Source organism: Paenibacillus sp. YAF4_2, assembly GCF_052113225.1.
Taxonomy (GTDB): domain Bacteria; phylum Bacillota; class Bacilli; order Paenibacillales; family Paenibacillaceae; genus Pristimantibacillus.
In genome coordinates this window covers 115,344-173,014 of the sequence record NZ_JBFRCT010000012.1, presented here as the reverse complement: position 1 = coordinate 173,014, position 57,671 = coordinate 115,344, and the positions used below count along the sequence as shown (strand labels likewise).

The window sequence follows — 57,671 nt, the reverse complement described above, 5'->3', positions numbered from 1 at the left end:
CCGGCTTCCGCAAGTGCAAGGGCAATCGCACGGCCAATGCCGCGGGATGCACCTGTTACAAGCGCTTTTTTGCCTTCAAGACTAGCAAACATGGTATACCTCCTCCAAGTTTTGCGTGAAACGGTGCCCTACAGTGCTTCTAAAGCTGCAAGGCTGTTAACCGAGATAACGCGAAGATTCTTGTCGATTTTCTTGATCAAGCCAGCCAGAACCGCACCGGAGCCAATTTCTACAAAAGTATCTACGCCTTGCTCGATCAAATAGCGAACGCTGTCTTCCCACAGAACAGGTGAATAAACCTGCTCGACCAGAAGATTACGAATCGAAGCTGCCGCTGTTACCGGAGCTGCCGTTACATTCGCAACGACAGGTACGGCCGCATCATTCATCGACACTTCCGAAAGAACGCCGGACAGCTTATCTGCTGCAGGCTTCATCAGGGACGAATGGAACGGGCCGCTTACTTCGAGCGGAATAACACGTTTCGCAACGGCCTCTTCTTTGCCGCGCTCAACAACCGCTTGAACACCTGCTGCAGAACCAGAAACAACAATTTGACCCGGACAGTTTACATTCGCCAGTTCAACCGTATTTCCTTCTTCTGTGATCTTGGCACAAAGCTCAGCCAGAACGCCACGCTCTGCACCAAGTACTGCAGCCATAGCACCTTGACCGCCTGGGACGGCTTGTTCCATAAACTCGCCGCGAGCACGAACCGTACGAACTGCATCTGCAAATGACAGAACGCCAGCAGCTACCAGTGCACTGTACTCCCCTAGACTGTGACCAGCTACGTAATCCGGTTTGAACCCGCGGCCTTCCAACGCTTGCAGCAAAGCCACACTGACAGTCAGCAGAGCAGGCTGAGTGTTAGCCGTTTGCTTCAACTGATCATCTGGTCCTTCAAAAATAATCTCACTAAGTTTGAAGCCAAGGGCTTCGTCTGCTTGATTAAAAATGGTACGCGAGCTTTCGAATGCCTCGTATACATCTTTACCCATGCCAACCGCCTGAGCGCCTTGGCCTGGGAATACAAATGCTATTTTACTCAACTTAAGTTCCCTCCGTTACCAGATCAATACGGATGCGCCCCAAGTAAGACCGCCTCCGAAGCCAACAAATACAAGACAGTCGCCTTCGTTAATTCGCCCTTGCTCAAAAGCCTCAGCAAGTGCAACCGGAATAGAAGCAGCCGACATGTTGCCGTATTTGTCCAAGTTAATCATACACTTCTCTTCTGGAAGATCGAGTCGGTTAAGTGCAGATTGAATAATGCGGACATTAGCTTGGTGCGGCACCAACAGGTCGATATCCTCTTTGCTCATGCCTGCTTTGCGAAGGGCTTCATCAGCTGCTCCGCCCATAATCCGTACTGCGAATTTGAATACATCATTGCCTGCCATGTGAATGTAATGCTGCTTAGAACTCACACTGTCTGCAGAAGCAGGCAAGCGCGATCCGCCGCCGCTTACTTTCAGCAGTTCGCCGCCGCCGCCATCAGCGCCAAGCTCGAACGACTTGAAGCCACGGCCTTCCGGCACTTGGCCAAGCACGACTGCTCCAGCTCCGTCACCAAACAGGATGCATGTATTGCGGTCTGTGTAATCGGTAATACGAGATAAGGTTTCAGCACCAACGACAAGCACATGCTTATACATGCCAGTTGCAATCATATTCGAAGCGGTCGCAAGACCATAGATAAATCCAGAACATGCTGCGGACAGATCAAAGGCTGCTGCTTTCTTCGCTCCAAGCTTCTCCTGCAGGAGACATGCTGTGGATGGGAAGAACATATCCGGAGTAATTGTCGATACGATGATGAGGTCAATATCCTCAATCGTTATCCCTGCTGCTTCAATGGCTTTGAGTGATGCTTGGTAAGCCAGATCTGACGTTGCCTGCTCCGGAGCTGCCATACGGCGTTCACGAATACCTGTACGCGTTACGATCCACTCGTCGTTTGTTTCCACCATTTGTTCAAGTTCTTGATTCGATAAAATTCGGTCGGGAACGTATTTGCCCGTACCAATAATGCCTACAGGATGTAAATTCATCATGACCTCCCGCCTATTTCCACTGCAATCGACTCAGTCAGCTGTGCTTTTATAGCCACTCGCGCTTGTCGAATAGCACTTTTTACAGCTAATGCATCGGATGAACCATGACATTTCATCACTAGTCCATTCAATCCAAGCAGCGGAGCACTCCCATGTTCCTTGTAATCCATTTTCTTTCGCAGACTCCGAAGCTTAGGCATCATAATGGCTGCCGCAATCTTCGTCATAAACGATTCGCCAAAGGCTTCTTTCAGGTAAGTCATCAATGTACCTGCTGTACCTTCAATCGCCTTAAGCATAATATTCCCCGCAAAGCCGTCACAAATAAGTATGTCGCAGCTGCGATTAAGCAAGTCTCGTGCTTCCACATTGCCGATAAAGTTAATCGGTGCCTGTTCAAGCAGATCATAAGCAGCTTTGGTCAATTCATTACCTTTCCGTTCTTCGGTACCTACGTTCAGCAGCCCTACACGCGGGTTATCCAAACCATGCACCTTCGTACGGTAGATGCTGCCCATTATTGCATATTGCAGCAAATGCTCCGGCTTCGCATCCATGTTAGCCCCAAGATCAAGCGCAAGGACGCCGATATCATCCATTGTAGGCAGCATAGGTGCCAGCGCCGGACGTTCGATGCCTTCAAGCCGGCCTACTACGAGCAGCCCCGTTGTCATAAGGGCTCCTGTATTACCAGCAGAGATCATCGCGTCTGCATGCTTCTCACGTACAAGCTGCCCGGCAACTACCATCGACGAGCCTTTTTTTCGACGAACCGCTTTGACCGGCTCTTCATCCGGACCGATCACTTCATCCGTATGGCATAACGTCACGTTGGCCGGTTTCTTTCCGTTGAGCAGCGGCTCAATAGCCGCCTTATCGCCAACAAGAACCAATTCCGTATCCGGCCACTCCGCCGCAGCATCCATCGCTCCCTGCACAATGAGGCTCGGAGCGTGGTCGCCTCCCATCGCATCTATGGCGATCCGCATGTCTTTTTCCTCCCAAAAACTCTACCCTCATAACAGGTAAAGCTAAACTTCAGCGTAAACGGCTGCGTCGTCCTTAGGAGGAGCAGCAGTCGTTTCGCGGGCGAAATATAAGCATAGTATAGAGAAACTTATACTATCGTTTTATATTTCATAAAAGCCTATGCTTCGTTCTCTCCATCACCTGTGGATCGGTAAATGACGAAGTTCCCTTGGAACACCATTTCATCCCCTACATAAGTGAAGAGCTCCACCTTTGACTTGTGGCGCTCGCCGGATATCGAACGTACATAAGCTTTTGCAATACACTTCTCACCAAGCTTGACCGGTCTTATGAAGCGAATATCCGCTGTAACCGTCAAGGCGATTTTATCTTCAATAACAGCAACCGCCAGCGAGTTTGCTTGGGCAAACACATGATGGCCCCGGGCAATACCCGTACGTGAGAAAACATGCTCTTCACGAATTTCGAATATCGATATTCCGCTTTTGTCCAGTTGTAAATCTACAATGTCACCAATTACTTCATGCAACGGCAAAGACTGAACGGAATCATACGAACGCTCAGCCATCAGCTTCATTCGCTCACGCAGCTCTGGAATACCCAGTTCCATCCGGTCTAGCCGTATCGTCTGTATGCTGACTTTCAAATGTCTGGTTAGCTCACGATCCGTCATAAACGGGTTTTCATCTATCAATTGAGCGAGCAGCTGATGCCGCTGTCGCTTAGGCATTCGTTCGATCTCCGGCACCACCTTAACAGTATTGTAACCCATGTCTAATTTTACTCGAATGATGGCTGATATTATAACCTGGTACTAATTAAGTATATAAAAAAAAGCTTATACAGGCAACGGACATAAAAAAATAGCACCTCATCGTAATGAAGTGCTATTGTGGGAAAACCCGAGATTATTGGGAGATAACCTCTTTTGTTTTGTAATATCCGCACACTTTGCATACGTGGTGGCCCAGTTTAAGCTCTCCACATTGCTCGCATTTTACCATACCTGGTACTGCCAGTTTGAAATGCGTACGACGTTTGTCGCGGCGAGTTTTGGACGTTCTTCTTTGTGGTACTGCCATTGTTTCCCACCTCCKTCATAAAATCAATCGGTCATTCATTATTGTTCGTCTTTGAATAAATCCTTGAGCACTGCCATACGTGGATCAATTCGATCCGTATTGCAGCTGCATTTTTGTTCATTTAAGTTCTGTCCACAATTCTGGCACAGCCCTTTACAATCATTACTGCATAACGGAGCGAACGGCATGAACAGCTGAAGCACTTCTTCCACATAAGGCTTCAAATCCAGCCTGTCCCCTGATACCGCAATAATGTCGTCATCCTCGTCCTGCTCAATTTCTTCCCCGTCCTCAACGGCCGCTGGCTTAAACTGATCATAGACAGGAATTTTCGAATGAAGCTTCACTGGGTCAAGACAACGCGAGCAAGCGAGCTCCCAATCAATGGTCAATTCGCCTTCGACAGTAATCGAGCCTTCATTGCCTGTCACCTGAAGCGACACATGAAGCGGACCGGTACTGACGACATCTGATCTATCCTTAAATAAATCGGACACATCCAGATTCTCATCAATGTTTGCCTTGATACCTTTGGACATCGTTTCTTGTACATGAAACTGCATGAGATCACCCCAAACAAACAAAAATTATTATATCTATTAACGAGAGGTTTTGTCAACATTTTCACGCTGTTTTTCATCTTTTCTCCCGTATCTTCATGAATAAAACAGCGGCCCTGTGCTATGATGGGACATATATCCAACGAAAAGCTAGGAGATGTCTCAGTGCGCACAGTAGGACTAATTGTTGAGTATAACCCATTTCACAACGGTCATCAATATCATTTACGGGAATCGGTCAAAATAGCACAAGCCGACACCGTTGTCGCCGTCATGAGCGGACATTTTCTGCAGCGAGGCGAACCGGCCGTTATGGATAAATGGGCACGGACGGAAGCTGCACTACACGGCGGCTGCGACCTTGTCATTGAACTGCCCACTGCCTATGCTACTCAAGCAGCAGAATGGTTCGCCTACGGCGCTGTCTCTCTGCTTGAAGCTACAGGCGTCGTGGATGCGTTCTGCTTCGGTACAGAGAGCGGAGAGATCGAAGCGCTGCAACAGGCGGCACGATTGATCGCCCATGAGCCGCCCGAATTCCAGCTTATGCTACGTGAGGCCTTGGAGAGCGGCATCAGCTATCCGAGCGCATACAGCTCGGCAGTTGCATCCTATCTAACTTCTATCGGTAATCATGAAGCAGCGGCCTTCCCTTATGCGCAGCCCAACCATACCTTAGGACTTCATTACCTCATTGCTCTGGAACGGATCAAGGGCAAGATGGAGCCGCACACTATACGACGAGAGAAATCGGAATACGGTCAAACAACGGTCACAGACCATGCCATTGCAAGCGCAACGGCAATTCGTAAACTGCTGCTTGAAGGCGGCGAGCTTGGCGACAGCCGCCCTCTTGTTCCCGCTACAACTTATGAAGTCATGGAACGGGAGTGGGCAGCAGGAAAAAGTCCTGTAAGCTGGGCGAACTTTGTTCAGCAACTCATCCATACTGCCGTTACACAGACGCCTGAACAGCTCTCAGGTTATCGCGAGATCATGGAAGGGCTGGAGCATCGTCTTCTTAATACACTGCCAAAGCTCGATCAGATCGGCTTCGAACCTCTTCTAGAAACTTTAAAGACCAAACGTTACACCAGAACCAAGCTGCAGCGAGCTCTTCTTTCTATTCTGCTCCATCATAAGAAAGAAGATTTTACAGCTGAGAAGCTGGCAGCCGGGGTTGAATATATTCGAGTGCTGGGCTTTACAACGAAAGGACAACAGCTGCTGCGCCGGATGCGCTCTGAGGCAACACTGCCTGTCCTCTTAAGCGCTGCAAGGTCTCCCGTACAATCTCGGTACCTCGAGCTTGATACACAGGCTACAGCAGCTTATATGCTGGCACAGCCTGGTCACACATCCGCAGCTGCGATGTTTCGAGATTTTACGGACAAGCCGATTATGATTGATTAATTATTTAAAATAGCTAGTTGCAGCATCTTGAATTGCGGTTATTGCGTTTTCCAGCGAGGTGACAGGTACAACCTTCATCTCGCTGTGAAGTTCTTTTACTTTGGCCGTTACTTCTGCAAAATTCACTTCCGGAGCCAGGAATAGCTGAGCACCTGCTTGGTGTGCGGCTACAATTTTGTATGTAATGCCCCCGATCCCCCCCACTCTTCCATCGGCAGAAATCGTACCGGTTCCTGCAATTCGAAGCCCTTCCGTCAAATCTTTATCCAACAATAAATTAAGAGATTGCAGCGTGAACATCAGACCGGCGGACGGACCTCCGATATCTTCGGCTTTTATTGTAATCTGATTGGATGGTTCGGTTGGGTGCACTTCATGCAAATCGCCTAATATGATTCCACCTGGTACAGATCCCATTAAAGCAACTGAAACATTCGCTTCAATTTGTCGGAAGGGAATCTTAACTGGAATGACCTTTTCATTTCTTTGGATGACCAAAGAAACCAGATCTCTTTCATTTGACTCCTTGATTGCAAACTGTAGTCCCTCAACGCTACTCACTTTCTGACCCTCAACCTGAATGATACGATCTCCTATCTGAAAGTCATTCGAAACACCTTCAATACCATCAATAACTAACTCTGTACTCGTTGTATAAGGAATCCCTGCATAAATATAAGCCGCTTCGATTGCAGAGTTCTGTGAAGCAAGCATATCGAGGGTCATTTGATCAAGATAGTCTTTCTCCGACTTCCCCTTCATCACCGAATCTTTGCTGTAAACAGCAAAATCCTTTTTCCATGCTGCTTCAATAACCTGCCAATACTTGGCATCCGTCAGCTTGATCGTGGTTAATAGAAAGGCACCACGCTCCCCCGCTTCCATCGATTGGGTTGCTTGTTCACCACCCGAGCCTAGCTGCACGAGCGGCTTTGTGTCGAACGCGATTCCCGGTTCATAGATAACTAATGGAGTTGGTGCATAAATAATAACCCATAGCATCACGGCGATAAGAACAATTCCAAACGCTTGCCTTGTCCTTCCGCTCAATCGAAACCCTTTTATGACATATCACCTCCTTGATGGACAATGGTCTATCCCTTTGACTAGGCGCGTACAATGGAAAAGACCACGGTTTGTCCGAATAATCCCCTGACTTAATCGAAAAATCCGCCTTATTGGAGTTGATGAATATATGGCTCGCACAATTCTATATGCAGCGATCTCCATTCTGCTGGTCGCTGCAATCATTCGTCAGCCGGATGAAGCCTTTCAAGCTTCTCTGCAGGGGCTGACCATTTGGTGGAATATTGTCTTCCCTGGCCTCTTGCCCTTCCTTGTGCTATTCGAGCTGATTGCGGCCTTTGGCCTCATTCATGGCTTTGGCGTACTCCTTAGACCGATCATGCGAGGGCTGTTCAAATTGCCGGGAGAAGCTGCGTTGCCTCTTTTATTAGGGTGGTTGTCCGGGCATCAAGCTGGTGCAGAAGCAACTGCGACTTTGCGCCGTGATAATCTTGTCACAAGAAGCGAAGGGCAAAGACTGCTTGCCCTTTCTCATATGCCGAATCCACTATTTATGCTGGTTGTCATTGGAGCAGGCTTCCTGCATCGTCCCGAGCTTGGCCTGTTTATAGCTGTTATTGTATGGTTGTCTGCCCTATGCACAGCATTATGGATCTCCCTATTTGGGGAACGCCGAGCTAAAAGCTTGAGTCATCAGAAGACAAGCTTGCTCGACAATGCGGCTAACGCTATTGTGACAAGCCATGACCGTGATGGACGCAGCTTCGGCAAGGCCCTTGGAGATGCGGTATCATTTGGCGTGCAGAAGCTTCTTATCGTTGGCGGCTTCATGATCTTCGCCTCCGTGGTAGCCAGATTAGCCCTGCCGCTTATCGTTCATGCTCTGCCAAGTGGGATGGCAGAGCTGGTATTGCCTGCTTTGCTAGAGAGCCATATCGGCGCATACGCGGCTGCTATATGGCAAGGTCCGGGCGTAAGCACCGCAGTAAGTGTCGCCGCCGTTGCTGCCGTTCTTGCTTGGAGCGGCATAAGCGCCCTGCTTCAAGCTGGTTATGCCATTACGGGCACCGATTTGAAGCTGATGCCTCTTATTGGCGTCAAGCTCCTTCACGCTATACATGCTGCTGTTTTAGCCCTCTTGTTGTGGGAGCCCGTCCAGACCGTCATGACTTCGCTGCCTAGTCAGTTAACGGATGCAACAGCAGCTATGCTTCAGGATGGTATCACCTTGAATCGTCCGTCCAACGCATACGAGGCCGTCACCGCACTTGGCCTCCCGTCGATCTGGCCGTATACGCTGACGGCCGCGGCCGTTCTTGCTATTATATTCGCTGCAATAAGAGTTATCTCGCCTCGAGATAAACGTTAGCCCTTTGCTTGCTTCTCTTTATATTTTTCAACCAGACGATGCTCGATTGGAGGAGGAACAAGCACAGATATCGATCCGCCAAACATTGCGATTTCCTTCACGATACTGGAGCTAAGATATGAGAATTTTGGATTCGTCATCATGAAGATTGTTTCAATCTCGTCATCCAGCAATTGATTGGTTGATGCAAGCGTCAGCTCATACTCAAAGTCCGTAACGGAGCGGATACCACGCACAATCGTATTCGCCTTGCGAGATTTCATAAATCGAACCAGCAGATCTCGGAAGCTGTCGATCGTCACATTAGGAATATCGCTTGTTATCTCCTGCAGCATCTCTTTGCGCTCATCTACAGTAAACATTGGACTTTTGCTCGTATTGTTAAGCACCGCGACAATCAAGTGATCGAACTGCTTCGCCGAGCGGCGGATGATATCAAGATGACCTAATGTTGGCGGATCAAAGCTCCCAGGATATACAGCTACACGGCTGCTATGCTCATTCATTTGCATCGGTATTTCCTCCATCTGCGCTGCCAGGCGAATAACGGTATAGAGTCACAGCCGTATCGCCATATTTTTGTTTTCTCAGCAATGTAAAATGTTCAATATGATCCGGATATTCATGACCAGCATCATGTTCTACAACAATCGTTGCCCCATCTTCCAGCAAAGATCGCTGCGCCATATCTACGATAAGCTCGTCCATATGTATTAAGCGGTAAGGCGGGTCGAGAAATACGATCGAAAAGGCAATGCCGCGCTTTTCCAGCAGCTTAACAGCCCGATCTGCATCGTTACGATATATCTCCGCATGTCTTCCCATTCCTGCCGCTTCGGTATTTAATTTAATAATATCGATACTTATTTTTTCTCGGTCGATAAAGATCGTCCGCTCGATGCCTCTGCTCCAAGCTTCTATACCGAGTCCACCGGTGCCTGCGAATAAATCAAGCGCTAGTCCACCGTCGAAAAACGGTCCAATCATGCTGAATATCGCTTCCTTCACCTTATCGGTCGTAGGTCGCGTATTCATACCTGGTACCGCCTTTAGCGTGCGGCCTTTTGCCGCTCCCGCAATGACTCTCACTGCATATTGCTCCCTTCCTCTACTGTCGATGCCTATCGTACCACACTTTCCCTTGGATTATAAAGGCACCTGAAAGCTGCTTGTGAAAGGGCAATAATTATTTTTTTCCGCAAAATGTATAATCCCCCACAAAGCGGACAAAATAAAATCATCGGCGTCGGAAGATGCCGTAGACAACCGCGGAGAAGACTTACGTTTCCCCATAAGCTCTTCGTCCGGTTTCTCCTCTCCCATGAAAGGACGCTCAGAAATGAGCGTCCGATTTTTTTTGGTAATCCCATATTCTATAGGTATTTTATCTATTTTGAATTTGCGAGTTGAATATATTTGTCCAGCAATTGTCCACCAAAAGAAAATCACGTACCTGTTAAATGGTACGTGATTTATTTAGTGGGTTCTACCGCAGGGTTACTTCAATCCATTCAAGGCAATCTGTACCATTGTTGTACTTCACGATCTCCGAGAGGAATTAATTCTATAGGAACCACCTCATCATCAGCAGTGCTCTCCAACTTCCTACGAAGAGCGTTGATATTCTTTACTCGAAGTTCTTTAGGTACAATTTCATCTTTCAAAAAAGGTAATGAAACACGTGTACCTAATACATCAAGTCCATAAGAACCATCTTTCTCTTGAACTAATGATAAACCATTAATTTTACCGTCTTTGACTTTTTCAAATAGGTTCTTTAATCCTTGTTTTCCTTCAACCTGCAATTTAATATCATTGATTACAAATTTAATTGGATTTTTAGTTCGGATGCAGTCTAAAATCTTGATGTTTTTCCGATCATCTGCAGTCATCTTATCGTTGGGAAGACAAAACTGGACATTAAAATACTGTTCCAGTGCATACAGTTGTTCCAGTATACGCAGGTTTTCTCCTAGATCCGAAGAGACTGGCTCCAATTGGAATCGATCTGCAACAAAAAAGTAAGAGTTAGTTTCTAGATTCATAAAAGTGATTTTTTCCGCGCTTTCTGAATGATTAAAGAATTTCAAAAATCGGAAGTTAGCTTCTACATCTTTCTCAAAAAGCGGGTTGATTTTTAGCTTAAGATTCGATGTTCCACGTGCACGACCATATTCATCATAACTCCACTCCATTGGTATGCGCATCTCAATAAAAATTTTGGCCCTTATTTGTCTATTATTATTTAATACATAACATTTAAACTCCTCATCAAGATCAGTAATACCCAACTCGATATAAGGGAGTATGGTTTCTGTATCCCCAGATTGCGTTGTGACAATTAGAGATAATTTTAAGGGTTCAGGACGTTCCGGAGGAGCTATCACCCACTCGTTTCCTTCAATATGGTCTTGAAGAAGCGGCGTATCTACCGGTCTACCACCGATTAATGCTTGCAGGGATAAAACATCTATTTCTATATTTTGTTGTCTAATCATAGCAGTTTGAAATAGTTCACCGAGTGATTTATTCCCACTATGAGCATCTTTTTTTACTCTTAGAGAAATATTATAGCTTAAGGGTAAACGCTCGGCAGCATCAGGGTTTAATGGTTCGTGATAGAAAAACAGCCCCCGACTAGTTTCCTGAACTTTATAACGGTAATCTGGATAAAGAGGATGAGTTGTTTCTATCTGTCGACTAAAATCCAACATAAATTTAGCTATTCCCTCGTAATCGCCATTCATCTTCATCCGTGCAAACTGCTCATGCATCGTATTGACTACTGTTAGTTGGCGATTATCTATATACGAAGTGTTCCCACTTCCTCCGAATTGAAGGATTTTGTTCTTCATTTTTGATAATCCAAACACCATGATTCACCCCCCTGCTACGAATCACTATTTATTGTGAATACTCGCTCGATTTCCTTCTCCGCCGCGTTGATTAATCTTTTGGGTCGTTTTATTTTTATTAACTACAAGAAAAGTACCTCCTACTCCACAGGCTCCCCCTATGAAAAACGAAATTAGCATCAGAACAATTCCAGAGCTTACATCGCTAAAGAAACTTGAAAAATCCATATAATTACCCCCAAGCAAAATATGATCATATACAATATTTTACTATAGCAATTCTATCATAGTATTAGCAAATAAAATCCTTCCTCCTTCAGGAACATCAGCATAGATATATAAATCAGGCGTGATTTGGACTCCTGAATTCGTGCAATTTTAATATATTCCTAATACTTGATGAGAACAAGTATTCTGTACATGATCATCATTGAGGTGATTATTAATGAATAACCAGTCTTTGACTGATGATGAATATAGCTTACCTAAGAGGAATACACATGCATTTTTTCAATCTTGAGTTATACAAACCAACTGATATGGAGGATAGGATCAATAAAGTTTATAAAGAAAATGGTGTTTATACTGCTTCTGATCTTAATATCGATAAAATGGCTACCATCTTCAATACATTCATTGCTTATACTGAAGGCGAAACCAAAATCATTTTTTCATTTTGAAGAATACGAGCAGCGTCTCGCATTTTTCCATGAACTATGCCACCTAGCTTGCATCAAGCAAATCCTTGGACGCATTAATAAGGAACGTCAGGATCAAAACCTACGCGCAGCATTCTCTCCTTCTGCTATGAAGTACGCGTAAGTTTCTCGGTCAGTTGAATAAGCAGCTAGAGAACAAAAAAGGAGTAACCTATACCCAATGAAAATTTCAGTACTATATGACCTAGATACCGAGAACAATCTACTTTTTCCGCTTTGGATGATGATTAATCACTTCTCCTTCGACTGGAGTAAAACGATCTATATTGATTTAGAAACACCATTTGAGCGGTTTACTTTCGAAGAGATTGAATCAGAGGTATTAGCATTAACTGTCCCTGACAATGTTTATGTGCGTCATCCGGATAAGAAAAATCAATTCGGTATATACCTTCCATCACTGGAGAAATACATAACGAAAACAATGAAGGGATCCAGTCATCATCTTGAATTATGTAATATTCAACGTCTAATGCTTTCAATATCAGATATTGAAACTACTTTGGAGACGGAGATCCACTTATTTTGGTCATTTATATATGGAACAAATCACCACGATGCACATTCTGAATTTCTTGGACTCTCTTCGCCAACCAAACGCCAGACTGGATGGCTCCGGCCCTTTAAAATCAGCCAGTTTAGTCTATAACTATCGTGTCTTAAAGAGCATCTTTACTAAAGCAGTCGAATGGAAAGTCATAGTGGATAATCCTATGAGAGGAATTAAGAAACCGAAAGAGGATGATGTAAAAGAAATGGAGGTTTATAATGAAACGGAAATAAAGCAATTGTTTGAAGCCCTCTCTAGAGAATCTCTGCAGTTCAGAACAATCATTACTTTAGCAGTCACCACCGGTATGCGTCGTAGCGAGATTGCCGGGCTAGAGTGGTCTAAAATCAATCTGGAGTTAAGACATCTATACATTACACAGGCTATCCCTCATATGAAGGTTGGTGAACCTGTTATCAAAGCTCCTAAAAATGGTAAACCGCGAAAGATCGCGTTATCTGAATCTGTCCTTACTGAATTACGATTATTACACGCTGAGCGAGAAGCAGAACTGAGTGAGATCCCTGATCAATGGGCTAGTGGTAACCTCTTAAATAGATATGAATTGTCGTTTCTAAATGAAACCAATTCTAAGGCAAACACAGTCAAACGGTCAACGGATATTTTGCCGGAATCCGCACAGATTGTTTATTCGACTATCGTCTCCCGTTAGCCCAATGACTTTATGTTTCTTAATTGTTGATAAGCCATTTCTTTATTCCATCCATCTGGTTTTGTTTTTGTCCATGACCACAGGGCTCCACCGTTAATCCACTTCTCTCGATATGTCTCAAACATATATCCTTGATCCATATCATCAAGGCATGACTCAAAATCACAGCAGTCACAACTTACAAAAGTAGGTACCCAGTGTCATAATACTGGAATGTTTCGAGTCTTTTGAATCCACAAACCTGGAAAATATGCACGTTTAATCCTCCACAGTAAATTTCACTAACGTCTCCCGTTAGCCATCCATGCATCTCATTGTGCACCACAGATCATTAAAGTTAATTCGTTCTTTCATGGTAGTGGAACAAAGTATTATGCACCTTCGTATATGACACCATCTTCATAATTTTTTATATCAAAAAAACCATTATAGTAATCCCCGCTCTAAGCTCGTATGCAATTTCCCGTTGCATTCATTTCCCGCCATATCTAACCAAACCGATCGTTCAAAGAGGATCAGATCTTTGATATACTCTCTGATTCTGGGTGTTCCTCTGAATGGTCGAACTTACTATTCAAAAATTTTATCAACTTCTTCATTATAGAATTTCCCTAACTTAATCTTCTCGTAAATACTGTACATCTCATCATTATCGAGTTGGTGAAATTTAAGTTCGTGCGACTCATCAAACTCCATTCTTTCTATAACCCCTGCCTTAATGATGAATGTATCAAATGACAAACCATTTACAAAGTTTACTATTTTTTCATTTCTCTTACTCATTAATGTATCAGAAAACCAAATAGATCTGACAATCTGGTCAGACTGTTGATAGTTATATAAATTATTATCTGTATGCCAATGTAACACCACTAAAACCATTGCTTGAAGTAATTCATCTGAATATTTCTCTATTAATTTCTCAATGAAGTCTTCAAAAATTGTCATGGAATCTAATATTTTATTCAAGTTACTAACAGGAGCTGTTAACATTCTAATTTCACGTAACTTATCTTTCTCAAAAAGAAGGTTGTATAATTTTTCTTTATGACTGAATTCATCAGACAATTCAACAAAGTCTAGGGCTAATTGTGTAGTACGTGAATCTGATGATTTTTCAAACTTATCAATTACTACGTCTATTAACTTTTGATATTTGTTATAGTTGTAATTCTTTAAATAAGAAATCAATAACTCATGGAGTTCTGAATCTGAGCTGAATTTATAAAGCTCATTAAATAAAGATACGGAACCATTAATATTTTTCACCATATGTTTTGCATAGAAAAATTCAAAGAAGGATCTATGAAAAAATTTAAAATGATCCTCTTTCATTCCCTGAATATAAAGCTCAGTTCTATCTTTACAGAAATTCAGAAAATGTTCTATCGCATTAGAAGCATCATTCTTATCTCTATATGCACCTCTAAAGACATCTGATAAATTCTCTATTATAGTAGATCTGCTAACCTCTCTGTTATTTCGTTTGCTTAAGTCTGCAAGTTTTTCAAATGTTACATCATTATTTATTATCGATCCCATCTTTTCAAAATCAAAGCCTACATTTTTATCTCTTTCTCTTTCCTTTGCAGTATAATTTACACATTTATCAAAAAGTTCGATTTTATTATCAGGAATTTTTCTATCTGCTTTATATATTTTAACCATTAAAGCTACTGTGAGGAAGTTGGCTAGAAACTTTTTATCAATTAAATGTCTGGTTTGTTGAATAAAATGATTAATATCAATCTCTCTAAACTCCTCAATCCGTACCATTAATTTTAAATATTCAATAACATCATCTTCTTCAATTGGTTTAACCTTGAGGACAATCGGTGTTTCTGGGATTAAACTTCTGTCCCTTGTTGTAATACAAAGTTTATTATTGTTATTAGAATTTTTATAAAAACTTATAATTAGGTTAGAAAATTTTTGTCTCTCTAGCGAATCAACTTCATCTAGTGCATCTAAGAAAATAAGACACTCACCACGAGCCAAAAAGTAGGTAAGCATATCTGAACCAATGTCTACACCGGTATAGTCTATCATTGATTCTATTAGAAAATCTTTAAATGAAAATCCTTTAAAGTTCTTTTTCTTTTCTGTAAAATCTTTTAAGTTACAGTAAATGGGTAAATACTTTTCAGGGTTATTAATATTCAACTTATCTGAATTAACTACTAGATTTTTTAAAAACAATGTTTTTCCATAACCAGGTCCTCCAACAATCGAAATAAGGTTAGATCTTAGGAATATATCCGTCCATTCAATCGTTTCTCTTTTATCATGATCACTATAATTATGAAAATGCTCGCTATCATGACCTTGATTAAAATAAATGAATTGGGGATAAATATAATAATCATCAAAATCCAGTATGTCTACTCCTGGAACATGATTCTTTGCAAATACATGTTTTACATTATTTAGATATTCCTGTCTTTTCTCTTCATAATTAGGTATCATATTTGAAGATGCTGCACTGCTTTCACGAAACGCGCGGATCATTTGTTCTACATTTTTTGTTATAATGTAGGGTATAATTGCAAGTTCTCCCGGGATTTCCATTACCAAATTCTCTTCAATTACTGCAAGAAGGTCGGCAAAAAAATTTTCAATCGTTCTTTGAACTGGAATGTTGTATTGTCCAAGCCGGATATGATCAATTGCTTCTAGTGTAAGAATTCCAATAAATTCAGAAGACGTTACATATTCATTTGTTTGTGTTTTATTAAAGTCTTTGAAAGGTAATAATCTTATATAGTTATGAATGTAGTTAATTGTACTTGACAATTTCATATAAGAATGCAAACCACTACATTCATTTTCTAAAAGTGTAGATGAAATCCTCGCTTCGATCTCTTGTAAGAGATCAAATGTTTTGTCTTTCTCCAGAAATTTCATACCAGTACGTTTAATAATCTCTACGATTGTCCCTGCCAGAACTTTGGAACCAACTGACTCAACAAAAACCATAATATCCCCCTATAAATCATTAATAAATGGATAATTCTACATAAATCCTTATTCTCCTTCAAAAGTCCTACATCCTACAAAATACTGAACGAAATCTAAGCAATGTAGTGTTTTTCGAACCTTAATTAAGTAAAAGTACATTTCAGCAAATGTTGTTGTTTTTCAGATAAAGATCCCAGTTAGCTAAGCGACAATCACTTGTAATTATCCACATCTCTATTTTTTATTATTTGTTGTAGAGAAATGTGAATTGCTCTGAGATAACTGATAACGCATATAAAACCAATTATCAATATCAATATGAGAATTCCCAAAGGCTCCTTCACTCCTCATTTTAAGATAACTTTATGTTACTATATATTGGAATTTCCTGCCCTTTAGTTTAACAAACTTGTACTGCAACGTCGACAATTCTCTTCTACATTCGTCTAACTATACTAGTTTAATCTAGTTCCAATTAGTCCACCAATTGTCCACCAATTTCCCGTAAACAGTCTATTCTCACCAATTTTATACATGAGAACGGAGCTAGAAATCCTTGATATTACGCGACTTTCACTTCTCAACCTAAAGGACTTTCTCTCGTCTCCCATGAAAGGACGCTCAGAAATGAGCGTCCGATTTTTTTGCCTGTTATTCTATTCGTTTATTTAGCGACAGTTGGAATCACATAAAAAGCCCTGATACCATCTACGTTCACATACCACACGACTTGATTGTTAATGACAATAGGCTGACTATCAGACAACAGAAAATGATCAAGACTCTGAATAGCTCCAAGCACATTGCCATTCCCGTCAATATAAACATATTTTAAACCAGATGGCTTGCCTTCTTTAGTAAACTCCTGCCACATCACAATCAACTTGTCATCATTGATCTTGACCAGCTTTGGAATGGATGCGAACAACTCACTAGTTGTATAAGAGGCGACCTTTACTGTTTTTACTGCGCTGGCTTGCATATTGCTCCTGGGCAGAAGCGTCAGAATGATATCTCTGCGATCCACAGGTAAACCTTTCATTTCGTATGAAGTGTATTCAATCACCTTAGAATGATCGATCGTGTTCATAGTGGTAATATAATTGGATGCCGACATCTCAAACCCGCCAATCGAAACACCGGTCGTATTTGCACCTATAGCACCAGGGATTTTAAACAGATCCGTTTCTTCGTAAGTCGTTCCGTCGCCTTTATGTAAAACGATCGAGCGCGGATAGGCATCCCCATGATCCAGAAGAACAAGATCACTGCCATCAAAAAGTACATATTGATCAAATGAATGACTAACGTGATTGCTTTGGAATCGTCCGAGATCATTGATTACCTTCATCTTGGATGTATCGACAATAATGGTCAATTGGGATTGATGATTTAACCCATCCTCCGTCGTATACCTTTCGCGGGAAGTGTGAAACACTAGCGTATCACCGTTCTCGGTCATTCTTCCAGCAGCAGCGTCGAACGGAACTGTAGTAAAGCTCTCTCCACCCTTTACAGATACACTGCTTATCCGATTAAAGCTCTTATCATAACGAACGATACGGATAACTTCCTTATTATCGTTTTCTTCATGGTTTTCTTGACCATAGGCGACATAATAACTTTTTGCATCGCTATAAAATCCGCCGAATAACGGAAGCTCGTTATCAAACCTTTTTTGAGCAACAAGACGATATTGACTGTCATACGTTTCAATGGTGACTTTATTTTCTTTCTCTTCAATCACGCTGACCGTACCATCATCATTATGAGTAAGGTAAGATTTTATTGTTTCTTTCCATCGCGGATACCTAGACGAAACGGTATTGTCAGGAGCAGCAAATGCCGTTGTTACTCGATAGGAGTTGTCTGCTAGATTCGAAAACAGCAAAATCTCGTTTTCCACTCCGTTGAAGCTGACTTCAAAAGGGATTAACTTACCCAAATCTCTTAATTTGAAATAATTACTTCCTTCCTTATTGTAAGCCTGAATAGGTACGGCTTTCCCGTCCACAAACAGCGTGGAGTCTGTCGGCTTGACCATGTAGTTCATATTAGATCGGAAAAATGGATCGTCATCATCTTTTGCAACGGAATATGGTTTGCCCGTATGTATTTCCACCGCATTGTGCTCGCTGCTCCAGCTAACATCGAACTGACTAGATGTCCCTGAGAAAGCAGCGGCTAGATCACGAAGCTTGAAATAATTGCTCCCTTGAATCGTAAGGCCATCCAACTGGGCAGGCTCTCCATTTAACTTGATCGAACTAATCAAACCCGTAGCTTTCATATAACTGTCAGCGGCATAAGTCGTCGTACTTGTAAATGCCAAACATAAAACAAGAAATAAACTAACTATCATCCTCACCTTACTACCCCCGATTAGATAAGTTCAATTTATTAAAGGCTTGTTTACCAAAGTTAACTATTCTATTCCTCCTACTAAAATCCTGTAAAGACACTTGATTTTCCCACTGCAATCACACTAGTTTTGGTATATAGTTACATTACCAATTCATTTAGTTAGGAGGTTTATATACGGTTATGGATAACATCGGAAGCTATTTAATTCCCCTTCTCATCATCCTTTTCGTGATGTACAGACGCTTCAAACGAACAATTGGCTTTCAGCCCTTCCAGCCTCGCAGGTTGAGATTTCGAATCGGTCTTTTTAGTGTAATTGGAATTCTTCTGCTTGCTACCGGGTATTCTCATCCAGCCATTTACCTATCCGATGCGTTAGGTATCGCCTGCGGTGCTGTCATTGCCTATTTTGCCATTAAGCACAGTAGATTTGAGCTGCGTGACAACTCGTTATTTTATCGGACACATATCGGAATTGAGACGTTAGTTATCCTACTATTCATCGGACGGGTTGCATTCCGGGTTGTCGACATGGTCGGAAATGGCGGCCCAACAGCTGTCAATCCTGCCATGACCAGTGACACTGCTGAGCTTCAGCATTACACGAATGATCCACTTACAGCGATCACTTTCTTCCTCCTGGTTGCCTACTACATTGGGTATTATACGTTTATTATTCGTCGCAGCGAGCAGAAAGTAATTGCTTGATTCCGTCAGTCAGACACCAACCCACACCTCTACTACGCAGTGCGACATATGATACTCAGGGACGTACAAACCTCAGCAAGGGGTGATGGTGAGCATGCCTGTGTATCGTATCATTGTAGATTTGTCGGACCGAATGCTTCATTTACTGGATGGAAATGTCGTGGTGCACTCCTATCCCGTTGGCATAGGACGGATAGTTACTCAGACGCCATCCGGCGAATATATGATCATTAATAAACAAGAGAACCCGGGCGGACCATTTGGCGTGTTATGGATGGGGCTGTCCAAGCCGCATTACGGCATTCATGGAACCAATGATCCTTCCTCAATCGGAGGATACGTCTCCCATGGCTGTATACGAATGTATAATGAGGACGTACTCGCTTTATCAGCTCTAACTCCCGTTGGAACAAGAGTCACGATCCGGCCATGAAAAAAAAGCGGCAATCTCCTCTTACGGGAGATCTGCCGCTTTTAACGTGACGGTCTGGGTCGCCTGCTCCCAAACGGCCTTTTTATTCAATGCTGCAGCGAGGTCCCTCACCGCTACATACCCTGTCGAAATATCCAATCTCGAATCCAGCCCCTGCCCGTTGACCGTAACCTTTCCCATCTGCCAGTCAATAACTGCACCTAATGATTCACCTAACGCCCGAGCAGCAACCCAGGTTGTCCCTGCATCATAATAACCAACAGCAACGACAAGTCCGTCCATAAGAATAGGAATCATTTTTGAGGTTCTAAACATGGTAGTAGAAACAGCAGAGGCAAAAGCATTGTCATATTGCTTCAGCGAATATTGGTTGATCAGAGAAATTAATTTATTCGGGTAAGATGGATCTGTCGCATACTGGCTTACATACAGCATATTGGCTTGCTGCTCTGGTGTAACAGCTGCCCGGACACGGATATAGCGAGGTGTTGCGAAGAGCAGATCTTGGTCTTTCATAAAATGATACACACTGCTATAAGCTCGGAAAGCTGCATTCATGCTTACATTCCTGCCATCAACAACCTCCCAGGTTCCTCTCACCACCGCATCTCCATGCCAGTAAGCATTGGGTTTGCCTCCACCCACTTTAATTCTCCCTAAGTTATACCAAGGGTGAATAACGACGCCTGTCTCCAGCATACACTGCGCAATTCGAAGAGATGGGAAAATCGTTGAACCCTCACGCCGTACCTGCCATACCGTCGGAACAAGTGCCGCTATAAATTGCGATCTTGATAATAGTGACATTCCTTCTTCCTCCTTTCCTATCACACAAAATAAGAGATATACCAGCTTATGGAAGAAGATTCCAGCCTGTAACGGCCTGCTACCGATACGATGCAAAAAAACTCCGTTAAGCCTAGAGTCGGCCTAACGGAGTGGATTTTACAGCTTATAAAATTCTCGCGTATTATGTAACAGCTGTTCACGGACAATTTGTTCCGGAAGCTGTTTGATCGCTGCAATCTGAGCACAGACATCATGAACAAATTGTGGTTCAGTTGGTCTTCCTTCATATGGACCTTCGAACGGCCAAGGGCCATCTGTCTCCACCATCATTTGTTCTAACGGATAGCGCTCTACGAGCTCCCTAATCTCATCCTCATACGCGACATCCGGTGTAATGGAGATATAATAGCCTGAACGAATCATTCGCTCAACCGTTGCCGCATCACCCTTAAACCAATGGAAATGGACACGCTTCACCTGATGGCGTTCCATAATTTCACAAGCTTTTGCTCCATCCTCATATACCGCATGCAAAACAATTGGCCGATCCAGCTCTGCCGCAAGTGCCGCAAAACGATCCAGCAATACCAGATAAGTCTCTTCGTCAAAAGGCACTCCATCCGCTTCAGCAGCAGTACGAGAATAATATGGCAAACCTACTTCACCGACTGCAAAAGACTCTCCTTCAGCATGCTTCTCCCGAATCCAAGCAAATAACTGAACCTGCTCTTCTTCTGATAGAATAGGCTGCTCCGGGTGAAAACCATAAGCAGGATGTACCTTGCCGGGGAATTGCTTCGCAAGCCCTTCATTCTCCTTACAGGAGGCCAAATGCATAGATACCGCAATGACAGCTTCAATTCCCGCTTCAAATGCCCGTTGAAGCATCGGAACCCTGTCAGCATCTTCGTAGTGATCAAGATGAATATGGGCATCTATTGCCCGATAGTGAGCACTCATTTTACCGCCGCCTCCCCCTGATGCAGCAGCTCCTGAATCCGCTCCTTCAGCTCATTAAACAGTGGCTCTTTCCAAAGCTGTGCCGGCCTTGGTCTAGCAAAAGGAACTGTTATTTCTTCCACAATCGTTGCTGGAGCAGCAGATAATACCAGAATGCGATCCGATAACAGCAGCGCTTCTTCAATGCTATGCGTCACGAATAGAACCGATCTTCTATTCTCCTCCCACATCGCCATCAGCCACTGCTGCATCTGCTGTCTGGTCAGGGCATCAAGCGCGCCAAACGGCTCATCGAGCAGCATCAACGGCTGTGGAGAGAGCAGTGCCCGCAAAAAAGATACTCGCTGCTGCATGCCGCCAGACAATACATGCGGGTAAGCATCCGCATACTCCAGCAGGCCAATACGATCCAGCCACTTTCGTGCCATTCTGACTGCTTGCTTCTTCTCTACACCAGCAATTTGGACAGCAAGCTCAATATTGGCACTTACTGATCGCCAAGGCATTAAAGAAGCCTGCTGAGGCATATACGAGATATGCCCTCGGCTGCCTGTCGTCTCATTGCCCCCGATCCATACTTCACCAGCTGATGGCATCTCGAGACCACCAATTAATTGGAACAGCGTTGTTTTACCACTGCCGGAAGGGCCAATAAGGGAGACGAATTCATTCTCTCCAACCGTTAAAGATATTCCGGCCAATACGGTTTTCTTACCGGAATCAAATGCCTTCCGAATCCCCTTCAGCTCCAAAGCTTGCGTTGTCATCCCTTCCTCTCTCCTTTCACCGGGCGCCACCTGATAACAAGCTTCTCCACCGCAGCTACAGCACCATACAGAACAAGACTGAGCAGCACGATCAGCAATACTGCAGCAAATACTCTTGCCGGCTCATAGCCTTTCGAGGATAGGATCATATAATGACCAAGTCCTTTATCTGCCCCAAGCCATTCCGCCACAATAGCACTAAGCACGGCATACGACGCAGCGATTTTGAGTCCGGAAAATAAATGCGTAACCGCATTTGGCAGCTCTAACCTTAGGAATACTGTCCAATTGCCCGCTCCTATCATACGCATATAATTGCGCAGTCCAAGATCCGTATCTTTAAAGCCGTTCAGCATAGCAACGGAGACGGGGAAGAAACAGACAATCCAGACCAGAATAAGCTTTGGCAGCACACCGTAACCGAGCCAGATCGTCAGAATCGGGCCGATCGCAATAACCGGTACATTCTGTGATACAACAAGCAGAGGATAAACGGCTCTTCGCACAAAAGGAAGGAGATGTAAGACAGCAGCAAGTATAAACCCGGCCAGCGCACCTCCAGCAAAGCCAATCAAAGCCAGTTGTACGGTTGCCGAAGCGTTATCCATTAGACGCGGCCAGCTAACTATTATTTCTTTCCAGATCGATAGTGGTGAAGGCAGCTGCCATTCCGGCACAAGTCCACCATTCACCGATAATTGCCAAGCTGCTAGCAAAATGATGACTAATGCAGCAGAAGGCCAAATCGCTTTCAAGCTGCTCCAGCCTTTATTGCCCATCTGGATATTTCTCCAGCAATCTTCCCATGGAAGCTCCATTTGCCGGGTTAAAATAAATTTTCACCTGCGAGATAACCGATGGACAGCCCATCTCTGTCATCGCTTCATTCATCTTCTCTACTACCTGAAGCAGATCAGGCAATTCCCCTTCCATCGTCGTCTCCAGTGGTGCAACGCGATAGGGAACGCCGGAAGCTTTAATAATTTCAATTGCACGGTCAACAAATGGAATGACGCTTTCCCCGTTAGGTGTAGTTGGTAAAATTTGAATGCTTACAAGCGCGTTAGCCATAAATAGCTCCCCTTTTCCCTATTATCGTCCTGATTTCTCCTGTACTAACCTTAAGCTTTTGGCAAAAAATCGTTCGTGAATGCTTTATCTGCATCTAGCTCCTGCTCGAGCAGCTTATGGTCAAACATCCATTGCGAATAATTGACCCATACTTCCTTCTTCTGAATGCCCCATTGCGAAGCATCATCTGTATATTTCGGACTCAGCCACTTCTGGCTGGCACGAACAAGGTCTGCGTTCAAATCCGGCTCTGCTTTAATGAGCACCTCAGCAGCATCTTCAGGATGAYCAATAGCATACTGATAACCTTGAGCTGCGCCTGCAACAAATGCTTTTACAAGCTCCGGTTTCTCTGCAATCATTTTCTCGCTTGTCTCAAGCAATGGTGTATAGTAATCCAGCTTGTCACTGTAATCGGTCAAATAAACCATGTTCAGCTTCTCTCCGCGAAGCTCTGCCTCCACGCCTGTCCAAGCATAATAAATCCATGCGAAATCAATATCCCGTTTCACCGCCGTGAAGAAATCGGTATCGCCAATGCTTAACATCTTAACCTTGGACACATCCGCATTCTCTTCCTGCATGAGCGAACCAATAACCGCTTCTTCTACCGGTGCTCCCCAGCCGCCGTACGTTTTACCTTCGAACTTCTTCGGCGAGTCGATGCCCTTCGCTGCGGGCGAAGCAAAGCCGGATGTATTATGCTGGATGACCGCTGCAACCGATACAAGCGGCAGGCCGGCAATCCTAGCCATCGTTAAAGATTCCTGATAACCGACGCCAAATTCCGCTCCACCTGCTGCGACCATTTTATCCGCACCATCCTGGCCGGGTTGAATAATCTCAACATCAAGACCTTGCTTCTTGAAATACCCCTTATCCCGTGCTACATAAAGACCGGTATGATTCGTGTTAGGTGTCCAATCCAGAACGACCTTCACTTTCGTCAATGGCTGCTCACTTGCTGCCCCATTCTCCGCCGCTTCATTATTATTCTTGTTGGATCCGCAGCCTACCAGCATCATAACAACGGCCAGCATGGAAGATAGGGCAACGATCCCCCTCGACTTTTTACTCCGATTACTTGTTTCCATCTTGCTCTCCCTCTCTCTTGTTTGCTTTGACGTTTGCAATGGCCTGACCACCCTCTGAACAATAAAAAAAGTCCCCCGAATCCGGAGGACATACATTTCGTCAGCTTTATTACAGGTTTGCTCCATTCCACTTGCAATGGAAAACAGTCCTATATGACAAATTCCTACGCTGGCATTATCCAGATCAGGTATAAGGGTCGGAATTTTCGTCGGAATTCCCTCTCAGCTAGCCTCAACCAGCTCCCCGGAGCTATTCAATTACGTCAGTAAATCTCATTATACCCCTTCTTCCCGAAAAAGCCAGCTTCGTTTTAGACAAAAGCCGCTTTTTACAGCTAGTAGGTTGTTGTCCTTATAACCATTAGATTGGCATGAATAGAATATAGTCGAGTGCATATCCGCTATTAGCGAGAGGATTGAACCGGGGTGAAAAGACGATATAAGTCGAATAAAAAGCTAAAACGCGTGAATAAAGCGAAGCCAAGGAAACGGAAAACGAATGGTCGGTCAAAAGCAGCCAGCCGACGTTCCGCTAAGCAGCAAGCAAGCAGGAAATCTAGACGTTCACGCCGCTCTTACCGTAAAGTCCCATCTAATAACCTGCCAATAACACCTGCAGTTGAACCTCCGCTCCGAGAACCTGGTGTAAATATCATAGGGTTCATTCATGCTGAGATGGGAATCGGTGAATCCTCCCGGCTTGCAGCAAAAGCGGTAGACACAGCTTCCATTCCGTTTGGCGTCATTAACTTTCCACTAGCGGTCACTTCAAGAATGTCGGACTACAGCTGGTCGCATAAGCTTCTGGAGAAAGCCCGCTATAATACGAATATATTCCATATGAATGCCGACTTCATGCGTCCAGCCTTTGAGCATTTTGGCGACGAATTATTCGGTAATCGATATAACATCGGCTATTGGCACTGGGAGCTTCCGGAGTTTCCAGATGAACATATGGAAGGGTTCAATCATGTCAACGAGGTATGGGTTTGCAGCAAGTTCGTTGCAGCCTCAATCTCCAAACGCTCGAATGTACCCGTCATTACGATTCCACACTGCATCCAGGTGCAAGTTACGCCACATGTTAACCGTTCCTCCTTTGGTCTGCCGGAGAACCGTTTCCTGTTCCTCATGATGTATGATGTACAAAGCTCAACGCTCCGTAAAAATCCCGAGGCTGTAATTGAGGCTTTTAAGCTGGCCTTTGAGAAGAACGATCAACGGGTCGGCCTCGTATTAAAAGTAAATAATGCGGATTTCCGGCCGAATGAGCTTGTCGAGCTTAGGAAGTCACTCGCGGAACGAAGCAATATGTATTTGATCGACAAAGGGTTGTCGAGGTATGAGGTCAATGCTTTGCTGCAATGCACTGACAGTTACGTCTCCCTGCACCGAGCCGAAGGTTTTGGCCTTGGCCTTGCTGAAGCTATGTATTTAGGGAAACCGGTTATTGCAACAAACTGGTCAGGAAATACGGAATTTATGAACAGCAATAATTCCTGTCCGGTCTCCTTCCAACTCACCTCTATCGGTCAGGACTGGGGACCATACAAAAGCCAACAAATCTGGGCAGAACCTAATATACGGCATGCAGCGGAATACATGCAGCGGCTTGTCACCGATACACGCTGGCGCGAGAGTATTGCAGCAAGCGGAATGCGGACGATCCATAATGAATTCTCACCGGATGTTATCGGACAAAGAATTAAAAACAGGCTCAAAGAGTTGCATGTAATCTGAAGCAAAAGAGGCTTAGCCCCGGTCGCGGCATTACGCCTCCTACTGGGTCTAAGCCTCTATTAAGCCAGTTCTGTCCTCCAATAACGCAATAAATCCTCCAGCGACTGCTCAAAAGAAATTTCAGGCTTCCATCCGGTTTGCTTATGAAACTTGGAGTAATCGCCAACCAGTACCTTTACATCAGATGGTCTAAGTCTGGATTTGTCTTCTTCAATCGTAATGGTCGCCGTACTATATCCAAGCAGTGTCTGCAGCACTTCACGAATCTCGTGGCATTGACCAGATGCGATATTATAAATCTCCCCAGCCTCACAATATTGAAGCGCCATGCGATAGGCTCTGACTACATCTCTGACATCTGTAAAGTCTCGCTGAGCATCCAAATTACCCACATAGAGAACGGGCGGCTTTAACCCCATTTCGATTTCCACAATTTGCTTAGCAAAATTAGAAGTTACGAACTGCTCTCCTCTTCTTGGTCCTGTATGGTTGAAGGTTCGGGTCCGGATAATATGCTGGCCGAAGGTTTTGTAATATTGATAGCCCAAATAGTTTTGAGCAATTTTGCTCACCGCATAAGGGCTTATCGGACGCAGCGGATTTGTCTCCTTAACTGGTACTTCATCCTCTTCTACTTGCCCGTATTCTTCACTCGAGCAGGCAATCAGTACTTTCGAGGATAAACCCAGCTTTCTAACCGCTTCCAGCAGATGGATCTGTCCTAATATATTATTGATCATCGTCTCTGCCGGAGAATCCCAGGATACAGGTACAAAGCTTTGAGCGGCTAAATGATAGATAAAATCCGGCCGAACCTCTATCATCATTTGTTCTACCGCCTGCGGATCTCTTAACTCGCACTCATACAGGTGTATATCCGGCAGCAGATGGCGAATATGTTGCAGCGAACTATGATTCCGAATCGTACCCGCCACTTCAATCTGCTGCTCAAGCAAATGTTCTGCAAGATGACTGCCTACAAAGCCGTTTATTCCTGTAATTAGTGCTTTCATGTTTGCCTGCCTTCTTGATCCGTATCGAGGGCGGCAATGGCATTCTTAACACTTTGTTCATCTGATTTGCGGCAAATAAGCAAGCCTTCCGCTGTCGATACGATAATTAAATCCTCAATGCCAATCGTGACAATACGCTGCTGTTCTGTATAGATAATACTGTTGCGCGTAGCGAATGGATGAACTTGACCAAGAATCAAATTTCCGTCTCCATCTGTGCTGAAGATTCGTTCCAATGAAGTCCATGTGCCAACATCATCCCAAATGAATTCAATCGGAATGGTATACAACCGATCCAGCTTTTCTACCAAGGCATAATCAATAGAGAGCTTCGGCAGCTTTGAATACGAATATCGGAATTCCTCATCCTTAAGCTCAAAGATTGACCACATCTGCGGTTGAAACTTCATCATATAGGAAGCGATTGTTGAAGGCTTCCATATAAATATACCGCTGTTCCAATACATATTTGGCAGCTCGATTAGTTTCTCCGCTTTTTCTTTTGTTGGTTTCTCAATAAAAGCTTTTACCGCTTTCACGCGTTCCCCGTATTTACTAGCATATTCATCGCTTTCTATCGTTTCTATATAGCCATACCCTGTTTCTGCACGTGTTGGGACGATGCCAAGCGTAACTACGACTCCGTCCGTCTTGGCTGCATGTTCCGCTGCCCTCAGTGCTTCCATTAATTCCTCTGTCTCTGGAATATATTGATCAGAAGGAGCTGTAACTAGTACATCATCCCGCTCCAGACGTAGGAAAAAGCTGGCTGTTAGCGCAATACACGGGGCCGTATCTCTTTGATCTGGTTCTATTATAATACGATTGTCTGCGAGCTCAGGAAGCTGTTCCTTTACGATCGGCAAATAATTCTCACTTACGGCAACATAAACATTCTCTTCAGGCAAGCAGGTACGGAAACGCGCGTAGGTCTGCTGAAGCATGGTCGCCTCTTCAGAGGCTAATGTTAGAAACTGCTTTGGCTTCGTTACTGTGCTTCTGGGCCAGAAGCGCGTCCCTTTTCCACCCGCCATTATGACTGCAATCATCGTAGTTCACCTCGAAACGGTAAATCTCCTTCTATTGAATATTCTCGCGTATTCAAGCCGGAGCTCCTTTCATAACCGGTGCCGGATTGGTAAGTTACATATCTATAACCTATGCTTTAATAGAGTAATTCTAATGGACGAATAGCCAAACCCTACATAAATAAGGCATTTGACGCCGCCCAACTATAGGATTGAAAAGCAAATCTCAAAAATAGGCGTTTGTTCACGGCATATACCGTCTTCTCTATGAATCTCTCAACATAAGATGTGATATATCAATTGAAAGGAGAGGATTAAATATGGGAGAAACAGGTTTGACAGGTCTTACCGGCCTGACAGGTCTTACTGGCCCTACCGGCCCTACGGGTCCAACTGGCCCTACAGGTGCTACAGGTTTGACAGGTCTGACAGGTCCTGCTGGTCCAGGAGCTGCAGTTTATGGTACTAACGGAGGCGTATTTCCACTTGGTGCTATCGGTATTATTGGAACAGTAATTCCGCCAGTAGAGATTCTTGCTACACCCGTAACCATTACTTCGGCTGCTGCCAACAAAGTAAAAGTTGACGCTGTTGTTGATGTATTGCTTGCAGGCACGATTCTTGGTGTATTGCTCAACCCTACGATTACAGTTGACTTGCTTCGTGACGGCGTTGTTGTCGCATCGGTTACAAGCACAACTTTCGCGACTGTAGCATTGACAGCTGTTCTTGATCTCGAGGTAGTTATACCAATCACTTACTTCGATACTCTTACAGTAGGTACTCATGAATACACGATTGAAGTAGCCGTTAACTCGATTTCTATTGCCATCACAGGCGCTACTGCTTCGGTTCAATACTCCTCGCTTGCAGCTTCTGTCGGTGTCTAACTAACCCAAACAGCCTTACCCTTTGCAAAAAGGGGAAGGCTGTTCCTCCTACATATCTGCTATTCTGTAATCGGTGCTTCACCCTTCACGATCGCATTCGCCATATGGCCGAAATCGATTGCAACCTTCCCTGTCAGCCTTGCCAGTTCTTCTGTAATGAGCACGGCAGCAATTCCCGCTGAGACAAGGGCAATTTCAAAGTCATAATGCCTTGCTAGTTCAACGATCCTCACAGCATCCCGTGCGCCATTTACAGGTGTTATCATTCCTGCAATAGCTATACCACTGCCAGCAAGCACAGCGGAAAGCGGTTCTGCCATATTCCCAATAACCAGAACACGCCTGTTTCGTAAAATACGCATTAAGTATCCGGCTTGGCATAAGCCATAATTAACAAGAGAATCGGTCCATTGCCGATTCGCAAATGGAATGCTGTAAGCCCGAAAGACAGGCGAAACAAGCGGCTGATAATTGGGCATTCTAGTTCTCGGAATCCCAACAATATCAGCGCCTAATACAGCCTCAGCCAAGCGGTTTCTAATGTCCAGATCCGGCACCTTCACACCGGCATATTCAAGAAATTTCCCTTCACGCCTTACTGTCTCTACCGGCATGACGATCTCTTGAGCTAATGTAAGCAGCTCTCCATCCCCTAATCGAACAAGGGATAGAGGCTGCTGTTCATCAAGTGCATGGATGATCCGATCTCCAACCTGCTCCACGGTTAACAACGGAAGTGAATGTTCCCGATACATGCTTATACCAGCGGCAATGATTTGTTCCACCGTTACTTCTGGAAGCATCTGATCCGGGGGAAGCATCTGATCAATAATCGCCTCCCCGCCTGCATATTTCCCCTCTTGATAACCTTTTGCGAAGCCTGCCTGGAAACCCTTATCATGGCTGGTATCCAGCTGCAACTGATCCGTCTCGACTACCTTTACGAGATCCGGAGTAACGGGGACTGCTTCAATTGGAATCACGGGAGCCTTTAACAGAGGTTCGCTTTTTTTAATTCGGCGCTTTCTTGTACGCCGTTTTTTCGGCTTCCGTAGTCTGCCGGCTATTTGCCGCTTACGAGACGTCCGTATTCGCATGATGTTCCCCCTTGATGTCCTCTCCTGCTAATTCGACGGGATCTGCTCCCCATTTGTCTATGAACAATTGCCGGTTTCGTGCCAGAAGCGTCTCGAGTTCTTCCTGATCATACTGCTTAAAGGATGCGCTCCCATGATGGTAGACGAATACATCCTTAGCCATAACAACCTCATATCCAGCATGCCAGACCCGCAGGCAATAATCATCATCTTCAAAATGTCCCGGGGAGAACCGTTCATCGAGCATGCCGATCCGCTTAAACATCTCTCGGGAGAACAACATGCAAAAACCGATAATCCGGTTCACTGATTCCCATTTCATATCCTGCTCTTTACGCAGCCTTGCAGCAAATTCGTCATATCGGCCTTCCATCTTAATCTGCTGTTTGCCACTAGCATAATTCGTCATAGGTCCAATAATCCCGATATGAGGATCAGCTTTATACGTCCTATGCATTCTTGTTAGCCATTCCGGGGTAACAAGAACATCATTATTTAACAACAGTAACCATTCCCCTCGTGCCAGCCTTAACCCCCAATTACAGGCGGTTGGAAATCCCGTATTGAGTGGCAGGGAGATGGTTATAATACGCTGCTGCTTTAAGAAATCGAGTGTCCCATCGGTTGAACCATTATCAATCACAATAAGCTCATAATCTTCCTGCGTATGCTTCCGAATAGATTCGACCGTTCGACGGAGAAGAGAAAGTGAATTATAGGTGGGGATGATTATACTTGTCAGCACCTGCTACACGATCCCTTCTACGCAAATAATCGACATACTTCAGTCGAGGGTTCCCCTCCTGCATCGCCCAGCCAAGCGCTTCCAGATGATCGCCCATTATCAGCTTAGAGATTGGATTACTAATGCCAATATTCTCTCTCCTATGCCGATTTGTCCGGAAGACATTCACACTGCCGCCTGTACCTACACGTAGTCCCTTCTTTAAAGCAATCGCTTGAGCTTTAGGCGGAACGGCCAGATTGGCGAAGCCAATCGTCTCAATTGCTCTTCGGGTCAAGGCATGAGGAACGGCTGTCATTGAGTTCATGAATAGATCATGACGATGATTCGAACGATTTAGGAAATCCTTCAGAATCGTCACTTCATCCCAATCCGAGAACTTGCCTACATAACGAGAGAGATCATTCAGGGCAACATCTACACCACGATTTGCTGCGATAACAAAGGAAACAAGCTGATCCGCTGATACCGGTATATCCGCATCTACAAAGAGCACAATATCTGCGGTTGTTACTTTTGCCCCAATAGCTCTTCCCACATCATGACCAAGCGCTTCGTTGAAATGGAGAATAATTGCTTTTTCACTTGATCTTGCCATCTGAAAACTCGAATCCGTTGAGCCGTTCACAACAACGATAATTTCATGAAGCGGCATCCGTTCCAGCTCCTGAATGGCCGAAGTAATGGATTGCTCCTCATTCATCGCCATCACGACTGCTGCAACCTTCTTATTAGAAGGAAGCAGTACCCAATCTGGCTTCCAATCATCAGGCTTTGTTGAAAAATAACCATCTATGAAAGCTTTCATCGACGCAAGATACTTATTTCCTGAACCTATTTTTTTGCTATCTCTCACCCACAGTTGTTGAACATGCTGCTGTAGATCCTCCCCGTCTGCCAGTGGAAAGTCACGCGCAGCTCTTCTTCCATACGTCCAGGCCATCGTAATGTCAGAATGCTTAGCTCCCTGAATCGACTGGGATCTCTTGGCACCCTGCCTCGATGAGCGCTTGCGCCTCGGACTGGTTACCCTTTTTGTTTTGGTTACTTTCTTGTTCCTCGCGAGGCTTCTCACAGCTTACACCTCGTTATCCATAATGTAGTCATTCTATGATTACGAGCCACTAGGTTTATTACATCTACTTCTGACATTGTATGTACGGACAATAGGTTCGTAACGGCTTATGTACGGCAACCCGCGTCATAAATGTGTTTTTCACCTTGCACGTTTGTCCCTGACCTCTCTTAACATTCTCACATAAAATATTTCAATTCTTGTGCTTCTATAACGATAGATGGGGAGTTGACATATGGATTGGAAGTTTTATAGGCCTGCGTTCGTTGCGGACAAAGCACCGGAAATGCCTGCGGGGATGATGACAGAAGGTGCATGGTCGGGCCATCGCCGCTTCGCTTATGACCTTGTTCGATTTGCCAAACCCAAAGTAATGGTAGAGCTCGGAACCTTGTACGGAACCTCATTCTTCAGTTTTTGTCAGGCGATTCAAGACGGCGAATTATCAACAGCATGTTTTGCAGTCGATACGTGGCAGGGCGATCCTCACACCGGCATGTATGGTCAAATAAATGATGGAATCTATTCCGCTATCCACTCTTTTAAGAGCAGAGAATTCCCGAATACGGGAACGTTGCTGCGTAAAACCTTCGATGAAGCACTCCCGCTCTTCCCTAACCAAACGATCGATATCTTGCATATCGACGGCTATCATGCTTACGAGTCGGTGCTCCACGATTATACGAGCTGGCTGCCCAAGCTTGCGCCAAACGGGATTGTATTGTTCCATGATACATCGGTAAAAGTGATGAATTTTGGTGTTCATATTTTATGGGATCAGCTTAGTGCCATTTATCCGAGCATGCGTTTCCAGCACTCGAATGGCTTAGGTGTACTTTTCCCGAAAGGCGTAACGGCGGAATTCCAGGATGTTCTCGCCCAGCAGCACAAGCTCATACTCCGTTATTCAAGAGGGTAAACAATGACATATACCATACCAACCGAGAAGAAGAAGACGATAGATTGGGTGAATAGCCTCTCGCTGTCAGAAGACGTATATAACGACATTTATAAAGTGATCTATCCTGCACAGAGCATTACTTTACCAGCACCAAAAAGCGTGGACCCACATCGATGGGTGGCAGCCTGCCACTACGATGAAGCGTTTGTCGTCTGTATTCCGGAAGGCCGTCTAATGACAAGTCATTGTTATGTGGTTACTCCAGACAACATAAGGCTCTCTGATCTGGAGCTTACGGATCCCGGTTACGAGAAGATGACTTTGCCGGAACCCGAGTATTATAGGGAAACGGTCGCTTCGTTATTTTGGGGTTGGAATTTCCCGAATCCGGTCAGTCATGGGACACATACGGTGTTCGGACATTGGTTCTTTGATATTCTGCCGCGTATCCATCTGCTGGAGAACAGCGGTATTGCCATTGATAAATACGTGCTCCCTAAATTAACCTATGCCTTTCAATTCGAATCGTTGAAGCTGCTGGGCATTCCGCTTCGCAAGGTCATTCAAGTAGATAAAACGGATTTCCATCTGACCGCGAAGAAGCTTATCGTAGCTGCAGTACCTTTAATCATCGGCAAATGTCCCCCATGGGCCTCTTATTATATCGCCGAAAAGATGAAATACAGCAGAAAGATACACAAACAAAAAGGTTATGAACGGATATATATTACCCGTGAGGATGCTTCTGCACGCTATGTGGTTAATGAAGATGAAGTCCTTCGTTATTTGAAAACGAAGGGTTTCAGGAAAATTGTGCTTACCCCGATGTCCACGGAGGAAAAAATCGAAGTCTTCTCCTCCGCCAAAGTGATTGTCGCCCCATTCGGGAGCGGCAGCATCAATGTTGCCTTTTGTGAACCAGGCGCATCCTTAATCGAGCTTTCACCCGTATCTTTCGTTGACAACTATTTCTGGAAACTATGCTGTCACGCCGGGATGGATTATTACGAGCTATTATGCAAAGTCGAACCCAAAGCTCATGTTGGTGCTGACAACATTATTGTTGATCTTGGGAAGCTGGATCATTACATGCGGCTTAATGGCATTATTGATGCCAATTGAGACCCTAAGTATAAATACAGGAGGATACAGAATGAATATCCTGATTTGGTCTAATCAATTCTCAATTGGCGGCGGGATGAGACTGCTATTTAACTTGACGGCAGCTATTGCCCGCCAGCCAGGGGTGGAACGCGTTAGACTGGTCGTCGCTCCAAATTCACAGCTGCGGAATTATGTGGAGCTCCAAAAGATCGGTAATATTGAGATTTGCTACAATATCTTTCCTATCAACCATCCTGAGTGCAGCCACTTGCTTGCGAATATGAACGTGGTCTACTTTTTCTGGCCGCATACCGAGCAATTTCAAGCGATTGACCGGCCAACCGTCTGCACCTTTCATGACACAACGATCTTTGACTTTGTCCCACCTTTCATGAAAGGCGATGAGTTATCCTTTCACTGGAGATTGTCTAAGAAATGGATCGATCATACTTCATCGGTCGTCGTATCGTCACAGCATGTCAAAAACAGGCTGATTGCTCATTTCGGCAATCGTTCAGAGCTTGCTTATGTGATTCCGCATGCGATAACTCCCATCGCTAACACCTATAGTCGGAAGGTCTCTCCAGAACTTGCATCGCGAATTCCATCCGACTATATCATCTATCCGTCGAACACTTCACCACATAAAAACCACAATAATCTATTAATGGGCTTCGCAAAGTCAAAGGCCAAAAGAAAATACCCGTTAGTCTTAACCGGGTACTTGACGGACAAAATGCGTATTCCATTCCCTGACAGCACTTCAGAGGTTAACTGGATCCCTACGCTCGTATCTACCATGAAACGGACGGGGCTTAGGCTGGACCGGCAAGTGTATCCTTTAGGTTTTGTTGGCGATCACGACATCCCGGCATTGATTAAAAATGCAAAAGCACTTATTATGCCGAGTCTATCAGAAGGCGGAGGAAGCTATCCGGTTGAAGAAGCATTACGACTAGGTACGCCGGTGCTCTGTTCGGATATTCCCGTCATGCGGGAACATCTGTCCAGACACAGCGCCAAAATTGCTTGGTTCGATCCGCATAACCCGGACTCCATTGCTGATGCTCTTGATCGTTTAATTGATGACTATGACAGCTATAAATTCTCCGCCCTCCATGGGGTCCATGATGCTACACAAACTTGGGACGATATCGCCAAACAATATATCGAAGTATTCCGTATCACCTTCTGGCGCTACTACGGCAAGATTCTGTACTAATTGTTAGCTGATACGTCCAATAATAGCAGCGTAATCAGCAGCAACATCCGCCCAGCTCCTTTGCAGAAGACCGCCGGAAGCGGCCTTCTGCTGAGGAACAACCGACTTCCCTTCCATATACAATCTGGCGATTGCATCAGACATCTCGATCGGATTCAGCGGATCAAACGTTGCAAAGCTGCTCATATCCGGAATAACCTCCTGAACGACTGACAGCCGTCCAAAGGAGACTGGCGTATCCATGAGCAGTGATTCTACTATCGGGAATGGGCAGCTGCCTTCGAACAAGGTAGGAACAACGACACCATGTGCATATTTGTACAAGGACGGCAAATCCGCTGATGGGATACGTCCCATAAAGATGATGGATGACCGTATTTGAGGATCTCCAATGACGTTTAGCGCAGCCGTTATTTCCTGCTGCCTAGGACGATTATTCAAATCATCGGTGAATACAAGCTTTAATCCGGATGCTCTGCCGAGATCAGTCAGACGGAACCGGTGGAAGGCATCAATTAAGCGCTCATGATTTTTATGAAGACGAATTACTGAAGGAAAGGTAAGGTACGGGCCAAACAGATTATACCTGGATCGGAATTCGAGTTCCGTCCTGCTTCCGAAGGACGTATATTCCTCATGAGGTGCAGCAAAACGGACCACTTCCGTCTGATGAACGGGAAGGCTAAGGAACGACAAACCTTCGTGATTGCGGATATATTCAGAATCAAATACAACAATTGCTGCATTCTTCGTAATCTTTTCCGCCAAGGAATGGATGTATTGATAATGGTCCATATCTTTCGCATACAGATCCGGGAAATGCAAGTACACCAGATCATGCAGACAAACGATGTAAGGCCTTTGCAAATATTGGGCAAGACCCATTCCGACATACGGTACGATCCACACATCAGCAGGAACAGTCTGATTAATGGTCTCCATGCTGTCCGAATGGTAGAGGCGAATACGGTCGGAATATACCGCTCTCAGGCCAGCGAAAATCGTTTCTGTCTCCCGATAATTGGCTTCCGTCGTAGCGACATGCAGCGTATAGCTATTCTCCAGCGCTAAGAGTCCTTCAGTCAATCGAACGATAAATCGGCCAATCCCTTCCCCATCCATGGCGATTTGTGAACCGAAGCACAGGAAGATACCGATATTTTTATTGCCATTTTTTCCTCCTGCAGCCGTCCTTGGCATTGGCATGTTTGCTGCCCGAAGTAAGCTTTGTACTTCCTCCGTTACTAATAATCTTGCGAGCAATCCATGTCTTGGCATACCTTGATTAACAGCCATGAGCTCATGATTTACTCTTGCTGCATCCGGCTCCCGATATAGCAGCTGTGCATAAATACCATGAATATAATCAAGGGTATGAGCGGGATACAAAGATTGAATGATGAAGGCTGCCGTATTCCGGTCTCCGGAAGGCTGCCTCATAAAGATTTGTTCTGCTTCGCTGCTTTGAACCAAGGAAGCCGCTATGGTTACTCTTGGCATACCGGATTCAAGCCTCCGTCTATGATCATAAAAACCATTGGCATCCGGCTCACGCTGCAAGATTTGACGATACATCTCCCAGATGAAGTCTTCGTTATCCAGTCTGAATATAAAATGGAACCACTCGATAATACGGCTTCCTTCCAGCAGACTACCCCGTACTCTTGTGTTATTTGCTCGTAAGCGTGCTATATCCTCCGCAGGTATAGTCACGACGTGAGGTTCTGATGTCTGGTTTTCTAAGGCCGATCCCGACTTTTTCTTCCTTCTGCCTGTTTTTTTGCCGCGCAGTCGTCTTTTCCCTTTTCTTCTTGACAGCTTTTTCGGCTTGCCACTCTTCCGCCGTTTACTTCGTGCCAGTCGGCTTCGCAGGCTGCGTTTCACCGATTTTCGTTTCTTTTTGCGCTTCATTGGCCTGGCCTCCCATCACTCTACTTCTTTAGATAGAGTATTGTCACGGTTAGAAAAAGAAACGGCATCAGCCCTAGCCCTCTAGGGATTTCAACCATATTTGCTGAATTAGACGCCTGTCTAGCCGGATTTGACGCATTTTCATACAGAATGAATATGATGTGAGTAGTGCGTAAAGGAGTCGATTGTTTTGTTTCACCATGCCTTGCCGAACAAAACTGTAATTATTGGTGCAGGCGGACACGCCAAAGTCATTGTAGATATCCTTCGCAGTGATCCCCATGTTGAATTAATTGGATGCATCGGCCGTGATCCTCACGCCAATGTCCTTGGCTTGCCTGTTATCGGCGGTGACGATATTCTCCCGGAACTGCTTGAACAAGGGATTCACCATGCTTTTGTTGCGATTGGGGACAATGCCAAACGACATGCTCTTGCACTGCATGTAGAGAATCTCGGATTTGAGCTTATTAACGCCATAAGCCCGCGTGCTTATTTGGCTTCCCATGTCACGCTTGGCAAAGGGGTCGCTGTCATGCCAGGCAGTGTTATCGAGCCGGATACCCGGATTGGCTCTTATACCATCATTAATACGGGAGCAACTGTCGATCATGACGGGAATATCGGCATGGCCTGCCATATCGCACCCGGCTGCCATTTGTCAGGAAACGTCACCGTCGGCGACGAGTCATTCCTTGGCACAGGAGTATCCGTTATTGACGGCATGCACATCGGAGAGGGCTGTATCATCGGGGCTGGAGCAACGGTCATTCGTCCGATTCCATCCTATTCACTGGCTGTAGGAGTGCCGGCAACTGTCAAACGGACTTTACTTATTAATAAGGAACGTGGAGGGAGACATAATTGATGGACAACAAATTTTATCCCGTTGCCGTTCCCGTGTTTAACGGAAATGAGAAAAAATATGTGATGGATTGTATCGATTCTACTTGGATCTCTTCTGCCGGAAAATATATTAATGCATTCGAAGATAATTTCGCCGCCTATTGCGGCACGAAATATGCCATTTCCTGCAGTAACGGAACAACCGCTCTTCATCTTGCGCTGCTGGCGTTTGGTGTAGGACCGGGTGATGAAGTAATTGTTCCGACCGTCACCTTTATCGCTACTGCGAATGCGGTCGTATACTGCGGGGCAACACCTGTCTTCATCGATTGCGAGCCGGAGACTTGGAACCTGGATCCGGAAAAGCTGGAAGGTCTCATTACGCCACGCACGAAAGGAATAATCCCCGTTCATCTCTACGGTCACCCCGCTGATATGGATGTGGTCACCAGCATCGCTCGCAAGCATGGCTTGTTTGTCCTGGAGGATGCCGCTGAAGCGCTAGGGGCGGAGTATAAAGGGAAGCGAACCGGCTCACTTGGAGATATCGCTACGTTCAGCCTCTTTGGCAACAAGATCATTACAACCGGAGAAGGCGGCATGATTACGACAGACGATGAGCAACTGGCAAGCAAGATGCGTACTCTACGCGGCCAAGGCATCGATCCCGTACGTAAATATTGGTTCCCGGTGGTAGGTTACAACTACCGTCTGACGAATCTTCAGGCCGCTGTTGGCTGCGCTCAACTGGAGATGGTAGATTGGCATGTCGGCGAACGCAAGAGAGTCGCGGCACTCTACCACAAGCATTTAAAAGATGAAGCGTCCATCACACTGCCCGTTGAGAAGCTATGGGCGAAGAACGTTTATTGGATGTTCAGTGTTCTCCTTAATGATGCCGACGAAGAACGGCGCAATCAAGTAATGGCGCAGCTGAAGGACGACGGCATTGAGACTCGGCCATTCTTTTACCCGATGCATGTTCTTCCCCCTTATCTTGGCATGCAGCCGCATGAGCAGTTCCCTGTTGCGAATCGTATCGCCGCACAAGGCTTTAACGTCCCGACCTACGGCGGGCTGACGGAGCAGGATATCGAGCATATTTGCGATCGGATTAAAGCGCGGGTACGCGGATAGTTATAGATGAAGATGAAATGAGCCCATTTCCTGTCCGTGAGGTCAGGAGATGGGCTTTTCGGCGTAATCGGATCAATCGGCGGAAAAACTCACTAATAGTGAGGCTTCTTCATTAGACAGGCTCGTGAGCACATGAAAAAAGCTGTCTCTTCGAGACAGCCTCATCTACAAGCTATTCCATATCCAAGCTTACATCATAACCCAGTTTGCGCAAATCGACTACTCGGCGGGCTTCTTCCAGGTCACCGGCAACCATCTCACCAACGAGATCCTGCAAGCTGCTGAGCGGCTGCCATCCCAGCTTGGTGTTTGCTTTAGTCGGATCGCCAATCAACAACTCCACCTCAGATGGCCTGTAAAAACGCGGGTCCACTTGTACAACCTTCGTTCCTTCAGCAAGCTGAAATACGGGATTGCTGCAGGATACAACGTAGCCGTACTCTTCCGCCCCTTGCCCGGCAAAAGCGACCTCTATTCCTGCTTCTGCAAAAGCAAGCCGTACGAACTCACGGACCTCCGTCGTTTGTCCGGTTGCAATCACATAATCCTCTGGCTTATCCTGCTGAAGAATCCGCCACATCGCGTCAACATAATCGCGTGCATGACCCCAGTCGCGTTTCGCCGACAGGTTGCCAAGTGCTAGCGTATCCTGTAAACCGTAAGCAATCCGGGCGACGGCACGGGTTATTTTCCGCGTCACGAAAGTCTCACCTCGAACCGGGCTCTCATGATTAAACAGGATGCCATTGCAGGCATACATGCCGTATGCTTCCCGGTAATTCACCGTGATCCAATAGCCGTACAGTTTAGCTACCGCATAAGGGCTGCGTGGGTAGAACGGCGTCGTCTCGCTTTGCGGCACAGCTTGCACCAAGCCATAAAGTTCTGAAGTCGAAGCCTGATAAATCTTTGTCTTCTCGGTTAAACCAAGAATTCGAATGGCTTCCAGCAGCCTAAGCGTCCCGATGCCGTCCGCATTTGCCGTATATTCCGGCGAATCAAAGCTGACATGCACATGGCTCATAGCTGCCAGATTATAAATCTCGTCCGGCTGAATAAGCTGGACTAAACGCACCAAGTTTGTGGAATCCGTCAAGTCACCGTAATGAAGCACAAGCTTGCGTCCCTGTTGATTCGCTTCATCGGCTATACGGTCGATCCGTCCGGTATTGGCAAGCGAGCTCCGACGTCTAAGTCCATGTACGGTGTATCCTTTTGCTAGCAGAAGCTCTGCCAGATACATACCGTCCTGCCCGGTAATCCCTGTAATGAAGGCGACCTTGTTCATGGTTCCCTCCGTCATCGTCATATTGAGCAGGTCAGTCCCCTGCTATCTCCAATATGTTATGACAGGACAACCATCCACGGCATCGGACAAAGAACCATTTTCATCCAAAATGAAAGACCGCACTTAATATAAGTACTATTGCCAGAACCACATACAAGATCAGGGATATAAGCATAGTCGTCCGTCTATTCATAGCATCGTCCCCTTTAGCATCATCTACGCTTTCATTATATGCGGGCGGGACATTAGCTGAGATTGTACGGCTGTTATTTTTTGTACGTGTTCAAATGGAGGAATAGCTGGCCGGAAGCATCCGCCGCCTCCACTGTGATATAATGGAAAGCATTCACGTTTATTTTTCTCCAGATCGGGAGGGTTTACTGCTTATGGTTCTAACTATTCTGTTTATACTGCTCGCTATTATCGTGCTGCCTCCGGTTATCTTCTTCAGCTACATGTATGCTTTATCGAAGAAACCAAAACATTCCATCATCCGATCGCATCCATTCCTTGGCTGGCTTCGGTATTTGCTTGAAAAGCTTGGTCCCGAGTTCCGACAATACTGGTTCGATAACGATACAGAAGGCAAACCGTTCTCGAGAGCGGATTTTGTTGGTGTCGTATATGCGGCAAAATATCGGACAGATCTGATCTCCTTTGGTGGCCGGCGAGATTATGAGAAGCCTGGTTTTTACCTATCCAATGCCATGTTTCCTAAATTAACGAGCGAGCTGAAGATCGATAATGAAACCCTTCGGCCAGGCAAAAAATATGTGATCACCGATGAAGGTTTATTTACGCGGCAAGAAAAATTTGTTAGTGAAGATGTGAAGCCCTGGCTTCTTCATGATGAGGATGCCCTCATTGTCGGAGATAACCGTGAGCAGCCTTGGAAGCTGAAAGGATTGTTTGGTGCTTCCGCAACCTCCTACGGGGCCGTTGGCGAGAATTATATCCAATCGACCGGAAGTGGTGCGTTCATGGCAAGCGGCTCCTGGATTAATACGGGAGAGGGCGGTGTTGCCGATGTGCATCTATCTACAGGTGTTGATGTTGTATCTCAGATCGGACCTGGCCTCTATGGCTTCCGTGACGAAGTTGGCAAGTTTTCAATTGAAGCATTTAAACGGAAGGCTAGTCATTCAAATATTAAAGCGTTTGAGCTGAAATTCCATCAAGGTGCAAAAATTCGCGGCGGTCATCTAGAAGGCTCTAAGGTGAATGAGAAAGTTGCTGCAGCCCGTCTCGTTCCCGTTGGCAAAACGGTAAACTCCCCGAACCGCTTCGAATTCCTTACGCGGCCGGAGGAAGCGCTGGAGTTCATCCATATGCTGCAGCAGGAAGGCGGTAAGCCGATTGGCGTGAAGATCGTAGTAGGAGATCCTAAGCGGCTTGAGCCATTCTTCCAAGCGATGATTGACATGAACATCTACCCGGACTTTATAACTGTGGATGGTTCAGAGGGCGGGTCTGGCGCGACCTTTAAAGCAATGGCAGATGGTATGGGGCTTCCGCTGTTCGCTGCCCTGCTTATACTAGATGACACGGCACGTAAATTTGGTATCCGTGACCGGTTTAAGATTTTCGCTTCCGGCAAGCTGATTACGCCAGATAAAGTTGCGATTGCTTTAGCGCTTGGCGCAGATGCCGTCAACTCAGCCCGCGGCTTTATGATGGCGAATGGCTGTATCATGGCTCTTCAATGCCATACCGGCAAATGCCCGGCAGGTGTTACGACGACCGATGACAAGTATCAGGAAGCACTCGCTCCGGAGGAAAAACAATGGCGTGTCATGAACTACATTCTCCAAATGCGGGAAGGCCTCTTCTCCCTCGCAGCTGCGTGCGGCCTGAACAGTCCGCGTGAATTCCGGCGGGAGCATGTTGTCTTTATGACCGACAACGGGCACACGGATCGCGTTGTGGATATGTATCCATATCCGGAAACGGTATAAGTAGAAACCCGCTAAACCAGGTGTTTAGCGGGTTTTGTTTATCTTGTGTTATTTTTGTCACGTAATCGCAGGAAAGATCAAAACTTTTCACACGATTACATTTGTATTTGGTATTGTCATTTTTATCATTGGGGTTCTCTTACTCGTTTATAAAAATGGCGGCTTTATTCAAAAACAAATCGAAACGATAAAAACGAAAAATAAAGAATTTGAAGACAAACATTTTTAAAGGTCTGCTCATTTAATCAGCTTGTAATAACGATACGTCTCGCCTTCCAACTCGATGCTATTCTCAAACGTAAAACCGCTTTTTTCGATCACACGAATTGACGGTGTATTGTGTTCAAGAGCAAGGGCAATCAGGCTATCGATGTTTGTGTGTTGAAACAGATATTGAATGATACCTTTCACAGCTTGAGTAGTATAGCCCTTGTTCCGATGCCTGCTGGAAATAGCGTACATAACTTCCCGCTCCGGTGTAGGTAATTCGTCCTTCATCCCCGTACAGCACCAGCCAATGAACTCTCCGCTAAACTTCTCAATAATCGCTAGTCTCAATCGCAAGTCCCCTATTTCCCCGCCATCTGCTATGGCCTTGATAAAGCTCTTGTTCTCTTCACGCTCATAGCGGATAAACCACACTTCTCTCTGCTCCCTGGATACATTCCAGCCTGGCAGAAATTCGTAGATTTCCGGCTGCCAGGTTAATGCGTGCAGGCTCTCCAGATCTTCCAAAGCATACTCTCTTAAATAAATATCATTGCAGTCGATATAAATCTGACTCATTTCTTTTCTCCTTTACAAAAAAGGTTCATTCACTCCACTATAACAAAGCTCCAGAGAATGCTGCACCACCACAATTCAATAAAAATAAAGTTTCCTTCTCTATTTAAGTCTTGCAAATAGGCACTTTCGGAATTAAAATGAACATATACGAACTTAAATAAACTCATTTAAACAAACTAAACGTACAATGGAGGTTTTATTCATGGAAATCCGTTACGCATCACATCCGCAAGAGGTTAAAGCATTTGACACTTCCCGTCTTCGTCAAGAGTTCTTGCTCGAGTCGCTCTTTAATCCAGACGTTCTGACCCTTACTTATTCTCACGTTGACCGCTTCATCATTGGCGGTGCTGTACCTGTTAACCAGCCAGTTAAACTGGAAGCAGATACAAAAACAATGGGTGCTGCAACCTTCCTCGAACGCCGTGAGATCGGCATTATTAATGTTGGCGGCCGCGGTACAATCACTGTTGACGGCACAGCTTACGATATGGAAAACAAAGACTGCCTCTATATCGGACTTGGCGCAGCTGAAGTCGTATTCACAAGCACTGATTCGGCTAATCCAGCTAAATTCTATTTGAACTCGACACCTGCTCATAAAAACTATCCAACCGTTAAAGCATCGATCAGCGAAGCATCCCCTAATCATCTTGGTGCTCTTACAACGAACAACGAGCGTACGATCTTCCGTTATATCCACACTGGCGGTATCCAAAGCTGTCAGCTGGTAATGGGCCTTACGATGCTGAAGCCGGGCAGCAACTGGAACACGATGCCTTGCCATACTCATAACCGCCGCTCGGAAGTATACCTCTACTTCGATATGCCGGAAGACGGCAATGTCTTCCACTTCATGGGCGAGCCGCAGGAAACACGCCATCTTGTCGTGCGTAACGAGCAAGCTATTCTATCGCCTAGCTGGTCGATTCACAGCGGTGTAGGCACTAGCGCATATACATTCATCTGGGGTATGGCCGGCGAGAACCAAATCTTCGAAGATATGGATGCGGTCGCGCCTCAAGACTTGAGATAACAATGAATGTTATTCACAGACATGAATTAATTATGGAAGCTCTGCTGGCGAGCCGCGAAGTTACCGTTCAGGAATTAAGCGACCGACTGAATGTGACTGGCAAGACCATTCGCGAGGATCTGGCAAGGCTTGAGGAAAAAGGACTGCTCCTCCGTATTCACGGGGGAGCAGTCCTTGCCCAAAGCGATCAACTAGGCATCCTATCTCAGCAAGAGCCGCTTGTGAGGCATGCACCGGAGAAAACAGAGATTGCCGAGCTGGCGCTTCAATATATCGAACCCGGCGATATTATTGCTTTAGACGGCGGCAGTACAACACTTGAAATCGCGAAGAAGCTTCCTAACCAGCCTCTTACCGTCATAACGAATGATGTGCATATTATTGCCGAGCTTTCCCGTAAGGATGAAATCCAGTTGGTTGTGCCTGGGGGCTACCGAGTTCGAAATATGCTGGCAGGTGCGGAAGCAGAAGCGTATATCCGGAAGCTGAACATCAAGAAAGCTTTCCTGTCCGCGACAGGTGTTCACCCCGAATTTGGTTTTACGATCTATACTGGGGATTTGACAGCGTTCAAACGAGCATTGCTCGAAACGTCTCAATCCTCCTATGTAGTAGTCGATCATCATAAATTTGGGCAAGGAGCATTGTTCACTTTTGCTGGCTTTCAAGAAATTACGACGATTTTAACGGACACCGGCATTGCCGCTGATACTGCGGAGCAATATAGGCAGGTCGGTGCTAATCTAGCGATCTATGAAAGGATGAAATAAACGATGTTATTTGATCTTACAGGCAAAACAGCCGTTGTCACCGGCACTTCGGGTGGACTTGGCCAAGCGATGGCAATTGGACTCGCAGAGGCAGGTGCGTCGATCGTAGCTATTTCTTCTTCTAACAGTAATGCCACAGTTGAAGCTATTCGTGCAATTGGCGGTCAAGCGGAAGAAATCTCAGCAAACCTGAGCAATGCTGATATTCTTGAGGATGTATTTAACCAAGCACTCGGATTTTTTGGCAAAGTTGATATTCTCGTGAACAATGCGGGAATTATTCGCCGTACCCCTGCTGCCGATCACTCCGCTAAAGATTGGTATGATGTGATTGATCTTAACCTTAACTCCGTCTTCTTCTTATGCCAGCTTGCTGGCCGTCATATGCTGGAGCGCGGTAGCGGTAAAATCATCAATGTCGCATCGATGCTCAGCTACCAAGGCGGCATTAATGTACCCGGCTATACAGCAAGTAAACACGCGGTTGCCGGCGTGACTAAAGCTCTGGCTAATGAATGGGCTGGCCGTGGTGTTCATGTCAATGCGATTGCACCTGGCTATATGACAACGAACAATACAGCTCCAATCCTGAAGGACGAAGCTCGTACGAATGCAATCACCGAGCGTATTCCAGCAGGACGCTGGGGTACTCCGGAAGACCTGAAAGGTCCTGTTGTATTCCTCTCTTCCTCCGCATCCGACTACTTGAGCGGCCATGTCCTCAACGTAGACGGCGGCTGGATGGGTCGATAATAAATAAAAAACGCTCCAGTTTTGGAGCGTTTTTTTATTTGATATTTGAAAAAGACAAGTTTTCTATACGGTCGATCAACTCTCTAATGCTTTGCTCATCTGTTGCAAAATGACGGACATCTTCTCCAAGCAGTTGATCCGCTTCGGCCCGCGACAGGTTAATTTCCACGGCACCCCGCTTAGTTATACTGATGCTATTCGTTATCCGATAGGTGATATGATCTACGTTATCAATTAGACTGAGCAGCATGATGGAATTCTTATAAAAAATATCAAATTCCGAGTTTTTCAGAGCAGTCATCTCATTATTATCATCCATTATATATACAATTGTCACACCGTAAGGCTGTGTTTTGGTCTGAAGTTCGAGCCCTTTTCCTTCTAGCCCTACCGGTTTAGGCAATGCACTGATCAGCCCTCCAACTTTGGAAGCATTGCCTACATACAGCGTTTTGTTATCCATTAACTTACTTAGATCATAGATCAGATCACTATCGTCTCCCGCTGATAGCGAAGGAAACGACGATTGTTGCAACGGCTTAGGATTAGCTGTAAACCCGGTAATCAAAGCAGCAAATACGAGTACAGATATAGCAATTACTCGGGACGAAGGTTGCCGGTAAGACACAATGTTTTTAATTCTAGCCTTCACATCGTTCTCTCCAAAAGCAAGTGGACCTGCGATTTGTACTTGGCCCCGACTTACCGCAAGGGAAAGCAAGGTTGCTGCATAGCTTCCTTTGGTCCCCTCCCCCATCGAACGCACAACACGCTCATCACAGGACATTTCCATGTCTTTGTTCATCAGTCTATACGACAGCCACATCAATGGATTAAACCAATGAATGATCAGCAGCAAATACGCAAAAGGCTTAATCAAGTGATCCCGTCTTCTAATATGTGTAAGCTCATGCTCTATAATAAAAGGAAGTTCCTGTTCGCTGATCCCGATAGGGATATAAATTTTCGGCCTTAGAAAACCGAACACAAAAGGCGTAGAAATCCGGTTTGTTTCAAAAATCCGATCCTTAACCAGAGTTGCCGTTCGCAGCTCAGCCCAACATTTTATATACATGATGATGCTGTAAAAAAGCAGAACAACTGCACCTGTTATCCAAATCAAACACACAACCGCCATGATGACCTGCATCGGATTAACACTTGAGCCAGGAGTTGCAGACGGCAATGATACCAAGCGGTTTATTCCGATATCCAAAACAGGATTTTTCAACAGCTCAATATCCGAAGGAACATATTCCATAACATTTGTATCTGATTTACCCTGAGGTTGTACAAATGCCAATAGGCTGAAACCAGATGTGAAGCTAATAGGGATAACCATTCTAACAGCGACAGCAAGCCAAAGGATATACGAGAATATTTTAGGAACCCGCTTCAGCAATAATCTCGCCAGCATGACCGCTAATGCCACATAGCTTGCTGTTATACTCATATTAAGAATCGTAATGAACAGACTCGTCATTGCGATGCCTCCTCTATAATCCGCTTCAGCTCCTCAGCCTCCCTCTCAGTCAATCTCTTGCCTCCCAAGAAAGCTGTTAGAAACTGAGGCAAAGACCCATCGAATGCTTTCTCAACAACGGTCTCGCTTTCGTATTTCTGAGCGTCTGATTTTTTCACAAGAGCAGTGACCATCGCTTCCTCATTCTGAAGAATCCCCCGCTCACACAGCTTTCTTAGAACGGTATAGGTCGTTGACTTACTCCAGCCAAGTTTTGTTTTGCTCAGCTTTACAAGATCTGTTGAATTAATAGGTTCGTTGTCCCAAATCAGACTAGCAAATTTATATTCGGCATCAAATAATTTGTAGGATTCCATTCCGTTCGCCCCCCTTCAAAAGGTTTAACACAGTAAACCTCATAAGAGAAGTTTATTGGAGTAAACCTCTATTGTCAAGCGAAGAAAGCAATACAACAAAAAAAAGCTGCCGAGAATATCTCGGACAGCTTCTTATTAACCACTAATACTCGTTATTTCAACCCGCTTGTGCTAATCCCCTCAACAATATGCTTTTGGAAGAAGAAGAAAATTGCGAAAACAGGAAGCAAGCTTACAATTGACATGGCGAACATAGCGCCCCAATTCGATAATGTCTCGGCATCAAGATACATCTTAAGTGCCATGGAAACGGTGTACATCGATGGCTTGTTCAAGTAAAGCAATGGTCCCATCAGGTCCTCCCAGCGCCAGTAGAAGGAGAAGATCGCTGCGGTTGCCATTGCAGGAATGATCAGTGGCAGAATAATGCGATAGAACAAACGGAATTTACCGCAGCCGTCAATCGTCGCCGCCTCGTCAAGCTCACCTGGAATCGTTCGAATGAACTGTACCATCAGGAAGATAAAGAACGGTGCTCCGAAATACGCTGGAATAACAATGGGTTTAATCGAATTCAACCAATGAATCTTCGAGAACAAAATGTATTGCGGAACGAGAGTTACGTCATGCGGCAGCATGAGAGTAACCATCATAATCGCGAACCAGAATGACTTCCCTCTGAAGTTCAGCCGGCCGAAGCCAAAGGCGACAAGTGCCGAAGACAATACTGCCCCGATTGTAGCCAAAACAACAAGAACCAATGTGTTATAAATGTAAGTGCCAAACGTATGTCCGCCAATGCCTTGCCAGCCCTCCGAGTAATTCGTCCAAATCCAATGATCAGGAATTAGTTTATTTGAGGTAGTAAAGATCGTCTCGCTTTTCTTGAATGAGCTCATCAGGAGCCAAATAACAGGATAGATCATCACGATAGCGCCGCCTGCTGCAACGATATGATAAATCGACCATCTCCATTTTTTTGCTATCATGTGCTTACCCCTCCTTCGACTCGTAGTGAACCCAGTATTTCGACGACAAGAACAAGACGGTTGTTAGAATAGCTACGATAATGAGCATAATCCATGCCATTGCCGAAGCGGTTCCCATATCGAAGAACTGGAAGCCTTGACGGAATAAATAAAGCGAATAGAGCAAGGTGCCGTCCAATGGACCACCTGTTCCCTTAGAAATAATATAAGCCGGAACAAACGTCATGAAAGCTCCGATTGTTTGCATAATTGCATTAAACAATATGATCGGTGTCAGCATTGGCACCGTTATTTTAAAGAATCGGTGAATCCCATTTGCGCCGTCTACACCAGCAGCCTCATATAGGCTGACCGGGATATTCTTAAGTCCGGCTAGGAAAATAAGCATGGATGAGCCAAACTGCCAAGCCGACAACGTAATGAGCATCCATAGCGCTGCAATTGGATCAGCGAACCATCTTACGGCGTCAAGGCCAACAGCTTCTAATAGGCCATTGATAATCCCTTTATCGCCATACAGGTTACGCCACATGATGGAGACAGCCACGCTGCCGCCTATAATGGAAGGAAGGTAGAACAACGTACGATAAAGACCAACCGCCTTCGAAGCGGTATTCAGAAGCATCGCGACCATAAGCGCGAAAAACAGACGTAGTGGAACTCCGATAAATACATATAGGAACGTTACTTTCAAAGACTGCCAGAACTTCTTGTCATGCGTGAACAAGTCATTATAATTGTCGAAACCAACCCATGATGGTGTGGTGAACAGATCATAATCCGTAAATGATAAATAGAGAGAAGCTAGAATCGGAATAAAGGTAAATACAAGAAAACCAACAACAAATGGACTGATAAAAGCATAACCAGCTAAATCTTTCTTAAAAACCGCTCTCATTCCTACCATCTCCTGCACAAGATTCTCTGCCGCAAGGCTGCGCCGTCCTAGAGTAGGAGCAGCATTCGTATCGCGGTGCAATATACGCCTTGTATAAAGGATGGCTGGCCGTTATGGCCAGCCATCTCCTGCCTGTCATTCGTTATTTGTTCTTCGCTAATATCGCGTTGGCTTCCTCACGGAATTGCTTAGCAGCATCCTCAGCCGATATTTGCTGGAAGTCCATTTGTTCGGCAATCGAAGCAAACAAGGTAATAATCTCCGCTGCACCGATTGGATCTGGCGGATCCATTTGGGAGCTGTTCTCTTGTGCCCAAGCAACATAATCAAATACTTGCTGCTGAGCCGGTTCCAGCGTACCTTTGATCGCTTCAATTACTTTACTGCTGACAGGTACACCACGGTCGCCTTTGATCAGCTTGTTCGCTTCAACATCATTTACGAAGAAGTTGATGAAGTCGGCAGCCGCTTCTTTATGCTTGGAGTTCTGTGCGACAGAGAAATACATACTAGGTTTGAGATAAAGGCCCTTTTCACGATCTGGACCTGGCATATGAGCCATCTCAAGTGGACGATTCGCTACTTGCTGAATGCCTACGAATTGGTTTGTCCATTGGAAAATACCAACTTGCTGACCTTTAACGAGCAAGTCATCTTCCAGGCCTTTAATTTGCGCCTTCACGTCTGGCGGAGGAGTGTCTCCATCTTTGACAAGCTGCGACAGCGGCTTGAAGAAGTCAACGAACAGCTGGTCATCATCATAGCCAAGTGCCGTGCCTTCTGCATTGTAGAGATGCTGGCCCTTCGTACGCAGGTAGTAACCGAAGAATACTTCTGGTCGGAAGCCATTATCGAAGTACAGTCCTGCTTCCTTCGCTTTTGCTGCAAGTGCGTAATAGTCATCCCAAGTCCAGTTGTCATCCGGCTTGTCCACGCCAAGCTTCTTCAGAAGGGCAGGATCATACTGGAAGTTAACTGCGTTTACACCAAGGTTAAAGCCGTACAGCTTATCGCCGATTTTACCGCCGGAAATTGCGTTTTCTGAGATATCTGCCACATTAATCTGGTTGTTTAAGTAAGGTGTAAGATCAGCAAGCTGTCCTTTCGAACCGTATTGTGACAAGTAGGAAATATCCATTTGCACAATATCAGGAAGTTCGCTTGCTGCTGCTTGAGGAGCGAGCTTCTTCCAGTAGTCATCAAAGTTTGCGTATTCGGCTTCAATCTTAACGTTTGGATGAGCAGCCTCATACATTTTGATTACTTCGAGGGTATAATCGTGACGAGGCTGGGAGCCCCACCAAGCAATTCGGAGTGTAACATTTTCCCCCGTATCCGTTTTCCCTGCATTCGCTGAAGTGCTTGCATTAGCGTTCGTGTTGGCTGCTTGATTTGTGTTGTTATTGTTGTTGCCTCCACTGCCGCATGCTGTAAGAGTCGTAGCTAAGATGAGTGCAATTGCTGCTGATAGCTTCTTTCCCATGTTTCTAGCGCCCCTTCCTCAAACCATGTAAGTGTTTACATTTCCTATATTACATTCAATTAGGAGAGCCCRGAATCGAATAACCAGTGATTTTTCGTCAAAAAACAGACATCTTGATTATGATGTTTTCTTGAAATCTGACGGTGATTTGCCCGTATATTTCTTGAATACCTGACTGAAATAGTGAGGATTATCGCCGAATCCAAGCTGCTCCGCAAGCTCAAACACCTTGACATCATTGCTTTCCTCTATCAATTCCAGGGCCTTATCCATTCGTGTTTTCATGACATAATTCGAGAATTTGTCGCCTGTCTCTTTCTTAAAGAGCTTGCCTAAATAATCCGCATTCATATATAAAATCTCGCTTGCCGCCCATTGCAGAGAGAGCGCGGGATTACCCAAATGCTCCGTAACAATGTTCATCATTTTATGAATAATACTGGAATGCCTGCAGGCTTGTAATTCATAGTTCTCCTGACAAATCCGTTTGGCCGCCTCTTCAACAAAAGCTCTTAGAGCCTGAAGTGTGCTTAACCCCTCAAACTTCGCGAGCAGCTGCAAATATTCGTTCATACGTCTTGGCTCAGCTTGCCGGAACAGTGCGACATACAAAGTAATGACATTGGATTTGGCAGTCAGATCGTCAAGCCGAAGCTCAGCCAGAATCCGGAAAGCTTCATCCAGCTCTCGGCTGGTCTCTTCCCAGTTGCCTGATTTGGCCGCCAGACAAAGCTGTGAATCATCAAACAGGAAGGCCTGCTCCTCCTGCTCGTTTTGCATCTGAATATCACGGACTGTAATCAAGCTGCCCCCACCTAGATAAAAGCGATGGTTCAGACAGCCTAACGTATCCATGTACATTTTCCGTGCATCGGCAAGTTCACCAGCATCACTGATCGCAATCGTCGTGTCAATCCGGAAGTAACCAAAGAAGGTACGTCTCACTTCGGACAGGATAGTTAACAGCTCTGCCTCAGCATGCTGATCACGTATAAGGATAAGTAGCTGACTGCCTATTGTGGTGCTTAATAAAATAATGGGTTTACCTAAAATATCCTCTGCAATGTTTTTGATCGCAAAAAGATGATCGAACTCGTATGGTCCTTCCAATTGGAACAACAGCAATCTAGCCTGCAGGTTCTCAAGCTGAATACCAAACAGTCTGCCGTACTCGTCCCATTCCCGACGTCCATATCGCTTATTCGTCACATATTCCTTCAGGAATTGCTCCTTCGCGCTTGGAAGAACCTTCTTCAGCTCTTCCTGCATGCGCTGCATAAAGGCATCGGTATGCCGTTCCTCATTCAACTGCTCTACAACCGAGACAAGCGCTTCAGCAATCGTATTTTCATTACACGGCTTCAGCAAATAATGCTTCACGCCGTGCTGCATCGCCTGGCGAGCATAATCGAAATCACCAAAGCCGCTCAGCATAATGCAGGCAATGTGCGGATACTTCTCCTTCACTTGCTTAACTAGACTTAACCCATCCATGCCGGGCATACGAATATCGCTGATAATAATATCCGGCGGCTGCGATTCGATGAATTGAAGCGCTTCCAGTCCATTACGCGCCGTTCCCGCAAGCTGCGTACCATACTTGTCCCAATCCATCAGTGAAGCAATGCCCTCAAGAATAATCCGTTCATCATCAATTAGCAGCACCTTATACTTCATGCTCTCTCCCCCATTTCAATCGGTAAATACAAGGTTAAGCGTGTGTAAGCTAACGGAACACTTTCTACCCGGATCCCGTACGCTTCTCCAAATAACATCTTGATGCGGTCTTCAATGTTTCGAAGCCCGATTCCGGTTCCCCTTGGGGTAATCAAGCCATTCCGCAGTTGTTCAATTACGTCAGGTGCCATACCGGGACCATTGTCTTCCACCGAAATCGTAATGCCACCTTCACATTCTTCAGCTGTAATCGAGATGATACATGGTTCAATCATTTGCTCTAATGCATGATTGATCGCGTTCTCAACAAGAGGCTGCAGACTAAGCTTAGGCACTTGAAAACCAAGCAGCCGGTCTGGAACCCGGTTCTCAAACACCAGTCGTTCTTCAAACCGAATATGCTGGATAGCCACATAATGACTCACCAGTCTCATCTCATCTTCCAGTGTGACCATCGGCTGCTTATGGCTGATGGTGCTGCGCAGCAAGTAACCAAGCGATTCCACCATGATCGAAATTTGCTTGTGACCGGCGATTTTGGCAGACCAGTTGATTGATTCCAGCGTGTTGTACAGAAAATGCGGGTTGATCTGTGCCTGTAACGCCTTAAATTCGGTATCCTTGATCGTAAGCTGCTTTACGTAATTTTCGTTAATCAGCTCGTCAATACGTCCCACCATCATTCTGAAGTTGCGCTGCAGTTGGCCGGCCTCATCCTTCGATAGCATCCGTTCTTCCTGCTCTTCCACAAATTCGAAGTGGCCAAGCTGAATACGTTTCATCTTCAGATTCAGCCGCTCAATAGGTCCGGTAATGGATCTTGAGAAACCAAGCGCAGCTGTAAGAATAAGAAGAAAGAGCAGAATATAGACGATAATGACGGTATTCTTTGCTTTCTCTGTTCTGTGGAAAATATCTTCATACGAAATCATGTTCACATACACCCAGTCCAGCGTGCTGGATGAGAAATACGTAATGAAATACTTTTTGCCGGAGATGCTGACAATCTTGAAGCCTTGCTGGCCCGGCAGCTTTAAGGAAGCAAGATTTATCGCATTGGGATGGTCTAACGGATAGACCAGATTACCGCCCTTTTCCATAATCGCGAAATTCGCTTTCTTGCTATCTGTCGAGGTGACTAGATCACTGTAGAGACGATCGATATCGATCCGGACCGCCATATTGCCAAGATGATCAAGCTCCAATCCATCCACCCGCCGGATTTCCCTGCCTGCTATTAGCGCATTGTCACCATGATCCGGAGACACAAACTTGACGCCGCCAAACGTGGTATTCGACTCATATATAACTTGATCGGTTCTTTCTTTGGATAACGTAATCATTTTGTATCCGTTTCCATATTGCTTCGCAAAAACATCCATCACATGAAAGGAAAGAATATACTTCTCATTACTCGTGAACGTAAGCAGACGTGACCGTAGATTAACCGCCGTCAAATAATTGCTGTAATCTGAGCCTCCAGCCTTGATTTCACTTAAATATCCCTGGATATAGCTGTCTGTCGCAATCTGGAATGAAATCTTCTCCATATTCCGCAGTTCTTTCTCAATTCCTAGGGAGGCACTGTTAAGCGCGCTGGCGGATTGCTTATAAATCTCTTTGTCATAAGCGCGGAAAGCATAATGCATAACGACAAAGGTTGCGACGCCGATAACGGACATCATCAAAGCTAGAAGAACGATAATTTTGTACTTGATCCGCAGATTATAGTAGAACGCCAACATTCCCTGCCTCAAGGTCATCCCCTTCTCTCTTTATAGTAGACATAAAAAACAGCGGTACGACGGGATTATCCCGCAGTACCGCTGCCCGTAAAAAACTCATTTCATAAGGCATCTGATGGATAATCTCAATGGAGTCCTGTTACATGTAAGAATTGTCCATATCCATCATACCACGCTTCACCTTGCTCAGGATCATAATTTGTCATTGGGAACGAATCCCGAATGACGCTGCGGGCTTCCCATATATCTGAGAACTCCCCTCTTGCGATCCATTGCACAGCCAAATTGCCAATTGCACTGCCTTCTGCCGGTCCTGCCCATACTGGCTTGCCAATAGCGTTCGCGGTCCATTGGCAGAGCAGCGTATTATGGATTCCGCCGCCTACCATATGAAGTCCATTAAATTGTTGACCGGACAAACGCTCCGTCATCTCAAGCACATAGCGATACTTGAAGGCGAGGCTTTCCAGAATGCAGCGTACAAGTGAACCTGTATCATTCGGGATTGGCTGATTCGTCTTCCGGCAATATTCCCTTACTCGAGCTGGCATATCGCCAGGTGCCATAAACATTGGGTCATCAGGTTCAATAAATGCGGAGAAGGCCTGTGCTTCACCAGCAAGCTTCACAAGCTCAGGGAAGCTATAGTTCTGGCCAGCACGCTCCCATTCTCTTCGGCATTCCTGCAGTATCCATAAGCCCATAATGTTCTTAAGCAGACGATAAGTCCCGCCAAAGCCACCTTCATTCGTAAAATTCAGCTGCTGCGCTTCTTCAGAAATGATCGGCTCCGAGATTTCTGTGCCCAGCAGCGACCATGTCCCGCAGCTTAAGTATGCGAAGGACCGGTCCACTGCCGGAACAGCGACAACGGCAGAGGCCGTATCATGCTCGGCTACTGCATGGACGGCGATTGGTCCAAGTCCCAGCTCCTCTTGTACCGATTGCTGCAAATATCCAGCCGGTGAACCCGGCTGCAATACTTGACCAAACAGGGATTGCGGCAGATCAAGATGCTTCAGCAAATCCTCATCCCACTCTTGAGTAATCGGGTTAAACAACTGCGTTGTTGTTGCATTAGAGAACTCGTTATACTTCTCACCTGTTAGGAAATAACGCAGCAAATCCGGAATCATAAGGAAATGCTCAGCGATATCCAGCAGCGGCGATTGACTGCTCTTAGCTGCATAAAGCTGGTAGATCGTATTAAACGGAAGAAATTGAATCCCTGTCCGTTTGAAGATCTCGCCAGGCGTCAGTTCATCCTGCAGCTTTTCCATCATCCCTGCGCTCGATTGATCCCGATAATGCAGCGGGTTGCCAAGCAGGCTGCCATCTCTGCCAATAAAGCCATAATCAACAGCCCATGAATCGATACCAATGCTGACTGGTTCTGCTCCGCTATGCTTAGCCTTGAGCAAGCCTTGTTTGATCTCATGATACAGCCGGAGAATATCCCATTGCAGACGATCGCCCGTCTGTACCGGATCATTAGGGAACCGATGCAGCTCTTCGGTTACGATGCGGCCGTCAATCAGCTTGCCGAGAATAGCTCTTCCGCTGCTCGCACCGAGGTCAAATGCAAGTATGTTCGACAACTGGTTGTCCCCCTTACCCGCGCTGCAGCAATACGTTTTGTTCATACTCTTTCACTTCTGCAATCCACTGCTCACGAACAGGTACACCCTGCGAAGCACAATAGTAATCCCAAATTGCGCCAAATGGATACGACTTGAACTCTTCTGTTAACGCAAGACGTGTTGTGTAATCGCCTTCCAGCTCAAATTTCTTAAGCGCATCAACGGGCTCAAGCATCGCACGAAGAAGTGCTTTGATTGTATTGCGTGTACCAACAACCCACGCTGCTACACGGTTAATGCTTGCATCAAAGAAATCAAGGCCGATATGAGTAATGCCAAGCAAGTCATGACGTACCAATTCTCTGCCGATCTCGAGCAGCTCATCGTCCATAATGACAACATGATCGCTGTCCCATCTCATTGGACGGCTGACATGAAGAAGAATGCCGCTAGTAAAGAGCGCAATGGAAGACAATTTGTTCGAAATAACCTCCGTCGGGTGGAAATGACCCGCATCGAGGCAAATAAGCTTATCGTTCTGAATCCCATAACCCATATAGAATTCATGCGAACCTACTACATACGCTTCAGAACCAAGACCAAACAGCTTGCTCTCAACCGCATCCAGGTTGTACTTCGGATCAAGCGGCTCTGCAAAAACTTCATCAAGAGAAGCCTTCAGACGTTTGCGGGGCGTCATCCGGTCAACCGGATTATCCTTGAAGCCGTCCGGTACCCAGACATTCGTTACGCAGGTTTGGCCAAGCTGCTCACCAAAGTACGCGCCGATCCGGCGGGAAGCTTTGCAGTGATCAATCCAAAACTGACGAATTTCTGCATCGGGATGACTTAGTGTAAATCCGTCACTCGATTTCTCATGCGAGAAGCAGGTCGGGTTGAAATCCAGTCCAAGACCTTGTTCCTTCGCCCAATCCACCCAGCGTTCATAGTGACGTGGCTCCAGCTGATCCAGCTCTACTTTCTCATCTGTATCGGTATAGATCGCATGAAGATTGACTTTATGTTTGCCCGGAATAAGGGCGAAAGCCTTCTCCAGATCAGAGCGAAGCTCCTCCGGGTTTCTTGCCGCACCAGGATATTGACCGGTAACTGAAATACCGCCGGTTAATTCCTGATCAGCGTTCAAGAAGCCTTTCACGTCATCGCCTTGCCAGCAGTGCATGGAGATTTTAACTTCCTCCAGCTTTTTCAACACTTCATCTGTATCAATACCATGCTGAGCATATAAGGCTTTTGCCGCTTCATATGCTTGTTTCACATTAGATTCCATCTATTTGGACGCCTCCTAAAAAGAATTGATGCTGCTCTTGGCAGCAATTCTTACCTCGTAAGCATGTACCTAAGAATTGATGCTGCTCTTGGCAGCAATTCTTACCTCGTAAGCATGTACTAGCGTGTGAATGCAGCCGGTACACCGCCGTCAATCGTCAGCATACAGCCTGTTGTTTTGTCTGATTTCGAGGATGCGAAGAAAGCGATACCTTCTGCAATATCTCGTGGATAAATATTTACGAGCAATGTTGTGCGTTTACGGTAATGCTCTTCCAGTTGATCCGGCTCGATGCCGTAAGCAGCCGCACGTTCATTACGCCATGCACCATTCCAGATCGCGGAGCCTTGCAGAATTGCATCCGGCAAGATTGTATTTACGCGAATACCGAATTCTCCCCCCTCTGCAGCAATACAGCGTGCAAGGTGTGCTTC

General features: G+C 45.5%; 55 protein-coding genes and 1 riboswitch (2 of these 56 cut by a window edge). Of the genes, 17 read left to right on the top strand and 38 right to left on the bottom strand.

Annotated features, from left to right (window positions below; translation table 11 throughout):
• From fabG to AB4Y93_RS25040, 7 genes are all read right to left on the bottom strand, one after another.
• Window positions 1-92, bottom strand: partial view of a 3-oxoacyl-[acyl-carrier-protein] reductase gene (gene fabG, locus AB4Y93_RS25070; RefSeq protein WP_441896090.1) — the 5' end (the start) only. The gene continues 658 nt to the left of window position 1, outside the view; 92 of the gene's 750 nt are visible here — the first part of the coding sequence; it begins with the start codon at window positions 90-92; the stop codon falls past the left edge of the window.
• A 36-nt stretch (window positions 93-128) separates the two neighbouring features.
• Entirely contained in the window at window positions 129-1,052 is a 924-nt protein-coding gene (gene fabD / locus AB4Y93_RS25065) for an ACP S-malonyltransferase (RefSeq protein WP_441896088.1), read from the bottom strand.
• 15 nt (window positions 1,053-1,067) lie between these two features.
• Entirely contained in the window at window positions 1,068-2,054 is a 987-nt protein-coding gene (locus AB4Y93_RS25060; protein ID WP_167280897.1) for a beta-ketoacyl-ACP synthase III, read from the bottom strand.
• Window positions 2,054-3,046: a phosphate acyltransferase PlsX gene (gene plsX / locus AB4Y93_RS25055; RefSeq protein ID WP_167280788.1), complete on the bottom strand. Its 993-nt coding sequence runs from the start codon at window positions 3,044-3,046 to the stop codon at window positions 2,054-2,056. Before plsX ends, AB4Y93_RS25060 begins: the two co-directional genes overlap by 1 nt.
• 158 nt (window positions 3,047-3,204) lie before the next feature.
• A complete protein-coding gene (gene fapR, locus AB4Y93_RS25050; RefSeq protein WP_167280789.1) occupies window positions 3,205-3,777 on the bottom strand; it encodes a transcription factor FapR in 573 nt (190 codons plus the stop codon).
• A gap of 178 nt (window positions 3,778-3,955) precedes the next feature.
• Window positions 3,956-4,129, bottom strand: a complete 174-nt coding sequence (gene rpmF, locus AB4Y93_RS25045; protein WP_167280790.1) for a 50S ribosomal protein L32 — start codon at window positions 4,127-4,129, stop codon at window positions 3,956-3,958.
• Window positions 4,130-4,167: 38 nt separating this feature from the next.
• Window positions 4,168-4,692, bottom strand: coding sequence for a YceD family protein (locus AB4Y93_RS25040; protein WP_441896086.1), 525 nt, complete (start codon window positions 4,690-4,692; stop codon window positions 4,168-4,170).
• 162 nt (window positions 4,693-4,854) lie between these two features.
• Between AB4Y93_RS25040 and AB4Y93_RS25035 the strand changes: the two genes are divergently transcribed.
• Entirely contained in the window at window positions 4,855-6,102 is a 1,248-nt protein-coding gene (locus AB4Y93_RS25035) for a nucleotidyltransferase (RefSeq protein WP_441896084.1), read from the top strand.
• Here AB4Y93_RS25035 and AB4Y93_RS25030 read toward each other — a convergent pair whose 3' ends face one another.
• Complete coding sequence (locus AB4Y93_RS25030; RefSeq protein ID WP_441896083.1) at window positions 6,103-7,152, bottom strand: S16 family serine protease; 1,050 nt, start codon at window positions 7,150-7,152, stop codon at window positions 6,103-6,105.
• Between the two features lie 145 nt (window positions 7,153-7,297).
• Here AB4Y93_RS25030 and AB4Y93_RS25025 point away from each other — a divergent pair, with 145 nt between their 5' ends.
• Window positions 7,298-8,497 carry a nucleoside recognition domain-containing protein gene (locus AB4Y93_RS25025; RefSeq protein ID WP_441896081.1) on the top strand — a complete coding sequence of 400 codons (1,200 nt, stop codon included), beginning with the start codon at window positions 7,298-7,300 and terminating at the stop codon, window positions 8,495-8,497.
• On the opposite strand, the gene coaD is transcribed toward AB4Y93_RS25025, so the two are convergent.
• From coaD to AB4Y93_RS25005, 4 genes are all read right to left on the bottom strand, one after another.
• Window positions 8,494-9,009, bottom strand: a complete 516-nt coding sequence (gene coaD, locus AB4Y93_RS25020) for a pantetheine-phosphate adenylyltransferase (RefSeq protein ID WP_441896080.1) — start codon at window positions 9,007-9,009, stop codon at window positions 8,494-8,496. The two genes, AB4Y93_RS25025 and coaD, sit on opposite strands and share 4 nt — an antisense overlap.
• Window positions 8,996-9,586: a 16S rRNA (guanine(966)-N(2))-methyltransferase RsmD gene (gene rsmD / locus AB4Y93_RS25015; protein WP_441896079.1), complete on the bottom strand. Its 591-nt coding sequence runs from the start codon at window positions 9,584-9,586 to the stop codon at window positions 8,996-8,998. The genes coaD and rsmD overlap by 14 nt, the downstream gene beginning before the upstream one ends.
• Before the next feature lie 422 nt (window positions 9,587-10,008).
• Window positions 10,009-11,373, bottom strand: a complete 1,365-nt coding sequence (locus AB4Y93_RS25010; RefSeq protein ID WP_441896077.1) for a hypothetical protein — start codon at window positions 11,371-11,373, stop codon at window positions 10,009-10,011.
• 24 nt (window positions 11,374-11,397) lie between these two features.
• Window positions 11,398-11,580, bottom strand: a complete 183-nt coding sequence (locus tag AB4Y93_RS25005) for a hypothetical protein (RefSeq protein ID WP_441896076.1) — start codon at window positions 11,578-11,580, stop codon at window positions 11,398-11,400.
• Window positions 11,581-12,231: 651 nt separating this feature from the next.
• On the opposite strand from AB4Y93_RS25005, the gene AB4Y93_RS25000 reads away from it, so the two are divergent.
• Window positions 12,232-12,720, top strand: coding sequence for a hypothetical protein (locus tag AB4Y93_RS25000; protein WP_441896074.1), 489 nt, complete (start codon window positions 12,232-12,234; stop codon window positions 12,718-12,720).
• Between the two features lie 64 nt (window positions 12,721-12,784).
• Complete coding sequence (locus AB4Y93_RS24995; protein WP_441896073.1) at window positions 12,785-13,294, top strand: tyrosine-type recombinase/integrase; 510 nt, start codon at window positions 12,785-12,787, stop codon at window positions 13,292-13,294.
• Window positions 13,295-13,864: 570 nt separating this feature from the next.
• On the opposite strand, the gene AB4Y93_RS24990 is transcribed toward AB4Y93_RS24995, so the two are convergent.
• The gene (locus AB4Y93_RS24990; protein ID WP_441896072.1) at window positions 13,865-16,270 is read right to left on the bottom strand and encodes an NACHT domain-containing protein; all 2,406 of its coding nucleotides are present in this window, start codon (window positions 16,268-16,270) and stop codon (window positions 13,865-13,867) included.
• A 646-nt stretch (window positions 16,271-16,916) separates the two neighbouring features.
• The gene (locus AB4Y93_RS24985) at window positions 16,917-18,620 is read right to left on the bottom strand and encodes a hypothetical protein (protein ID WP_441896071.1); all 1,704 of its coding nucleotides are present in this window, start codon (window positions 18,618-18,620) and stop codon (window positions 16,917-16,919) included.
• A gap of 176 nt (window positions 18,621-18,796) precedes the next feature.
• On the opposite strand from AB4Y93_RS24985, the gene AB4Y93_RS24980 reads away from it, so the two are divergent.
• Window positions 18,797-19,324, top strand: a complete 528-nt coding sequence (locus AB4Y93_RS24980; protein ID WP_441896070.1) for a hypothetical protein — start codon at window positions 18,797-18,799, stop codon at window positions 19,322-19,324.
• Between the two features lie 94 nt (window positions 19,325-19,418).
• Entirely contained in the window at window positions 19,419-19,757 is a 339-nt protein-coding gene (locus AB4Y93_RS24975) for a L,D-transpeptidase (protein ID WP_441896068.1), read from the top strand.
• Window positions 19,758-19,778: 21 nt separating this feature from the next.
• On the opposite strand, the gene AB4Y93_RS24970 is transcribed toward AB4Y93_RS24975, so the two are convergent.
• The 6 genes from AB4Y93_RS24970 to AB4Y93_RS24945 all read right to left on the bottom strand — a co-directional run bounded on the left by AB4Y93_RS24970 (window position 19,779) and on the right by AB4Y93_RS24945 (window position 24,438).
• Window positions 19,779-20,564 carry a glucosaminidase domain-containing protein gene (locus AB4Y93_RS24970; RefSeq protein ID WP_441896066.1) on the bottom strand — a complete coding sequence of 262 codons (786 nt, stop codon included), beginning with the start codon at window positions 20,562-20,564 and terminating at the stop codon, window positions 19,779-19,781.
• 138 nt (window positions 20,565-20,702) lie between these two features.
• A complete protein-coding gene (locus tag AB4Y93_RS24965) occupies window positions 20,703-21,506 on the bottom strand; it encodes a TatD family hydrolase (protein WP_441896065.1) in 804 nt (267 codons plus the stop codon).
• Window positions 21,503-22,273: an ABC transporter ATP-binding protein gene (locus tag AB4Y93_RS24960; protein ID WP_441896063.1), complete on the bottom strand. Its 771-nt coding sequence runs from the start codon at window positions 22,271-22,273 to the stop codon at window positions 21,503-21,505. Before AB4Y93_RS24960 ends, AB4Y93_RS24965 begins: the two co-directional genes overlap by 4 nt.
• A complete protein-coding gene (locus AB4Y93_RS24955) occupies window positions 22,270-23,052 on the bottom strand; it encodes an ABC transporter permease (RefSeq protein ID WP_441896061.1) in 783 nt (260 codons plus the stop codon). Before AB4Y93_RS24955 ends, AB4Y93_RS24960 begins: the two co-directional genes overlap by 4 nt.
• Window positions 23,042-23,344 (bottom strand): thiamine-binding protein, encoded by a 303-nt coding sequence (locus AB4Y93_RS24950; protein WP_441896059.1) that lies wholly within the window; start codon window positions 23,342-23,344, stop codon window positions 23,042-23,044. Before AB4Y93_RS24950 ends, AB4Y93_RS24955 begins: the two co-directional genes overlap by 11 nt.
• A gap of 50 nt (window positions 23,345-23,394) precedes the next feature.
• Window positions 23,395-24,438 carry an ABC transporter substrate-binding protein gene (locus tag AB4Y93_RS24945; protein ID WP_441896057.1) on the bottom strand — a complete coding sequence of 348 codons (1,044 nt, stop codon included), beginning with the start codon at window positions 24,436-24,438 and terminating at the stop codon, window positions 23,395-23,397.
• Window positions 24,439-24,581: 143 nt separating this feature from the next.
• Window positions 24,582-24,695, bottom strand: a riboswitch (TPP riboswitch).
• A 169-nt stretch (window positions 24,696-24,864) separates the two neighbouring features.
• Here AB4Y93_RS24945 and AB4Y93_RS24940 point away from each other — a divergent pair.
• The gene (locus AB4Y93_RS24940) at window positions 24,865-26,178 is read left to right on the top strand and encodes a glycosyltransferase family 4 protein (protein WP_441896054.1); all 1,314 of its coding nucleotides are present in this window, start codon (window positions 24,865-24,867) and stop codon (window positions 26,176-26,178) included.
• Between the two features lie 59 nt (window positions 26,179-26,237).
• Here the strand turns inward: AB4Y93_RS24940 and AB4Y93_RS24935 are convergent, their stop codons facing one another.
• Complete coding sequence (locus tag AB4Y93_RS24935) at window positions 26,238-27,191, bottom strand: GDP-mannose 4,6-dehydratase (protein WP_441896053.1); 954 nt, start codon at window positions 27,189-27,191, stop codon at window positions 26,238-26,240.
• On the bottom strand, window positions 27,188-28,240 hold the full coding sequence (locus AB4Y93_RS24930; protein WP_441896051.1) for a mannose-1-phosphate guanylyltransferase: 1,053 nt from the start codon (window positions 28,238-28,240) through the stop codon (window positions 27,188-27,190). The genes AB4Y93_RS24935 and AB4Y93_RS24930 overlap by 4 nt, the downstream gene beginning before the upstream one ends.
• A gap of 299 nt (window positions 28,241-28,539) precedes the next feature.
• Between AB4Y93_RS24930 and AB4Y93_RS24925 the strand changes: the two genes are divergently transcribed.
• A complete protein-coding gene (locus AB4Y93_RS24925; protein WP_441896049.1) occupies window positions 28,540-29,109 on the top strand; it encodes a hypothetical protein in 570 nt (189 codons plus the stop codon).
• Between the two features lie 59 nt (window positions 29,110-29,168).
• Here AB4Y93_RS24925 and AB4Y93_RS24920 read toward each other — a convergent pair whose 3' ends face one another.
• The 3 genes from AB4Y93_RS24920 to AB4Y93_RS24910 are packed head-to-tail and all read right to left on the bottom strand — an operon-like array spanning window position 29,169 to window position 32,026.
• A complete protein-coding gene (locus AB4Y93_RS24920) occupies window positions 29,169-30,206 on the bottom strand; it encodes a GT-D fold domain-containing protein (protein ID WP_441896048.1) in 1,038 nt (345 codons plus the stop codon).
• Entirely contained in the window at window positions 30,184-30,951 is a 768-nt protein-coding gene (locus AB4Y93_RS24915) for a glycosyltransferase family 2 protein (RefSeq protein WP_441896046.1), read from the bottom strand. Before AB4Y93_RS24915 ends, AB4Y93_RS24920 begins: the two co-directional genes overlap by 23 nt.
• On the bottom strand, window positions 30,920-32,026 hold the full coding sequence (locus AB4Y93_RS24910; protein ID WP_441896044.1) for a glycosyltransferase family 2 protein: 1,107 nt from the start codon (window positions 32,024-32,026) through the stop codon (window positions 30,920-30,922). The genes AB4Y93_RS24915 and AB4Y93_RS24910 overlap by 32 nt, the downstream gene beginning before the upstream one ends.
• 235 nt (window positions 32,027-32,261) lie before the next feature.
• On the opposite strand from AB4Y93_RS24910, the gene AB4Y93_RS24905 reads away from it, so the two are divergent.
• The 3 genes from AB4Y93_RS24905 to AB4Y93_RS24895 are packed head-to-tail and all read left to right on the top strand — an operon-like array spanning window position 32,262 to window position 35,253.
• On the top strand, window positions 32,262-32,945 hold the full coding sequence (locus AB4Y93_RS24905) for a class I SAM-dependent methyltransferase (RefSeq protein WP_441896042.1): 684 nt from the start codon (window positions 32,262-32,264) through the stop codon (window positions 32,943-32,945).
• Between the two features lie 3 nt (window positions 32,946-32,948).
• The gene (locus AB4Y93_RS24900; RefSeq protein ID WP_441896040.1) at window positions 32,949-34,049 is read left to right on the top strand and encodes a glycosyltransferase family 61 protein; all 1,101 of its coding nucleotides are present in this window, start codon (window positions 32,949-32,951) and stop codon (window positions 34,047-34,049) included.
• Between the two features lie 31 nt (window positions 34,050-34,080).
• Window positions 34,081-35,253 carry a glycosyltransferase family 4 protein gene (locus AB4Y93_RS24895; RefSeq protein WP_441896038.1) on the top strand — a complete coding sequence of 391 codons (1,173 nt, stop codon included), beginning with the start codon at window positions 34,081-34,083 and terminating at the stop codon, window positions 35,251-35,253.
• 3 nt (window positions 35,254-35,256) lie between these two features.
• On the opposite strand, the gene AB4Y93_RS24890 is transcribed toward AB4Y93_RS24895, so the two are convergent.
• Window positions 35,257-37,164: a DUF4214 domain-containing protein gene (locus AB4Y93_RS24890; protein WP_441896036.1), complete on the bottom strand. Its 1,908-nt coding sequence runs from the start codon at window positions 37,162-37,164 to the stop codon at window positions 35,257-35,259.
• Window positions 37,165-37,354: 190 nt separating this feature from the next.
• Here AB4Y93_RS24890 and AB4Y93_RS24885 point away from each other — a divergent pair, with 190 nt between their 5' ends.
• Window positions 37,355-38,032, top strand: coding sequence for an acetyltransferase (locus AB4Y93_RS24885; protein ID WP_441896034.1), 678 nt, complete (start codon window positions 37,355-37,357; stop codon window positions 38,030-38,032).
• The gene (locus AB4Y93_RS24880) at window positions 38,032-39,147 is read left to right on the top strand and encodes a DegT/DnrJ/EryC1/StrS family aminotransferase (protein ID WP_441896032.1); all 1,116 of its coding nucleotides are present in this window, start codon (window positions 38,032-38,034) and stop codon (window positions 39,145-39,147) included. Before AB4Y93_RS24885 ends, AB4Y93_RS24880 begins: the two co-directional genes overlap by 1 nt.
• A 172-nt stretch (window positions 39,148-39,319) precedes the next feature.
• Here AB4Y93_RS24880 and gmd read toward each other — a convergent pair whose 3' ends face one another.
• On the bottom strand, window positions 39,320-40,435 hold the full coding sequence (gmd, locus tag AB4Y93_RS24875; protein ID WP_441896030.1) for a GDP-mannose 4,6-dehydratase: 1,116 nt from the start codon (window positions 40,433-40,435) through the stop codon (window positions 39,320-39,322).
• A gap of 386 nt (window positions 40,436-40,821) precedes the next feature.
• Here gmd and AB4Y93_RS24870 point away from each other — a divergent pair, with 386 nt between their 5' ends.
• Window positions 40,822-42,390, top strand: a complete 1,569-nt coding sequence (locus tag AB4Y93_RS24870; protein ID WP_441896029.1) for a glutamate synthase-related protein — start codon at window positions 40,822-40,824, stop codon at window positions 42,388-42,390.
• Between the two features lie 237 nt (window positions 42,391-42,627).
• On the opposite strand, the gene AB4Y93_RS24865 is transcribed toward AB4Y93_RS24870, so the two are convergent.
• The gene (locus tag AB4Y93_RS24865; protein WP_441896028.1) at window positions 42,628-43,176 is read right to left on the bottom strand and encodes a GNAT family N-acetyltransferase; all 549 of its coding nucleotides are present in this window, start codon (window positions 43,174-43,176) and stop codon (window positions 42,628-42,630) included.
• A 202-nt stretch (window positions 43,177-43,378) separates the two neighbouring features.
• On the opposite strand from AB4Y93_RS24865, the gene kduI reads away from it, so the two are divergent.
• The 3 genes from kduI to kduD are packed head-to-tail and all read left to right on the top strand — an operon-like array spanning window position 43,379 to window position 45,735.
• On the top strand, window positions 43,379-44,212 hold the full coding sequence (gene kduI / locus AB4Y93_RS24860; RefSeq protein WP_441896027.1) for a 5-dehydro-4-deoxy-D-glucuronate isomerase: 834 nt from the start codon (window positions 43,379-43,381) through the stop codon (window positions 44,210-44,212).
• Between the two features lie 2 nt (window positions 44,213-44,214).
• On the top strand, window positions 44,215-44,982 hold the full coding sequence (locus tag AB4Y93_RS24855; RefSeq protein ID WP_441896025.1) for a DeoR/GlpR family DNA-binding transcription regulator: 768 nt from the start codon (window positions 44,215-44,217) through the stop codon (window positions 44,980-44,982).
• A 3-nt stretch (window positions 44,983-44,985) separates the two neighbouring features.
• Window positions 44,986-45,735 (top strand): 2-dehydro-3-deoxy-D-gluconate 5-dehydrogenase KduD, encoded by a 750-nt coding sequence (gene kduD, locus AB4Y93_RS24850; protein ID WP_441896023.1) that lies wholly within the window; start codon window positions 44,986-44,988, stop codon window positions 45,733-45,735.
• A 34-nt stretch (window positions 45,736-45,769) separates the two neighbouring features.
• On the opposite strand, the gene AB4Y93_RS24845 is transcribed toward kduD, so the two are convergent.
• From AB4Y93_RS24845 to AB4Y93_RS24800, 10 genes are all read right to left on the bottom strand, one after another.
• Window positions 45,770-47,218, bottom strand: coding sequence for a M56 family metallopeptidase (locus AB4Y93_RS24845; RefSeq protein ID WP_441896021.1), 1,449 nt, complete (start codon window positions 47,216-47,218; stop codon window positions 45,770-45,772).
• Window positions 47,215-47,574: a BlaI/MecI/CopY family transcriptional regulator gene (locus tag AB4Y93_RS24840; RefSeq protein WP_441896020.1), complete on the bottom strand. Its 360-nt coding sequence runs from the start codon at window positions 47,572-47,574 to the stop codon at window positions 47,215-47,217. The genes AB4Y93_RS24845 and AB4Y93_RS24840 overlap by 4 nt, the downstream gene beginning before the upstream one ends.
• 152 nt (window positions 47,575-47,726) lie before the next feature.
• On the bottom strand, window positions 47,727-48,563 hold the full coding sequence (locus AB4Y93_RS24835) for a carbohydrate ABC transporter permease (RefSeq protein ID WP_441896018.1): 837 nt from the start codon (window positions 48,561-48,563) through the stop codon (window positions 47,727-47,729).
• Window positions 48,564-48,567: 4 nt separating this feature from the next.
• Window positions 48,568-49,461: a carbohydrate ABC transporter permease gene (locus tag AB4Y93_RS24830; protein WP_415639836.1), complete on the bottom strand. Its 894-nt coding sequence runs from the start codon at window positions 49,459-49,461 to the stop codon at window positions 48,568-48,570.
• A gap of 142 nt (window positions 49,462-49,603) precedes the next feature.
• Window positions 49,604-50,944 (bottom strand): ABC transporter substrate-binding protein, encoded by a 1,341-nt coding sequence (locus AB4Y93_RS24825; RefSeq protein WP_441896015.1) that lies wholly within the window; start codon window positions 50,942-50,944, stop codon window positions 49,604-49,606.
• Between the two features lie 117 nt (window positions 50,945-51,061).
• On the bottom strand, window positions 51,062-52,621 hold the full coding sequence (locus AB4Y93_RS24820) for a response regulator transcription factor (protein ID WP_441896013.1): 1,560 nt from the start codon (window positions 52,619-52,621) through the stop codon (window positions 51,062-51,064).
• Window positions 52,618-54,384 (bottom strand): cache domain-containing sensor histidine kinase, encoded by a 1,767-nt coding sequence (locus AB4Y93_RS24815; protein ID WP_441896011.1) that lies wholly within the window; start codon window positions 54,382-54,384, stop codon window positions 52,618-52,620. The genes AB4Y93_RS24820 and AB4Y93_RS24815 overlap by 4 nt, the downstream gene beginning before the upstream one ends.
• A gap of 107 nt (window positions 54,385-54,491) precedes the next feature.
• Entirely contained in the window at window positions 54,492-55,964 is a 1,473-nt protein-coding gene (locus AB4Y93_RS24810) for a rhamnulokinase (RefSeq protein WP_441896009.1), read from the bottom strand.
• A 13-nt stretch (window positions 55,965-55,977) separates the two neighbouring features.
• Window positions 55,978-57,237 (bottom strand): L-rhamnose isomerase, encoded by a 1,260-nt coding sequence (gene rhaA, locus AB4Y93_RS24805; protein ID WP_441896007.1) that lies wholly within the window; start codon window positions 57,235-57,237, stop codon window positions 55,978-55,980.
• 119 nt (window positions 57,238-57,356) lie between these two features.
• A protein-coding gene (locus AB4Y93_RS24800) for a bifunctional aldolase/short-chain dehydrogenase (RefSeq protein WP_441896005.1) crosses the window boundary here: on the bottom strand, window positions 57,357-57,671 show its end. The gene runs 1,755 nt beyond the window's last position; 315 of the gene's 2,070 nt are visible here — the last part of the coding sequence; its start codon lies beyond the right edge, outside the window; its stop codon occupies window positions 57,357-57,359.

Coding starts and splice junctions, on each gene's coding strand:
- AB4Y93_RS25005 (WP_441896076.1), bottom strand. CDS start 11,580: ATGGATTTTTCAAGTTTCTTTAGCGATGTAAGCTCTGGAATTGTTCTG.
- AB4Y93_RS24980 (WP_441896070.1), top strand. CDS start 18,797: ATGGATAACATCGGAAGCTATTTAATTCCCCTTCTCATCATCCTTTTC.
- AB4Y93_RS25000 (WP_441896074.1), top strand. CDS start 12,232: ATGAAAATTTCAGTACTATATGACCTAGATACCGAGAACAATCTACTT.
- AB4Y93_RS24935 (WP_441896053.1), bottom strand. CDS start 27,191: ATGAAAGCACTAATTACAGGAATAAACGGCTTTGTAGGCAGTCATCTT.
- AB4Y93_RS25010 (WP_441896077.1), bottom strand. CDS start 11,373: ATGGTGTTTGGATTATCAAAAATGAAGAACAAAATCCTTCAATTCGGA.
- fapR (WP_167280789.1), bottom strand. CDS start 3,777: ATGCCTAAGCGACAGCGGCATCAGCTGCTCGCTCAATTGATAGATGAA.
- AB4Y93_RS24900 (WP_441896040.1), top strand. CDS start 32,949: ATGACATATACCATACCAACCGAGAAGAAGAAGACGATAGATTGGGTG.
- AB4Y93_RS24825 (WP_441896015.1), bottom strand. CDS start 50,944: ATGGGAAAGAAGCTATCAGCAGCAATTGCACTCATCTTAGCTACGACT.
- AB4Y93_RS24930 (WP_441896051.1), bottom strand. CDS start 28,240: ATGATTGCAGTCATAATGGCGGGTGGAAAAGGGACGCGCTTCTGGCCC.
- AB4Y93_RS25025 (WP_441896081.1), top strand. CDS start 7,298: ATGGCTCGCACAATTCTATATGCAGCGATCTCCATTCTGCTGGTCGCT.
- AB4Y93_RS24895 (WP_441896038.1), top strand. CDS start 34,081: ATGAATATCCTGATTTGGTCTAATCAATTCTCAATTGGCGGCGGGATG.
- kduD (WP_441896023.1), top strand. CDS start 44,986: ATGTTATTTGATCTTACAGGCAAAACAGCCGTTGTCACCGGCACTTCG.
- AB4Y93_RS24960 (WP_441896063.1), bottom strand. CDS start 22,273: ATGACAACGCAAGCTTTGGAGCTGAAGGGGATTCGGAAGGCATTTGAT.
- AB4Y93_RS24905 (WP_441896042.1), top strand. CDS start 32,262: ATGGATTGGAAGTTTTATAGGCCTGCGTTCGTTGCGGACAAAGCACCG.
- AB4Y93_RS24970 (WP_441896066.1), bottom strand. CDS start 20,564: ATGTCACTATTATCAAGATCGCAATTTATAGCGGCACTTGTTCCGACG.
- AB4Y93_RS24975 (WP_441896068.1), top strand. CDS start 19,419: ATGCCTGTGTATCGTATCATTGTAGATTTGTCGGACCGAATGCTTCAT.
- AB4Y93_RS24990 (WP_441896072.1), bottom strand. CDS start 16,270: ATGGTTTTTGTTGAGTCAGTTGGTTCCAAAGTTCTGGCAGGGACAATC.
- AB4Y93_RS24865 (WP_441896028.1), bottom strand. CDS start 43,176: ATGAGTCAGATTTATATCGACTGCAATGATATTTATTTAAGAGAGTAT.
- AB4Y93_RS24820 (WP_441896013.1), bottom strand. CDS start 52,621: ATGAAGTATAAGGTGCTGCTAATTGATGATGAACGGATTATTCTTGAG.
- AB4Y93_RS25060 (WP_167280897.1), bottom strand. CDS start 2,054: ATGAATTTACATCCTGTAGGCATTATTGGTACGGGCAAATACGTTCCC.
- AB4Y93_RS24995 (WP_441896073.1), top strand. CDS start 12,785: ATGAGAGGAATTAAGAAACCGAAAGAGGATGATGTAAAAGAAATGGAG.
- AB4Y93_RS24815 (WP_441896011.1), bottom strand. CDS start 54,384: ATGACCTTGAGGCAGGGAATGTTGGCGTTCTACTATAATCTGCGGATC.
- coaD (WP_441896080.1), bottom strand. CDS start 9,009: ATGCAAATGAATGAGCATAGCAGCCGTGTAGCTGTATATCCTGGGAGC.
- AB4Y93_RS24950 (WP_441896059.1), bottom strand. CDS start 23,344: ATGGCTAACGCGCTTGTAAGCATTCAAATTTTACCAACTACACCTAAC.
- AB4Y93_RS24925 (WP_441896049.1), top strand. CDS start 28,540: ATGGGAGAAACAGGTTTGACAGGTCTTACCGGCCTGACAGGTCTTACT.
- AB4Y93_RS24830 (WP_415639836.1), bottom strand. CDS start 49,461: ATGAGAGCGGTTTTTAAGAAAGATTTAGCTGGTTATGCTTTTATCAGT.
- kduI (WP_441896027.1), top strand. CDS start 43,379: ATGGAAATCCGTTACGCATCACATCCGCAAGAGGTTAAAGCATTTGAC.
- AB4Y93_RS25040 (WP_441896086.1), bottom strand. CDS start 4,692: ATGCAGTTTCATGTACAAGAAACGATGTCCAAAGGTATCAAGGCAAAC.
- AB4Y93_RS24855 (WP_441896025.1), top strand. CDS start 44,215: ATGAATGTTATTCACAGACATGAATTAATTATGGAAGCTCTGCTGGCG.
- AB4Y93_RS24835 (WP_441896018.1), bottom strand. CDS start 48,563: ATGATAGCAAAAAAATGGAGATGGTCGATTTATCATATCGTTGCAGCA.
- AB4Y93_RS24840 (WP_441896020.1), bottom strand. CDS start 47,574: ATGGAATCCTACAAATTATTTGATGCCGAATATAAATTTGCTAGTCTG.
- AB4Y93_RS24845 (WP_441896021.1), bottom strand. CDS start 47,218: ATGACGAGTCTGTTCATTACGATTCTTAATATGAGTATAACAGCAAGC.
- rpmF (WP_167280790.1), bottom strand. CDS start 4,129: ATGGCAGTACCACAAAGAAGAACGTCCAAAACTCGCCGCGACAAACGT.
- AB4Y93_RS24880 (WP_441896032.1), top strand. CDS start 38,032: ATGGACAACAAATTTTATCCCGTTGCCGTTCCCGTGTTTAACGGAAAT.
- plsX (WP_167280788.1), bottom strand. CDS start 3,046: ATGCGGATCGCCATAGATGCGATGGGAGGCGACCACGCTCCGAGCCTC.
- AB4Y93_RS24870 (WP_441896029.1), top strand. CDS start 40,822: ATGGTTCTAACTATTCTGTTTATACTGCTCGCTATTATCGTGCTGCCT.
- AB4Y93_RS24965 (WP_441896065.1), bottom strand. CDS start 21,506: ATGAGTGCTCACTATCGGGCAATAGATGCCCATATTCATCTTGATCAC.
- AB4Y93_RS24890 (WP_441896036.1), bottom strand. CDS start 37,164: ATGAAGCGCAAAAAGAAACGAAAATCGGTGAAACGCAGCCTGCGAAGC.
- AB4Y93_RS24920 (WP_441896048.1), bottom strand. CDS start 30,206: ATGCGAATACGGACGTCTCGTAAGCGGCAAATAGCCGGCAGACTACGG.
- AB4Y93_RS24955 (WP_441896061.1), bottom strand. CDS start 23,052: ATGGGCAATAAAGGCTGGAGCAGCTTGAAAGCGATTTGGCCTTCTGCT.
- gmd (WP_441896030.1), bottom strand. CDS start 40,435: ATGAACAAGGTCGCCTTCATTACAGGGATTACCGGGCAGGACGGTATG.
- rhaA (WP_441896007.1), bottom strand. CDS start 57,237: ATGGAATCTAATGTGAAACAAGCATATGAAGCGGCAAAAGCCTTATAT.